Source organism: Pseudomonas syringae group sp. J248-6, assembly GCF_032586995.1.
Classification (GTDB): domain Bacteria; phylum Pseudomonadota; class Gammaproteobacteria; order Pseudomonadales; family Pseudomonadaceae; genus Aquipseudomonas; species Aquipseudomonas amygdali.
The window spans coordinates 253,191-310,861 of the sequence record NZ_JAWHOP010000005.1 but is presented as its reverse complement, the minus strand read 5'-3'; the positions used below and the strand labels follow the sequence as shown (position 1 = coordinate 310,861).

47 protein-coding genes (1 of these 47 only partly in view) are annotated in these 57,671 nt (G+C 58.5%); 24 read left to right on the top strand and 23 right to left on the bottom strand.

Features of this window, described 5'->3' with window-relative positions; translation table 11 throughout:
• The 7 genes from RYC17_RS09635 to RYC17_RS09605 all read left to right on the top strand — a co-directional run.
• Positions 1–901: the 3' portion of an ABC transporter substrate-binding protein gene (locus RYC17_RS09635; protein WP_058409155.1), read on the top strand. 692 nt of this gene lie to the left of the window's left edge; 901 of the gene's 1,593 nt are visible here — the last part of the coding sequence; its start codon lies beyond the left edge, outside the window; its stop codon occupies positions 899–901.
• Between the two features lie 155 nt (positions 902–1,056).
• Entirely contained in the window at positions 1,057–2,481 is a 1,425-nt protein-coding gene (locus RYC17_RS09630; RefSeq protein WP_316902858.1) for an OprD family porin, read from the top strand.
• Positions 2,482–2,563: 82 nt separating this feature from the next.
• Positions 2,564–4,159 carry an ABC transporter substrate-binding protein gene (locus RYC17_RS09625; RefSeq protein WP_058400640.1) on the top strand — a complete coding sequence of 532 codons (1,596 nt, stop codon included), beginning with the start codon at positions 2,564–2,566 and terminating at the stop codon, positions 4,157–4,159.
• A gap of 74 nt (positions 4,160–4,233) precedes the next feature.
• Positions 4,234–5,244, top strand: a complete 1,011-nt coding sequence (locus RYC17_RS09620; RefSeq protein WP_058400639.1) for an ABC transporter permease subunit — start codon at positions 4,234–4,236, stop codon at positions 5,242–5,244.
• Positions 5,245–5,254: 10 nt separating this feature from the next.
• Positions 5,255–6,166, top strand: a complete 912-nt coding sequence (locus RYC17_RS09615; RefSeq protein ID WP_002555194.1) for an ABC transporter permease subunit — start codon at positions 5,255–5,257, stop codon at positions 6,164–6,166.
• Positions 6,167–6,176: 10 nt separating this feature from the next.
• On the top strand, positions 6,177–7,145 hold the full coding sequence (locus RYC17_RS09610) for an ABC transporter ATP-binding protein (RefSeq protein WP_058400638.1): 969 nt from the start codon (positions 6,177–6,179) through the stop codon (positions 7,143–7,145).
• Positions 7,145–8,119 carry a peptide ABC transporter ATP-binding protein gene (locus tag RYC17_RS09605; RefSeq protein WP_003379694.1) on the top strand — a complete coding sequence of 325 codons (975 nt, stop codon included), beginning with the start codon at positions 7,145–7,147 and terminating at the stop codon, positions 8,117–8,119. Before RYC17_RS09610 ends, RYC17_RS09605 begins: the two co-directional genes overlap by 1 nt.
• A gap of 200 nt (positions 8,120–8,319) precedes the next feature.
• On the opposite strand, the gene RYC17_RS09600 is transcribed toward RYC17_RS09605, so the two are convergent.
• Positions 8,320–10,842, bottom strand: a complete 2,523-nt coding sequence (locus RYC17_RS09600; protein ID WP_316902855.1) for a sulfite reductase flavoprotein subunit alpha — start codon at positions 10,840–10,842, stop codon at positions 8,320–8,322.
• Positions 10,843–11,184: 342 nt separating this feature from the next.
• Between RYC17_RS09600 and RYC17_RS09595 the strand changes: the two genes are divergently transcribed.
• Both RYC17_RS09595 and RYC17_RS09590 read left to right on the top strand, forming a co-directional pair.
• Positions 11,185–12,429, top strand: a complete 1,245-nt coding sequence (locus RYC17_RS09595; protein ID WP_057401025.1) for an alpha-xenorhabdolysin family binary toxin subunit A — start codon at positions 11,185–11,187, stop codon at positions 12,427–12,429.
• Between the two features lie 7 nt (positions 12,430–12,436).
• Positions 12,437–13,429: an alpha-xenorhabdolysin family binary toxin subunit B gene (locus RYC17_RS09590; RefSeq protein WP_316902852.1), complete on the top strand. Its 993-nt coding sequence runs from the start codon at positions 12,437–12,439 to the stop codon at positions 13,427–13,429.
• Positions 13,430–13,653: 224 nt separating this feature from the next.
• Here RYC17_RS09590 and RYC17_RS09585 read toward each other — a convergent pair whose 3' ends face one another.
• A complete protein-coding gene (locus RYC17_RS09585; RefSeq protein WP_005745335.1) occupies positions 13,654–14,817 on the bottom strand; it encodes a type III PLP-dependent enzyme in 1,164 nt (387 codons plus the stop codon).
• A gap of 553 nt (positions 14,818–15,370) precedes the next feature.
• Here RYC17_RS09585 and RYC17_RS09580 point away from each other — a divergent pair.
• Positions 15,371–16,513, top strand: coding sequence for a DUF3472 domain-containing protein (locus tag RYC17_RS09580; protein ID WP_057401022.1), 1,143 nt, complete (start codon positions 15,371–15,373; stop codon positions 16,511–16,513).
• A gap of 133 nt (positions 16,514–16,646) precedes the next feature.
• On the opposite strand, the gene RYC17_RS09575 is transcribed toward RYC17_RS09580, so the two are convergent.
• The 4 genes from RYC17_RS09575 to RYC17_RS09560 are packed head-to-tail and all read right to left on the bottom strand — an operon-like array spanning position 16,647 to position 20,101.
• Positions 16,647–17,816 carry a betaine/proline/choline family ABC transporter ATP-binding protein gene (locus tag RYC17_RS09575; RefSeq protein ID WP_057401021.1) on the bottom strand — a complete coding sequence of 390 codons (1,170 nt, stop codon included), beginning with the start codon at positions 17,814–17,816 and terminating at the stop codon, positions 16,647–16,649.
• On the bottom strand, positions 17,813–18,466 hold the full coding sequence (locus tag RYC17_RS09570; RefSeq protein ID WP_005745339.1) for an ABC transporter permease: 654 nt from the start codon (positions 18,464–18,466) through the stop codon (positions 17,813–17,815). The genes RYC17_RS09575 and RYC17_RS09570 overlap by 4 nt, the downstream gene beginning before the upstream one ends.
• A 13-nt stretch (positions 18,467–18,479) precedes the next feature.
• Positions 18,480–19,373, bottom strand: coding sequence for a glycine betaine ABC transporter substrate-binding protein (locus tag RYC17_RS09565; RefSeq protein ID WP_005745340.1), 894 nt, complete (start codon positions 19,371–19,373; stop codon positions 18,480–18,482).
• A 14-nt stretch (positions 19,374–19,387) separates the two neighbouring features.
• Positions 19,388–20,101, bottom strand: a complete 714-nt coding sequence (locus RYC17_RS09560) for an ABC transporter permease (RefSeq protein WP_002555212.1) — start codon at positions 20,099–20,101, stop codon at positions 19,388–19,390.
• Positions 20,102–20,445: 344 nt separating this feature from the next.
• On the opposite strand from RYC17_RS09560, the gene RYC17_RS09555 reads away from it, so the two are divergent.
• Positions 20,446–22,029: a peptide chain release factor 3 gene (locus RYC17_RS09555; RefSeq protein ID WP_230016825.1), complete on the top strand. Its 1,584-nt coding sequence runs from the start codon at positions 20,446–20,448 to the stop codon at positions 22,027–22,029.
• A 218-nt stretch (positions 22,030–22,247) separates the two neighbouring features.
• Positions 22,248–22,490 (top strand): hypothetical protein, encoded by a 243-nt coding sequence (locus RYC17_RS09550; RefSeq protein WP_002555214.1) that lies wholly within the window; start codon positions 22,248–22,250, stop codon positions 22,488–22,490.
• Between the two features lie 79 nt (positions 22,491–22,569).
• Here RYC17_RS09550 and RYC17_RS09545 read toward each other — a convergent pair whose 3' ends face one another.
• The 5 genes from RYC17_RS09545 to RYC17_RS09525 form a co-directional block, all read right to left on the bottom strand.
• Positions 22,570–23,187: an FKBP-type peptidyl-prolyl cis-trans isomerase gene (locus RYC17_RS09545; RefSeq protein WP_002555215.1), complete on the bottom strand. Its 618-nt coding sequence runs from the start codon at positions 23,185–23,187 to the stop codon at positions 22,570–22,572.
• A gap of 153 nt (positions 23,188–23,340) precedes the next feature.
• Positions 23,341–23,649 carry a DUF6482 family protein gene (locus RYC17_RS09540; RefSeq protein ID WP_058409404.1) on the bottom strand — a complete coding sequence of 103 codons (309 nt, stop codon included), beginning with the start codon at positions 23,647–23,649 and terminating at the stop codon, positions 23,341–23,343.
• Positions 23,650–23,756: 107 nt separating this feature from the next.
• The gene (locus RYC17_RS09535; RefSeq protein ID WP_003379718.1) at positions 23,757–24,245 is read right to left on the bottom strand and encodes a TIGR00645 family protein; all 489 of its coding nucleotides are present in this window, start codon (positions 24,243–24,245) and stop codon (positions 23,757–23,759) included.
• Positions 24,246–24,378: 133 nt separating this feature from the next.
• On the bottom strand, positions 24,379–24,708 hold the full coding sequence (locus RYC17_RS09530; protein ID WP_057401018.1) for a hypothetical protein: 330 nt from the start codon (positions 24,706–24,708) through the stop codon (positions 24,379–24,381).
• 185 nt (positions 24,709–24,893) lie between these two features.
• Complete coding sequence (locus RYC17_RS09525; RefSeq protein ID WP_316902843.1) at positions 24,894–27,329, bottom strand: Lon protease family protein; 2,436 nt, start codon at positions 27,327–27,329, stop codon at positions 24,894–24,896.
• 275 nt (positions 27,330–27,604) lie between these two features.
• Between RYC17_RS09525 and RYC17_RS09520 the strand changes: the two genes are divergently transcribed.
• The 4 genes from RYC17_RS09520 (at position 27,605) to RYC17_RS09505 (ending at position 31,076) form a co-directional block, all read left to right on the top strand.
• Entirely contained in the window at positions 27,605–28,093 is a 489-nt protein-coding gene (locus tag RYC17_RS09520) for a DUF3015 domain-containing protein (RefSeq protein ID WP_002555221.1), read from the top strand.
• Between the two features lie 72 nt (positions 28,094–28,165).
• On the top strand, positions 28,166–30,019 hold the full coding sequence (locus RYC17_RS09515) for a DUF4105 domain-containing protein (RefSeq protein ID WP_058401872.1): 1,854 nt from the start codon (positions 28,166–28,168) through the stop codon (positions 30,017–30,019).
• 135 nt (positions 30,020–30,154) lie between these two features.
• On the top strand, positions 30,155–30,508 hold the full coding sequence (locus RYC17_RS09510; RefSeq protein ID WP_002555223.1) for a hypothetical protein: 354 nt from the start codon (positions 30,155–30,157) through the stop codon (positions 30,506–30,508).
• A gap of 70 nt (positions 30,509–30,578) precedes the next feature.
• Positions 30,579–31,076, top strand: coding sequence for a GreA/GreB family elongation factor (locus RYC17_RS09505; protein ID WP_004655509.1), 498 nt, complete (start codon positions 30,579–30,581; stop codon positions 31,074–31,076).
• 66 nt (positions 31,077–31,142) lie between these two features.
• On the opposite strand, the gene ettA is transcribed toward RYC17_RS09505, so the two are convergent.
• Positions 31,143–32,807, bottom strand: a complete 1,665-nt coding sequence (ettA, locus tag RYC17_RS09500) for an energy-dependent translational throttle protein EttA (RefSeq protein ID WP_316902840.1) — start codon at positions 32,805–32,807, stop codon at positions 31,143–31,145.
• A gap of 455 nt (positions 32,808–33,262) precedes the next feature.
• On the opposite strand from ettA, the gene RYC17_RS09495 reads away from it, so the two are divergent.
• Both RYC17_RS09495 and glyA read left to right on the top strand, forming a co-directional pair.
• Positions 33,263–37,027: an EAL domain-containing protein gene (locus RYC17_RS09495; protein WP_410478453.1), complete on the top strand. Its 3,765-nt coding sequence runs from the start codon at positions 33,263–33,265 to the stop codon at positions 37,025–37,027.
• A 357-nt stretch (positions 37,028–37,384) separates the two neighbouring features.
• Positions 37,385–38,638: a serine hydroxymethyltransferase gene (gene glyA / locus RYC17_RS09490; RefSeq protein WP_003340745.1), complete on the top strand. Its 1,254-nt coding sequence runs from the start codon at positions 37,385–37,387 to the stop codon at positions 38,636–38,638.
• A gap of 105 nt (positions 38,639–38,743) precedes the next feature.
• Here the strand turns inward: glyA and yjiA are convergent, their stop codons facing one another.
• From yjiA to RYC17_RS09475, 3 genes are all read right to left on the bottom strand, one after another.
• Positions 38,744–39,721 (bottom strand): GTPase, encoded by a 978-nt coding sequence (gene yjiA / locus RYC17_RS09485; protein ID WP_316902836.1) that lies wholly within the window; start codon positions 39,719–39,721, stop codon positions 38,744–38,746.
• Positions 39,722–39,816: 95 nt separating this feature from the next.
• On the bottom strand, positions 39,817–40,014 hold the full coding sequence (locus RYC17_RS09480; RefSeq protein WP_003419087.1) for a YbdD/YjiX family protein: 198 nt from the start codon (positions 40,012–40,014) through the stop codon (positions 39,817–39,819).
• A 27-nt stretch (positions 40,015–40,041) separates the two neighbouring features.
• Entirely contained in the window at positions 40,042–42,117 is a 2,076-nt protein-coding gene (locus RYC17_RS09475) for a carbon starvation CstA family protein (protein ID WP_316902833.1), read from the bottom strand.
• A 285-nt stretch (positions 42,118–42,402) separates the two neighbouring features.
• Here RYC17_RS09475 and RYC17_RS09470 point away from each other — a divergent pair, with 285 nt between their 5' ends.
• On the top strand, positions 42,403–42,777 hold the full coding sequence (locus tag RYC17_RS09470) for a PilZ domain-containing protein (protein WP_316902831.1): 375 nt from the start codon (positions 42,403–42,405) through the stop codon (positions 42,775–42,777).
• Between the two features lie 14 nt (positions 42,778–42,791).
• Here RYC17_RS09470 and radA read toward each other — a convergent pair whose 3' ends face one another.
• Positions 42,792–44,159 (bottom strand): DNA repair protein RadA, encoded by a 1,368-nt coding sequence (radA, locus tag RYC17_RS09465; RefSeq protein ID WP_002555235.1) that lies wholly within the window; start codon positions 44,157–44,159, stop codon positions 42,792–42,794.
• A gap of 194 nt (positions 44,160–44,353) precedes the next feature.
• On the opposite strand from radA, the gene mscL reads away from it, so the two are divergent.
• Complete coding sequence (gene mscL, locus RYC17_RS09460) at positions 44,354–44,800, top strand: large-conductance mechanosensitive channel protein MscL (RefSeq protein ID WP_002555236.1); 447 nt, start codon at positions 44,354–44,356, stop codon at positions 44,798–44,800.
• A 446-nt stretch (positions 44,801–45,246) separates the two neighbouring features.
• Here the strand turns inward: mscL and RYC17_RS09455 are convergent, their stop codons facing one another.
• Positions 45,247–46,023, bottom strand: a complete 777-nt coding sequence (locus tag RYC17_RS09455; protein WP_002555237.1) for a ferredoxin--NADP reductase — start codon at positions 46,021–46,023, stop codon at positions 45,247–45,249.
• A gap of 336 nt (positions 46,024–46,359) precedes the next feature.
• Here RYC17_RS09455 and RYC17_RS09450 point away from each other — a divergent pair, with 336 nt between their 5' ends.
• Together RYC17_RS09450 and RYC17_RS09445 are read left to right on the top strand one after the other, a co-directional pair.
• Complete coding sequence (locus RYC17_RS09450; protein ID WP_005745352.1) at positions 46,360–46,593, top strand: helix-turn-helix domain-containing protein; 234 nt, start codon at positions 46,360–46,362, stop codon at positions 46,591–46,593.
• A 130-nt stretch (positions 46,594–46,723) separates the two neighbouring features.
• Positions 46,724–47,848, top strand: a complete 1,125-nt coding sequence (locus RYC17_RS09445; protein ID WP_219170246.1) for a methyltransferase — start codon at positions 46,724–46,726, stop codon at positions 47,846–47,848.
• A gap of 86 nt (positions 47,849–47,934) precedes the next feature.
• On the opposite strand, the gene RYC17_RS09440 is transcribed toward RYC17_RS09445, so the two are convergent.
• The 6 genes from RYC17_RS09440 to RYC17_RS09415 all read right to left on the bottom strand — a co-directional run bounded on the left by RYC17_RS09440 (position 47,935) and on the right by RYC17_RS09415 (position 54,695).
• Positions 47,935–48,102, bottom strand: a complete 168-nt coding sequence (locus RYC17_RS09440; protein WP_002555239.1) for a DUF2474 domain-containing protein — start codon at positions 48,100–48,102, stop codon at positions 47,935–47,937.
• Between the two features lie 21 nt (positions 48,103–48,123).
• A complete protein-coding gene (gene cydB, locus RYC17_RS09435) occupies positions 48,124–49,131 on the bottom strand; it encodes a cytochrome d ubiquinol oxidase subunit II (protein WP_058401879.1) in 1,008 nt (335 codons plus the stop codon).
• Positions 49,132–49,134: 3 nt separating this feature from the next.
• Positions 49,135–50,574: a cytochrome ubiquinol oxidase subunit I gene (locus tag RYC17_RS09430; protein WP_058401880.1), complete on the bottom strand. Its 1,440-nt coding sequence runs from the start codon at positions 50,572–50,574 to the stop codon at positions 49,135–49,137.
• A 406-nt stretch (positions 50,575–50,980) separates the two neighbouring features.
• A complete protein-coding gene (locus RYC17_RS09425) occupies positions 50,981–53,182 on the bottom strand; it encodes a xanthine dehydrogenase family protein molybdopterin-binding subunit (RefSeq protein ID WP_219170247.1) in 2,202 nt (733 codons plus the stop codon).
• Positions 53,179–54,168, bottom strand: a complete 990-nt coding sequence (locus RYC17_RS09420) for an FAD binding domain-containing protein (protein ID WP_058409461.1) — start codon at positions 54,166–54,168, stop codon at positions 53,179–53,181. Before RYC17_RS09420 ends, RYC17_RS09425 begins: the two co-directional genes overlap by 4 nt.
• Positions 54,165–54,695: a (2Fe-2S)-binding protein gene (locus RYC17_RS09415; protein ID WP_058401883.1), complete on the bottom strand. Its 531-nt coding sequence runs from the start codon at positions 54,693–54,695 to the stop codon at positions 54,165–54,167. The genes RYC17_RS09420 and RYC17_RS09415 overlap by 4 nt, the downstream gene beginning before the upstream one ends.
• A 265-nt stretch (positions 54,696–54,960) precedes the next feature.
• On the opposite strand from RYC17_RS09415, the gene RYC17_RS09410 reads away from it, so the two are divergent.
• Both RYC17_RS09410 and trmA read left to right on the top strand, forming a co-directional pair.
• Positions 54,961–56,256, top strand: a complete 1,296-nt coding sequence (locus tag RYC17_RS09410; RefSeq protein WP_316902825.1) for an NCS2 family permease — start codon at positions 54,961–54,963, stop codon at positions 56,254–56,256.
• Positions 56,253–57,338 carry a tRNA (uridine(54)-C5)-methyltransferase TrmA gene (gene trmA / locus RYC17_RS09405; protein WP_316902823.1) on the top strand — a complete coding sequence of 362 codons (1,086 nt, stop codon included), beginning with the start codon at positions 56,253–56,255 and terminating at the stop codon, positions 57,336–57,338. The genes RYC17_RS09410 and trmA overlap by 4 nt, the downstream gene beginning before the upstream one ends.
• Positions 57,339–57,671: the final 333 nt, after the last annotated feature.

Here is a 57,671-nt window from a genome sequence, read left to right as displayed (position 1 = left end):
GGTGAAGATCGACCAGTTGATTTTCGCCATCGTGACCGACGCCTCTGCCCGTATGCAGAAGCTCAAGGCCAACGAGTGCCAGGTCTCGGTCAACCCGCGTCCGGCAGACCTTGCCAGCCTCAAGGAAGACAAAAGCCTGCAGATCATCGAGAAGCCAGGCTTCAACCTTGGTTACATCTCCTACAACGTACGCCACGAGCCGCTAGGCAAGCTGGAAGTGCGCCAGGCGCTGGACATGGCCGTCAACAAGAAGGCAATCATCAACGCGGTTTATCAGGGCGCAGGGCAGCTGGCAGTCAATGCCATGCCGCCGACCCAGTGGTCCTACGATGACAGCATCAAGGACGCACCTTACGACCCGGAAAAAGCCAAAACCCTGTTGCGCGCGGCTGGCGTCAAGGAAGGCACCGAACTGACCCTCTGGGCCATGCCGGTCCAGCGTCCTTACAACCCCAACGCCAAACTGATGGCCGAAATGCTTCAGGCCGACTGGGCCAAGGTCGGCATCAAGGTCAAGATCGTCAGTTACGAATGGGGTGAATACCTCAAGCGCACCAAGAACGGCGAGCACGATATCTCGCTGATCGGCTGGACCGGCGACAACGGTGACCCGGACAACTGGCTGGGCACGCTGTACAGCTGCGCCGCCATTGGCGGTAACAACTACTCGATGTGGTGCGACGAAAAATACGACCAGCTGGTCAAGGCCGCCGTCGCTGTCACCGACCGCGAGCAGCGCACCGACCTGTACAAACAGGCGCAACGCTACCTCAAGGAACAGGTGCCGATAACACCGATTGCCCACTCGACGGTCAATCAGCCGTTGCGCGCCGAGGTCAGGGACTTCCACGTCAGCCCGTTTGGTCGCAACAACTTTTCAGGCGTCAGCATCGCCGACTGATCAGAAACTCCGCATGCCCTCGCCGTCTTGTGTCACGGCGAGAGCCAACACTTGCGCGTTTATACCGATAACAACGCAGGGCCCAAAGCCCTGCACCACCAAAAGCCAGGCTTAAGAACTGGCATATAAAAAAGTGATAAAGGGAGCTGCACATCGTGAAAACAACAAGTACTGCGTTATTGGCCTTATCTCTCTCGTCGTTCGGTGCACTGGTTCAGGCAGAACCAGCCAGCCAGGCGTTCATACCGACCGAGCTGAGCTCCAAGAACGCACAGGCCGACGCCAAAGGCTTTATCGAAGATCAACACCTGACCGGCACGACCCGCAACTGGTACGCCAACGAACTGAAGCGTCGTGGCGAGGTTTTCCGCTACAACGACAACGGCATCGCTGAGCAGACCTCGCGTCGTATCAACTGGCAGCAGGGCACCATCGTCAACTACACCTCGGGCTACACGCAGGGTGTTGTAGGTTTCGCCACCGAGCTGGCACTGTACAACGCCATTGCGCTGGACCGTGACACCGATGACTTTGCCAGCAATTCCAACCGTTCCAACCGTACCCTGGCACACAGTGACGGTGATGCAGTGGGTCAGTGGAGCAAGATGGGCCTGGGCAACGTGAAGGCGCGGGTTTCCAACACCGTCCTGACCATGGGTCGCCAATCGGTGAACACCCCGGTCATCGCCTTCATTGGCAACCGCGCACTGCCTTCCAGCTTCCAGGGTGTTGCCGTACAGAGCGACGAGCTCAACAACCTGTCGTTTCAAGCCGGTAGCTTCGACCGCGTATCGCCACGTATGGAACAGAGTCTGGACAAGTTCCGCTCCGAGTACGGTGATCGCAGCCAGACCGCCGACCGCCTGGACATGTTCGGCGCTGACTACAAGCCGACCGACAGCCTGACTACCAGCTTTTATGCATCGAATCTGGAAGATTTCTGGCATCAGTACTACTTCGGCTTCACCCACGAACTGGGTGACAGCAAGGCACTGGCGCTCAGCACCAACCTGAACTACTACAAGACCAAGGACTCCGGTCAAAGCAAACAGGGCCCCATCGACAACGATACCTACAGCCTGTCGTTCACCGGTACACATAACGCTCACAGCATCAGCCTTGCCTATCAGCAAGTGTCTGGCGATGAGTATTTCGACTATGCGCACGACACCAACGCAATCTTCCTGGCCAACTCCCTGCTCTCGGACTTCAACGGCCCGAACGAGAAATCCCTGCAGATCGCCTACGTACTGAACATGGCCGAATATGGCGTGCCGGGCCTGAAGTTCAACATTTACCAAGCGCGCGGCTGGGACATCGACGGTACCAAATATAAAGGCAACGTCTACGGCGACGTCCAGACAATCAATGGCGTTCGGACAGCGAGCGGCGTAAACGCAATGGACGGCGAGACTCACTACGAATACGGTATCGGTACGTCGTACTCCGTGCAGTCCGGCCCGCTCAAGGCCACTGCCATCCGCGCCACTTACACCACTCACCGCGCCAGCGAGAATCAGGCTGATGGCAACATCAACGAATTCCGTCTGGTGACCACCGTTCCGTTCAACATTCTTTGATTCGCTGAAAACCGTTCTGGTGCAAGGCAAAAGCCTTGCGCCAGAACATCACCATCGGCGTCAACTCTATGGAGGGTTCACAATGAAACTGTTATCGCTACGCAACTCGATCGCCCTGGCCCTGCTCAGCGTCGCCGTCAGTGTTTCGGCAAAACCCCTGGTAGTCTGCACCGAAGCCAGCCCCGAAGGCTTCGACATGGTGCAATACACAACAGCCGTGACGGCCGACGCCGTGGCTGAAACCGTATTCAATCGCCTGGCGGATTTCAAACCCGGCACCACGGAAGTCATTCCAGCGCTGGCTGAATCCTGGGACATCAGCGAAGACGGTCTGACCTACACTTTCCACCTGCGCAAAGGTGTCAAGTTCCACACCACCGATTACTTCAAACCGACCCGCGACATGAACGCCGACGATGTGCTCTGGAGTTTCCAGCGTCAGCTGGACCCGAAACACCCGTGGCATGACAAGTCGAGCGTTGGCTTCCCCTACTTTGAAAGCATGGGCTTCAAAGAGCTGCTGAAAAGCGTCGAAAAAACTGACGACTACACCGTCAAATTCACCCTGACCCGCCGCGAAGCACCATTCCTGGCCGACATGGCCATGGCGTTCGCCTCTATCTACCCGGCAGAATACGCCGACCAGTTGTTGAAAGCCGACAAGACCAACGATCTAAACAGCAAGCCGATCGGCACCGGCCCGTTCATCTTCCAGCGCTATGCCAAGGATGCGCAGGTACGCTTCAAGGCCAATCCGGACTACTTCCGCGGCAAGCCGCCTGCTGAAGCATTGATTCTGGCCATCGCCACCGACAACAACGTGCGCCTGCAGAAACTCAAGGCCAACGAATGTCAGATCGCGCTGTATCCAAAGCCGGACGATGTCCCGAGCATCAAGAAAGACCCGAATCTGAAAATCGATGAAATGGAGGCCATGACCACCGGCTACATCGCTATCAACACCACGCACAAGTATTTGAGCGATGTGCGGGTACGCAAAGCCATTGACATGACGTTCGACAAGAACGCTTATGTCAACGCGGTGTTCGGCAAGGGCAATGCGTTGGTAGCGGTCAACCCGTATCCGCCAACCCTGCTGGGTTACAACAACAGCCTGAAGAATCCGCCGGTTGACCTCGACAAGGCACGCGCCTTGCTGAAGGAAGCAGGTGTTCCGGAGGGCACTACGTTCACCCTGTTCACCCGCAACGGTGGTGGTCCGACCAACCCTAACCCGATGCTCGGTGCGCAAATGATGCAGTCCGATCTGGCAAAGATCGGCATCAAGATCGACATTCGCGTCATGGAATGGGGCGAAATGCTCAAACGCGCCAAGAATGGCGAACATGACATGGTGTCTGCCGGCTGGGCAGGCGACAATGGCGACCCGGACAACTTCCTGACCCCGATGCTTAGTTGTGAAGCGGCGAAAAACGGCGAGAACTATGCACGCTGGTGCAATGCCGAATTCCAGACGCTGATCGACAAGGCTCGCGAAACAGTGAACCCGCAGGAGCGTGCAGCGCTCTATGAGCAGGCTCAGGCAATATTCAACAAGGATCAGCCGTGGATCAGCATGGCTCACACCAGAATGTTCACGGCCATGCGTAAAAATGTGGAGGGCTACCAAATCAGCCCGCTCACAACCAACAACTTCGCCACTACCCAGGTGAAGTAGAAAAATAATCCGGCGAGCTCATAACCCGAGACTCGCCGGAGCACGCCTAACCGGCTGATGAGGTACACACCAAGATGTTTAGTTTTATCGCCCGCCGAGTGGGGTTGTTGATACCCACTTTCTTCGGCATCACCTTATTGACCTTCGCCCTGATTCGCCTGATTCCGGGCGACCCGGTCGAAGTCATGATGGGTGAGCGCCGGGTCGATCCGGAAATGCACGCTCAGGCCATGGAACGTCTTGGTCTGAATAAACCACTGTATGCCCAGTACATCGATTACATCGGCAAGCTCGCCCACGGCGACCTCGGTGAATCGCTGCGTACGCGTACCAGTGTCTGGAGCGAATTCACCTCGCTGTTCCCGGCAACCCTGGAGTTGTCGCTGGCGGCGCTGATTTTCGCGGGTATTCTCGGCCTGTTGGCCGGGGTGATCGCCGCACTCAAGCGAGGGTCCCTGTTCGACCATGGGGTCATGGGGATTTCCCTCGCCGGTTATTCCATGCCGATTTTCTGGTGGGGCCTGATCCTCATCATGTTCTTCTCGGTAACACTGGGCTGGACCCCGGTTTCCGGGCGAATCGACCTGCTGTACGACATTCCGCCAGTCACCGGCTTCATGCTGATCGACACCTTGCTCAGTGACGAACAAGGCGCGTTTCTCGATGCTTTGCATCACCTGATTCTTCCGGCCATCGTGCTGGGCACCATCCCGCTGGCGGTAATCGCCCGGATGACCCGCTCATCGATGCTGGAAGTATTGCGTGAAGACTACGTGCGTACTGCACGGGCCAAAGGTCTGTCGCCGACTCGCGTGGTATTCGTTCACGGCCTGCGTAACGCGCTGATTCCGGTGCTGACCGTGTTCGGCCTGCAAATCGGCACACTGCTGGCCGGTGCGGTACTGACCGAAACGATCTTCTCGTGGCCCGGTATCGGCAAGTGGCTGATCGAAGCCATCGGCGCCCGCGACTATCCGGTCGTGCAAAACGGCATTCTGCTGATCGCCTGTCTGGTGATCCTGGTCAACTTCGTGGTGGATATCCTCTACGGCTTTGCCAACCCACGCATCCGTCATCAGCGCTGAGATCATCGATATGAGCACCCCTACTCCTGCGGTAGCAGTCGATCAAAGCCTGCTTTACCCATCCCCGTACAAAGAATTCTGGCAAGCGTTCTCGAAGAACAAAGGCGCGGTTGCCGGCCTGCTGTTCATGATCCTGATCGTGTTCTGCGCCCTGTTCGCCCCGTGGGTTGCACCCCATGATCCGAGCGAGCAATACCGTGACTTCCTGCTGACACCTCCGGTGTGGCTTGAAGGCGGTCAATGGCAATTCATCCTCGGCACCGACGAACTGGGCCGCGATCTGCTGTCGCGCCTGATCCAGGGTTCGCGCCTGTCGCTGCTGATCGGTCTGGCATCGGTGGTCATGTCGTTGATCCCCGGCATCCTGCTGGGCTTGCTGGCGGGCTTCTTCCCTCGCGTCCTAGGCCCTTCGGTGATGCGCCTGATGGACATCATGCTGGCCCTGCCATCGCTGCTGCTGGCTGTAGCCATCGTGGCGATTCTCGGCCCTGGCCTGATCAACACCGTGATCGCCATCGCCATCGTGTCGCTGCCGTCCTATGTTCGTCTGACCCGCGCTGCGGTGATGGGCGAGCTGAACCGTGACTACGTGACGGCTGCGCGTCTGGCCGGTGCCACCCTGCCACGCCTGATGTTCATCACCGTGCTGCCCAACTGCATGGCGCCGCTGATCGTTCAGGCAACGCTGAGTTTTTCCTCGGCCATTCTCGACGCCGCAGCGCTGGGCTTCCTGGGCCTTGGCGTACAACCGCCGACGCCTGAGTGGGGCACCATGCTCGCCTCGGCGCGCGACTACATCGAACGTGCCTGGTGGGTCGTCAGCCTGCCCGGTCTGACCATTTTGCTCAGCGTGCTGGCAATCAACCTGATGGGCGACGGTCTGCGCGATGCGCTGGACCCGAAACTCAAGAACGCCGCCTGAGGAGATTCGCATGTCACTTCTTGAAATCAAGAATCTCAACGTCCGCTTCGGCGACGCCAAGGCCGTACCTGTTGTGGACGGCCTGTCCCTGAGCGTCGACAAAGGCGAAGTACTGGCCATCGTTGGCGAATCGGGGTCCGGTAAATCCGTGACCATGATGGCGCTGATGGGGCTGATCGATTCGCCCGGCATCATCACTGCCGACGCGCTCAACTTCGACGGCAAGGACCTGCTCAAGCTGAACGCGCGGCAGCGTCGTCGCATCATCGGCAAAGACCTGGCGATGGTTTTCCAGGACCCGATGACCGCGCTGAACCCTAGTTACACCGTGGGCTTCCAGATCGAGGAAGTGCTGCGCCAGCACCTGAACATGTCAGGCAAGGCGGCACGCCAGCGCGCGCTGGAACTGCTGGAAAAGGTCGAAATCCCTGGCGCGGCTGCGCGCCTGAATGCTTACCCGCATCAACTGTCGGGCGGCATGAGCCAGCGTGTGGCAATTGCCATGGCCATTGCCGGCGAACCGAAACTGCTGATCGCCGACGAACCGACCACCGCGCTGGACGTGACCATTCAGGCGCAGATCATGGAGCTGTTGCTGAGCCTGCAAAAAGAGCAGGATATGGCGCTGGTGCTGATCACTCACGACCTGGCGGTAGTGGCTGAAACCGCCCAGCGCGTCTGTGTGATGTATGCCGGTCAGGCCGTCGAAGTCGGTCAGGTGCCTGGTCTGTTCGAGGTCCCTGCCCACCCGTACAGCGAAGCCTTGCTGGCCGCTATTCCCGAGCACAGCATGGGCGCCGAACGCCTCGCCACGCTGCCGGGCATGGTTCCGGGTCGCTATGACCGGCCACAGGGTTGCCTGCTGTCACCGCGCTGCCCGTACGTGCGCGACAACTGCCGGACCGAACGTCCTGGCCTGGACCCCAAGGCCCATAGTCTGGCGCGCTGCTTCTATCCCTTGAATCAGGAGGTGGCGTAATGAGCGTCGTACTTACCGCCCGCGACCTTACCCGTCACTACGAAGTCTCCCGAGGCCTGTTCAAAGGCACGGCGCTGGTGCGTGCGCTAAACGGTGTGTCCTTCGAACTGGAAGCCGGCAAGACCCTGGCTGTGGTCGGCGAGTCCGGCTGTGGCAAGTCGACGCTGGCCCGCGCGCTGACACTGATTGAAGAGCCTTCATCGGGTTCGCTGAAAATCGCTGGCCAGGAAGTGACCGGTGCCAGCAAGTCCGAGCGCAAGCAGTTGCGCAAAGACGTGCAGATGGTATTTCAGAGCCCTTACGCGTCGCTCAACCCACGTCAGAAAGTCGGTGACCAGCTCGGCGAGCCGCTGTTGATCAACACCAAACTGTCGGCGGCAGAACGTCGGGAAAAAGTGCAGGCGATGATGGCTCAGGTCGGCTTGCGCCCCGAGCACTATCAGCGCTACCCGCACATGTTTTCCGGCGGTCAGCGTCAGCGTATCGCGCTGGCGCGGGCCATGATGCTGCAGCCCAAAGTGCTGGTCGCGGACGAACCGACTTCGGCGCTGGACGTGTCGATTCAGGCCCAGGTGCTGAACCTTTTCATGGATTTGCAGCAGGAATTCAACACCGCCTACGTGTTCATCTCCCACAACCTGTCGGTGGTTCGTCATGTCGCCGATACGGTATTGGTGATGTACCTGGGCCGGCCTGCGGAAATGGGTCCCAAGGAAGAGATCTACAACCGTCCGCTGCACCCTTACACTCAGGCACTGTTGTCAGCGACCCCGACCATCCACCCGGACCCGCTCAAACCGAAGATCAAGATCGTCGGCGAGCTGCCCAACCCGCTCAACCCGCCAAGCGGCTGCGCCTTCCACAAGCGCTGCCCTTACGCGACGGAACGTTGCGCAACAGACGTGCCGGAGCTGCGTCTGGTGGATAACCGTCAGGTGGCCTGCCACTATGCCGAGCAATTTGTAGCGGCTTAAGCTAGAAGCTAGAAGCTAGAAGCTAGAAGCTAGAAGCTAGAAGACTATCGTGCCCACGCTCCAGCGTGGGCACGCAGTTCTGGACGCTCTGCGTCCGGTTTTGAGTGTGCGGTGCGGCGCAGATTTGTGACGCAGAGCGTCACCCAAGGCATTCCCACGCTGGAGCGTGAGGAACGATACCCTCAACTATCGTGCGATGCTTAATACACATCCCGCCGATAACGCCCTTCCTCGATCAATTCGATGACCGCCTGCTCGCCCAGCACCTCGTTCAACACCTGATCCACGCCCGCCGCCATACCCAGCAAGCTGCCACAGATGTAAATCGCAGCCCCTTCGTCGAGCCATAGACGCAGTTCATCGGCCGCTTCGCGCAAGCGATCCTGCACGTAGATTTTTTCAGCCTGGTCACGTGAGAAGGCCAGATCCAGACGAGTCAGATGACCAGCCTCCAGCCAACTCTCAAGCTCAGCGCCACAATGAAAATCGTGGGCGCGGTTACGCTCGCCGAATAGCAGCCAGTTACGCACTTGGCCTTGGGCAATGCGAGACTTGAGCAGACTGCGCAAACCGGCCAGCCCCGTGCCATTGCCCAGCAAGATCAGCGGGACGGAATCGACAGGCAAATGAAAACTGCTATTGCGGCGCAAACGCAGACTGATCGCGCTGTCGAGGTCGGCATGGGTGGTCAGCCAGCCGGAGCTCAGCCCCAGACTGCCGTCAGGATGAACTTCCTGACGCACGATGAGTTGCAGACGCCCGTCGTCCGGAATCGAAGCAATCGAATACTCACGAGCAGATACCGGCACCAGTGCATCAATCAGCGCCTGCGCGTGCAGGCCCACCAGATGCGCACGATTGTGCGGCAGTTGGCGAGTCGCTAACGCCTGCACGAGCGGCTCCTGCAAGCCATCCACAGTTACCGAAGCGCCAGGATCGACACCCAGCCCGGCGAGAAAGGGCTCAATGACCTGCGCCGCATTGCGCGGCATCACCTCGACCAGATCACCCGCCTGCCAGCTCGCTGACGTCGGCGCTGCCAGGTCCAGCAGGTAGACCTTCGAACCACTGCTGCCCGGGTTCAAATGCTCGCGCCGCGCCAGCGTCCAGTTTTCGAAGACCGGTGCCTGCCAGTGCGCTGAAGGCACGGAGCCGGTCAATTGTCCCAGTTGCTGCTGCCAGTGTTGCAGGGCTGCTGGATCGGCGCTGTCCACTTCAACAGGCGGGAACAACGTGCGCCCACCATGCTCGGCCAACCAGCCATGCAAACGATGGGCAAAACCGCAGAAATGCGGGTACTGACGGTCACCCAGAGCCAGAACGGCGTAATCGAGCTGCTTCAGTTGCAGCGGACGGCCGAGCAACTTACGCTCGAAACCCCGCGCGCTGTCGGGCGCCTCGCCCTCACCAAAGGTGCTGACGACGAATAGCGCCTTACGGCTCTGAATGAGATCCTCTTCGATCAGATCACCCAAATGCTTAACGCGCACTGACACCCCTGAAGCCTGCAACAGGCCAGCAGTCTGCCAGGCCAACTGCTCGGCAAAACCGCTCTGGCTGGCGAAACCAATCAGCCAGGAAGCAGCATCATCTGCCCCTTCACTCTGAACCTCGCCGCGCGCACTCCTGACAGCGCGCTGCTTGCGACGTCGATCCAGGTACAACAACCAGCCGGTGATAAAGAACACCGGCATCATCAACGATGCTGCCGTCATGATGAGCCGGCCGACGAGACCGAAATAGCTGCCAACATGCAGCGCATAGTTGCTGGCCAGCAGTTGCGCACCGAAACTGCGCTCTGCATAGCGCGAAACCGAGCTGACCTGACCGTTGGCCGGGTCAAGCGTGATGCTGTTCAAGGCCCGTGGATGAGGTGAGTCCTTGAGCAGATAGAACACCGTGGCCAGTTGGCCGCCAGACGCAGGCAGGCGCAAGTTATAAGCGCGCAGCTCAGGCCCGGCAGTTTTCTGCACACTGTCCCAGATAGCCGCGTAATCAACCAGCAACGGCGCGGATTTGCTGGCCGGAGCCGCAAGGGCTTTGCGCTGCACCGGCAGCGAATCTCCCAGCAGCTTGTTCAGACCATTGCTCACCCAGTCATAAGACCAGCTCAGACCCGTGATCGCGAACAACAGGTAGAACAACAGGCACCAAGTACCAAAGACCGAATGCAGGTCCCAGTTGAAACTGCGGCCCTTTTTGGCCCAATCCATCGTCAGCCAGACACGCCAGTTCAGTGCGTTGCGAGGCCAGCGCAGGTAGAGCCCGGACAGGCAGAAGAACACCAGAACCAGTGTGCAGGCCGCAGTGATCTGTTTACCCACCTCACCTGCTGCCAGATAACGATGCAGTTGCAGGACAAAGTCGAAAAAGCCCTCACCTACAGCATCGCCTTTCAGCTCGCCGGTATAGGGATCGAAATTGCGTTTGGGACCGCGCCGTTCGCCCGGCTCCGGTGTGAAATACACCTGAGCGGCACGATTGCCCAGCGTATCGACACGCAGAATAGCGACGGTCAGCCCGGTCGCTGCCTCCAGCCTGTGAACAAGCTCAATCGGTGGCAAGGTAGCCGTACGCTCCTGCACTAGCAGAACGTCTGGGTTCAGAACATCAAGAATTTCGTCTTCGAACGAATACAGCGCGCCGGTAATCCCCATGAGGGTCAGCACCAGACCTGCCGTGATCCCGAAGAACCAGTGCAGTTGGAACAAGACTTTCTTCAACGCCGACGCTCTCCCCTCTACAGGCTGCGGCGCGCAGTATGCTCCAACCGCGACACATTCTCATCTTTAAATTGAGGCAGCGCGGGTTTTCCTGTTCATTCGCGCTGCTGACGGGAACAAACCTATTTATTAAAAGCGTTGAATTTATACATGTACCACCTCTGTTAAAAATGACCGTCGCCCACGGCAGACTGACTGTAAAGAGTTATTTATCTTACATCTTTAATCCATGTTTATGCTTTGACGCCCTCGCCCTTAAACCCCTAATCTTTTTCAACACGAGAACATCAACTTATTGAGGAGATCAACATCTGTTCTCCCGGTGAAAATAAGGACATCCCCATGAACCCAATGTTTTATGACGTCATGCAGGCAGAACCGTTATCCGCAGACCCCAAGGCGGATGAGGCGATAAAAACGGCCGAACTGTTCGGTACGATGTCGTCTGCCAATGATAAGCACGTCACCCGCGCACCCGGTTTGATTCTGACCAAAGAACAGATTATCAACCTCAAGAAATATGAATTGGCGGGGCTCGCCCTGCCCATTGAACTGGAGGACATCATTGTTTATCTCGGCTATTCAAAAGGCGCCGGTGCAGGGCTTGAACCTGAAGACTTCCTGAAAAGTTTCAACCTTATCCACCGGCATGCGCGTCGCTGGAGTCCGCTGCGCACCGACCTTCTGGGCATAGGCAGCAAACTGAAGGTCTTTGCAGGCAAGATGCTGGTGTACGGCCAAAGCATGGAGGAGATCAACGGCGACGTCAGGGCCGGAAAAATCGTTGACCATCATCAGATCAAGACACTGGAGGATGTAAAACGCTTGAGTGTTGAACTGGGCAAGGACTTTCCGGGCATCGAACTGGATGAAAACGATAAGGAGATCACCCAGGAAATCGGCTCTCACCTCACCGATATACTGGACCTGATTACAGCCAATCTGGCCGATGCGCAAACCATCAAGAAGGAACTGGATCAGTTTGGCCTGGACCTGTCGCTGCATGTCGGGCCCGAGATACAGCGCAAAATGGTTGCCATCGACAACAGTTCACTGCCGGCCGACGTGGCGAAGCTGATCCTGGATATCGAACAGCGCGCAAAGGACATCGATGAAAAGAACAAAGAGTACAAAACGGTGGTACAACAATCGTTGAATTCGGTCAGTAGTTTGAACATTGTGGGCTTGGCATTGGGCATTTATTTCGGCGTCGAAGCCGAAAATGTCAGGGGCGCACGCAATGAATTAATGGCGCGACAAACCGCCGACATAGACACCTTGCAAGACAAGAACACTATTCTGGGCTCATTGAGCAGGGTAAAGTTTAATTTGCAGAACCTGGCAACGATTGTGGTCGATGCCGACGTGGCCACTAAAAACCTGATTACCGTATGGAACAAGCTGTTTTTGTTTATTGAAGCGTCTGCGGTATCGGCGTCCGAGATAAACGACGCCTTGTCTTTACGGCAATTTATGAATCACTTCAGACAAGTCGTTCACCCCTGGAAGACCATCGAAGTCGACTCGGACGCCTTGCTTAATGTGTTTAAGGAAGCCGATGAAGAATATAAACGGATTTATGGATAACTCGACAATGAAAAATACGTTCACGCCCAATGACACAGCCTTCGCTGGTCAAGTACCCGACCGCGATATCATGACTCGCAGTCTTCACCTCATGCGTAACAGTCTGGTAACGGCAGACCTTCTGTTTGCCAAGACCCAGTACCTGCCCAACCTTTATGAAAAGCTCACACGCCTGAACATCCTGGCCGTCACTGAACAACAGCACCTCGGAGAACACACTGAACGGCTGATCATCGATATCGAGTCGAAGACCGCCCTGCTGAGGCAGTACGCTCAACCCTCCGCCACTCCCATCGATGCCGAAGAGCTGGAAGATATCGACGTTCAGTGTCAGCGCCTTGTGAACAATGCCGCTGGCACAGCCCAGCAACTGGCCAGTGCTCTGAGTGAAATGACACAAGGTATTGATCGACAGCAGACCGCTGAGTTTGCACAGAGTCTGCAAGGTGACATGGCAAAAGCAGGCACCAGACTCGACGCTTTACACACCGGCCTGGAGAAGTTGAAAGAAGAGCGTCAAGTACTGAGCACCGCTATTGACGCCCTGGAAAGCAAGGGTGCGGCGAGTATTGCCAAGGACACGTTGATCACTGCGGAGAAGGTGCTGGGCCTGGGAATGCAGCCCCCTGAACTCGCCGTGATCATGCTGGCGCTCGAACAAATGAAGGCGACCCTGGAAAAGGGTGAAGCGGGAATCAACCTCATCATGATGATCAAACGCCGTGATGGTTTTCGCGAGCGCATCAATGCCCTGTCCCAGCAACTGGCAAGCATGGACAAGGAAAAAATATCGCTCGCACAGCGCATTGAGCTGATTGAATGCTTCAACGCTTTTGACGAGCAGCGTGCCGCTTATGTCGAGCAATACCAGAAAATCAAAAACACTCTGGACAGCTTTCTGGTCGTCAACACCAAGGGTGCATCCGATGACAGGCAACGCAGCATGCGCCTGATCGAATCGGGCCAACAGTTGATCGGCTACTTGAACCGCATTCGCTGACGCCACCGAAGGCCACGTTGCAAGGGTAACGGCCTGTACGCCCTTGCAACCTGCGTTTATGCAGCTGCCGTTAAACGGCAGCCAAACAGCTATCAATTCAACGTGCGGGAAATTCAGCGTCTTTCAGAAGCGTTCGACACTGGACAGGATCTGACTGTCTGAACCCTGGATGACACGCAAAAAAAACCCGCGATCACTCGCGGGTTTTCATATCAGGACAACGCTTACAGATAGAACGATTTCAATGGCGGGAAGCCGTTGAATTCCACTGCGCTGTAGCTGGTGGTGTAGGCACCGGTCGACAACCAGTACATACGGTCACCGATGGCCAGGTTGAGTGGCAGGCCGTACTTGTAGTTCTCGTACATGATGTCGGCGCTGTCGCAGGTCGGGCCGGCAATGACCACTTCTTCCATTTCGCCCTTCTTCTCGGTCCAGATCGGAAACTTGATGGCTTCGTCCATGGTTTCGATCAGGCCGGAGAATTTGCCCACATCGGTGTACACCCAACGCTCGACCGCAGTACGCGACTTGCGCGCGACCAGCACGACTTCGCTGACCAGAATACCGGCGTTGGAGATCAGCGAACGGCCTGGCTCGAGAATGATTTCCGGCAGGTCATCGCCAAAGTCTTCCTTCAGGAAGCGGATGATCTCTTCAGCGTAGGTTTCCAGGCTGTTGGTGCGGGTGATGTAGTTGGCCGGGAAGCCGCCACCCATGTTGATCAGCTTGAGAACGATGCCGTCTTCTTCTTTCAGACGCTCGAAGATCACTTTGACCTTGGCGATGGCAGCATCCCAGACGCTGATGTCGCGCTGCTGCGAGCCGACGTGGAACGAGATGCCGTAAGGCACCAGACCCAGATCACGGGCAAGAATCAGCAGGTCCATGGCCATGTCGGTCTGGCAGCCGAACTTGCGCGACAGCGGCCAGTCGGCGGTGGTCGAGCCTTCGGTCAGAATACGCACGTAGACTTTCGCACCCGGCGCAGCCTTGGCAATGTTGCGCAGATCCGCTTCCGAGTCGGTGGCAAACAGACGCACGCCCTTCTCGTAGAAATAGCGAATGTCCTTGGATTTCTTGATGGTGTTGCCGTAGCTGATGCGCTCCGGACCAACGCCACAGCTCATGACCTTGTCCAGCTCGTAGATCGACGCGATGTCGAAACTGGAACCCTTGTCCTTGAGCAGATTGATGACTTCGACGGCCGGGTTGGCTTTGACAGCGTAATAGACCTTGGCAAACTCGAAGCCCGCACGCAGGTCGTCGTAGGCTTTGCTGATGATGGCGGTATCAATGACCACGAACGGAGTTTCTTGCTTGTCAGCGAACGTCTTCATTTTCTTGAAGGTTTCGGCTGAATAGTAGTCTTCGACATTGATCGACATGCTGCTGGAACTCCTGATGGCAAGCGGTATTGGTAAATGGGTGCAAATGAACGTCCTCCGTATCCCCACTTTGGTTCGCCTACTTCCCAAGGCATGTCGCCGAAAGCAAAAAGGCCCTGAAGGGCTGCCTTCCTGGCCTTGCTGTCTCGTCGTCAGTACTTGAGCCGGATGGATCGTTTCCAGCATGGACGTTCGGCGCGAACTTTAGGACCTGAGGGGCCGGATATCAACAAAAAATGTCGCGTTTTTGCACAGGGCGCTTGAGTTGCCTCGCCAAGGACCTGTTTAACCGACCCGCATGACAGGCAGATGTTCCTCAGTGAGTGTTTTTTAGAGCAGAACAAGCCACCTCAGGGTCCCGCACCGGGCAGATACGAATCTGCTGATCATCGCCTGATGCCGATTGTCCGAACTCAATAGACAGGGCCTGCCAAATCAGGATCGCTCTCCAGACATGCTTGAAGGCCCGGTAAAACCGTTGCATTCACGCCCTGAAATCTGCCTGGAACCCTGTTAGTTCTGATAGGCGTCAACAGAGCGTAGAAGGAGCAGCATGACCTCTCCGGAAAAGGAGCAAGCGATCATGAAATCGAGCATACCCGAGAGTTCACCCGACATCGTAGGATCTGTTCCCACCTCAGGTCCTTCTATAACCTCCGTATTTAAAGAAACAGAAGCTGAGCTGCTTTACGTGGAACAATATGTACCCACAGCAGGCGATAACATACATATCTACTGGAGCGGCTGTAATTTTTACTTCGGCGCGCGAGGCGCTTACGCGGGCATCCAGCACCAGAACAGCAACCTGATCGGAGACCAAGTATTCACGTATAACAATATCTGTTCAATCTGGGACCTTGCCACAGATCCTGAAAACGCAGAAGTAACATTGGACTATGGTTTGCCAGGTTTGCACTCGGGTCATTTCGGAGGCGAGGGCACAGGGCTTCACACGTCTCATCCCATGCCATGGCACCTTAATCAATGGTATGGCATGGTGATTCGTCGCTGGTCAAAACCAGATGAGAGTGTCACCCGTATGGCCATGTTCATGTACTCCTATATGGACGGTAAATGGACGCACTATATGTCAGCTTCGGTGCCCGGCGCGAACTTACCTTTGACGGGTACTACAATCACTGGCTTTCTTGAGCGTTTCAATGGAGATGCACTTGGCTATCATGGCTACTACGGCCAGCACTACCGAATGGACAACAGCGGGAATTGGCATAAGCCTGATTATTACGAGGCGACTGCGGGTGGAAATCCGGATACCTGGAACGCTATGCTCGCCTATGCAGATACCAACATTGAGCTCATCGCCGGAGGCAGTTATGGCAATACCCAGACCAGCATTCGCCTGCAACCCGATCAGTGGGACCCAAAGCCAAAGCCAGCCAACCCCGAGCCATCTGTAACCTCGATACACGCTCAGTACGATAACGCAGGAGGCAATCTGAGTGTGCAATGGACAATTGACGATACTTGCCCCCCACAATTAAGCCATGTCATCAATGTGCGCTCCACCCCCAGCCTTGTACTCGTGGCCGCTAATCACGACGCTCGCCCTGAACAGCGAGACACCAGGTTTCAGACTGGTATTTTAGATGGTGGCTTTTATGTTGCTACCCTCATTATCACCGACATTTTCAACCAGACTTCCGCACCTGCGCCTGTATTCTTCGAGGTTAACTAATAGGTCATCGCCCGGGCAGCTTTAGGCAGGCTCATACATACCCTTGTCACCGTTAATTTTAACGCACACGGGGGCATTTTTGTGTTTCCCTGACGGGCAAAGCCCTGCGCTTAATGCACAGGGCTTTTCAACATTAACCTTGCGCCTCTGCCGCAGCGGTTTCAGCCGGCGAAACAATACTGGTCTTCATACCACGCGAACGACCCGAGCTCAGGTACGCCGCAATGGACTCTTGCGTCACTTCACCCAGGAACACGTTCTCGGCGTCCAGCACAGGCAGCCAGGCGCGGTTGAACTCGTACATGCGCGACAGCAGGATGCGCAAGTGCTCGTCGTAAGCGGCGGTTGCGTTGAACTCACGCAGGAACTGCGCGCATGTGCCCTGCTGGCGATGCAGGTCACGGCGACGTACGTAGCCCATTGCCTTGTTCTCGCTGTCGGTGACCACGATATAGCGACGGTCGTTTTCGTCCATCACGTCCAGTGCGTCGGCGACCGGGGTTTCCGGGCTGACCGACGGTGCGTTGTCGGCTGCGTCTTCAGCTTTGACCAGCAGCAGGCGCTTGAGCGTGCTGTCCTGGCCGACGAAGCTGCTGACGAAGTCGTCAGCCGGATGTGCGAGCAAGGTGTCCGGGTGATCGATCTGCAGCAGTTTGCCGCCACGGAAGATAGCAATCTTGTCGCCCAGCTTGATGGCTTCATCAATGTCGTGGCTGACCATGATCACGGTCTTGTTCAGCGCGCGCTGCATCTCGAAGAACTCGTTCTGAATCATCTCGCGGTTGATCGGGTCGACCGCACCGAACGGTTCGTCCATCAACAGCAAGGGCGCGTCGGCTGCCAGGGCACGGATCACGCCGATACGCTGTTGCTGACCACCGGACAGTTCACGCGGGTAGCGATGCAGGTACTGCTTGGGCTCCAGCTTGATCATGCTCATCAGTTCACGGGCACGGTCATGGCAACGCTGCTTGTCCCAGCCGAGCAGCTTGGGCACCACCACGATGTTTTCTTCGATGGTCATGTTCGGGAACAGACCGATCTGCTGAATCACGTAGCCGATGTTGCGACGCAGGGTCACTTCGTCCAGATCAGTGGTGTCTTCGCCATTGATCAGCACTTTGCCGGAGGTCGGCATGATCAGGCGGTTGATCATTTTAAGCGTGGTGCTCTTGCCGCAGCCCGAGGGGCCGAGGAAGACGCAGATTTCGCCTTCGTTGACCGTGAGGCTGACCGAATCGACAGCCTTCACTTCTTTGCCGTTGCTCTGGAAAGTCTTGGAGAGGTTCTGGAGTTCGATCATTTCAGTAATCCTTTTGGAGTCAGCGTGCGTTGCAGCCATTGCAGGAGAAGGTCGGCGATGATGGCCAGAATGCTGACCAGTACCGCGCCGACGATCAGCATCGACATATCGCTGCGGCTGATAGAAGCAAGAATGAGTACACCCAGACCACCGGCACCGATGGTCGCGGCGATGGTCATGACACCGATATTCATCACCACGGCGGTGCGCACACCAGCAAGGATGACGGGTACGGCGATAGGCAGTTCAACCATGCGCAGGCGCTGTCCGAAGGTCATGCCGATGCCTTTGGCGGCCTCGCGGATACCCGGTTCGACGCCAGTCAGCGCCAGGTAGGTGTTACGCATGATCGGCAGCAGCGAATAGAGAAACACTGCGGTAATAGCCGGCATCGGGCCAAGGCCCTGGCCGAATTTGGAGTAGAACGGCAGCAACAGGCCGAACAGGGCAATCGACGGTACAGTCAGCAGCACCGTGGCGCTGGCTTGTAACGGGCCTGCCAGTGCTGGAAAACGCGTCATCAGCACGCCCAGCGGCACGCCGACGAGAATCGCAAGGGTCACAGCGATGCCCACCAGCGTAATGTGCTGCCAGGTCAGTTGCAGAACCTGTGCCCAGTCCAGATGGGAGAAGGCGCTCAAGAAACTCATATCGTCTCCTTCCTTAATTCAATGGGTGCTGGCGCAGAAAGTCTGCAGCAACCGTGGAGGGGCTTTCATGGCCGACGTCGACGCGAGCGTTGAGGTCGATCATGGTCTGGTTGTCCAGCAGGTCAGCCAGCGGCTTGAGCAGCGTGGCGATGTCCGGATGCTTGTCCAGATATTCCTGACGGATCACCGGCGCTGCGGTGTAGTCAGGGAAGTAGTGCTTGTCGTCTTCCAGCACTTTCAGTTTGAACGCGTTGAGACGTCCGTCGGTGGTGTACACCAGACCGGCGAAAACCTGACCGTTGCGCAACGCGGTGTAGACCAGCCCGGCGTCCATCTGCCGGGTGTTTTCACGACCGAGATTCATGTCGTAGTGCTTGACCATACCGATCAGGCCGTCGGAACGGTTGGCAAACTCGGTGTCCAGCGCTACGACATGACCCTCTTTGGCTTCGTCCTTGAGCACTTTGGTCAGGTCGGTCATGGTGTTGACCTGCGGGTACTTGTCAGCCACTTTTTGCGGCAGTGCCAACGCGTAGGTGTTGTTGAATTTCGACGGCGAAAGCCAGACCAGGCCTTTCTTGGCATCGACTTCCTTCACTCGCGCGTAAGTCTGTGCGCTGTCGAGTTTTTCATCGATGTGGTTGTAGGCAACCAGCGACACACCGGTGTATTCCCAGAGCAGATCCAACTGACCGCTTTCCTGTGCGCTACGCGCCAGGTTGCTGCCAAGACCGCCGGTAATCTGCACATCGTAGTTCTTGGTTCGCAGGTATTGCGCAGTCAGCTCGGCAAGCATGGTCTGTTCAGTGAACACCCGTGCGCCGACCCGTAAAAGCGGTTTATCAGCCGCTTGGGCAAATGCCGGAAACAGCAAGGCCAAACCTAAAAACAAACATATTCTTTTCATGATAATTCCTTCGCTCAGCGAGCCAGACCGCGTTCCAGCCAGAGACGACTGGCCAGTATCACCAGCCCGTCAAGCAGCAGCGCCAGCAGAGCGGTACACGCCGCACCCAGCACCAGTTGCGGCTGGTTGTTCAAGGCGATGCCGGGGAAAATCAGGCTGCCCAGGCTATTGGCACCGATGAGAAACGCCAGCGGCGCGGTCCCGACATTGATCGCCAGCGCGACACGCACACCACCGATGATGATCGGCACGGCGTTAGGCAACTCGACACGCCACAGCACCTGACGCGGGGTCATGCCGATGCCGACCGCAGCTTCCTTGAGTGAACCCTGAACGTTTTTCAGGCCTTCATAGGTGTTACGCACGATAGGCAGCAAAGAGGCGAGGAACAGCGCGAAGATCGCGGGCCCGCTGCCGATCCCGAGTATCCCGAGGGCAATGGCCAGAACGGCGAGAGGAGGAACGGTGTTGCCAATGTTGAATATCTGCATGAAACGTTCGGCGCGGCCAACCATGCTCGGGCGGCTTAGGGCGATGCCTGCGGGGATACCGACCACCAGGGCCGCCAACATTGAAACCAGAACCAGAATCAGGTGAGCCTGAAGGTAGAACAGCAGGTCATCCTGGTATTGCTTGATAGTACTGATGCCGATCCAGTGGATCAGCAGGGCCAGGAGTGCGATCACAACCGCACCTCCCAATAGCCCCTTGCCATAGCGATTAGCCACAGGCGGACTCCTTATTTCAGTCGGCGAACGCGTTGACCAGGGCGTCCGCAAAGGACACCGGCAATAACGTTCGCGAAGAGCAGCGGGTGGGTCGCCGGTAAGGGTTTAACCTCGGCGAAAACACAAGCCATAAGCGCAGCTTCGTCAAGCCAACATGCTGATGAATCAGCCCCTTGCGTTGGCTTCGTTGCGAGCCTTGACGGGGGAGTGGACGTCTCCACGACCTGAAAGGTTCCCACACGAGACATTATCTGGCCATCGTTTATTGTCTGAACGGTTCGGTTATTGCCGCGAGTTGAGCTATAATCTGCGCCCTTTTTCAATCCCATCCCAGGCGATTTCCCATGACCCAACAGGCCGCCGAAGTCGCGAAACGCCGCACTTTCGCCATTATTTCCCACCCGGATGCGGGTAAAACCACCATCACGGAAAAACTCCTGCTGATGGGCAAGGCCATTTCCGTCGCCGGTACGGTCAAGTCGCGTAAATCCGACCGTCACGCCACCTCCGACTGGATGGAAATGGAGAAACAGCGTGGTATCTCCATTACTACGTCCGTGATGCAGTTTCCGTATCGCGAGCACATGATCAACCTGCTCGACACCCCAGGCCACGAAGACTTCTCCGAAGACACCTATCGCACCCTGACGGCAGTCGACTCGGCCTTGATGGTCCTCGACGGCGGTAAAGGCGTCGAGCCACGCACCATTGCGCTGATGGATGTCTGCCGCCTGCGCGACACGCCTATCGTCAGTTTCATCAACAAGCTCGACCGCGACATCCGCGACCCTATCGAGCTGCTTGATGAAATCGAAGCCGTACTCAAGATCAAGGCTGCGCCGATCACCTGGCCGATTGGTTGCTACCGGGACTTCAAAGGTGTCTACCACCTGGCCGACGACTACATCATTGTCTACACCGCAGGTCACGGCCACGAGCGTACCGAAACCAAAATCATCGAGAAGCTCGATTCGGACGAAGCCCGCGCCCATCTGGGTGACGAGTACGACCGCTTTGTCGAGCAACTGGAACTGGTGCAGGGTGCCTGCCACGAGTTCAACCAGCAGGAATTCATCGACGGCCAATTGACCCCGGTGTTTTTCGGCACCGCGCTGGGCAACTTCGGCGTCGACCATGTACTCGATGCCGTGGTGAACTGGGCGCCCAAGCCACTGGCACGCGTGGCCAACGAGCGCACTGTCGAACCGGCCGAAGAGAAATTCAGCGGTTTCGTGTTCAAGATCCAGGCGAACATGGACCCCAAGCACCGCGACCGTATCGCGTTCATGCGTATCTGTTCTGGCCGTTACGACAAGGGCATGAAAATGCGCCACGTGCGCCTGGGCAAGGACGTGCGGATCGGTGATGCGCTGACGTTCTTCTCGTCGGAGCGCGAGCAACTGGAAGAAGCCTATGCCGGTGACATCATCGGTTTGCACAACCACGGCACCATCCAGATCGGCGACACCTTCACCGAAGGCGAAGCACTGGGCTTCACCGGTATTCCGCACTTCGCACCGGAGTTGTTCCGCCGCGTGCGCCTGAAGGACCCGCTCAAATCCAAGCAATTGCGTCAGGGTCTGCAACAGCTGGCCGAAGAAGGCGCCACGCAGGTGTTCTTCCCGCAGCGCAGCAACGACATCATCCTCGGCGCCGTCGGTGTGCTGCAGTTCGATGTGGTCGCCAGCCGTCTGAAGGAAGAATACAAGGTCGAATGCGCCTACGAGCCGATCACCGTGTGGTCTGCCCGCTGGATCGACTGCGACGACAAGAAGAAGCTCGAAGAGTTTGAGAACAAGGCGGTGGAAAACCTGGCAATGGACGGCGGCGGTCACCTGACCTACCTCGCCCCTACCCGCGTGAACCTGGCGCTGATGGAAGAACGCTGGCCCGACGTGAAATTCCGCGCTACCCGCGAGCATCACTGACAGGCCGACGGCGTCGCTGTGTGACGCAGAGCGTCACGAACGGCATTCCCACGCGGAGCGTGAGGAACGATAGTTCTGTAACTATCGTCCCGACGCTCCGCGTCGGCATTCGCTGATCTGGATCAACCATTCAGCGCAAAATGAGAATTAATCTCAATAGAGCCTTGCTATTATCCCGATAAGAATTATTCTCATCTTACTTGCACAGGAGATGAGACATGACCTATTTGATCGATGCATGGCTGGACAGACCCCACCCTTACCTGAGAATTCTTCATCGCGAGACAGGCGAAGTGTGTGCGGTGCTGGAAGAGGAAGCGCTGGAGGAGTTACGTGATCAGGGCGATCTGGATGTGTGCAGCTTGAGTTCCAGCGAGCCATTGGTGCTCAAGGAACTGGTGAGAAACCTGTTTCTGTTCTGCTACGCGCGGGCGTTGCGCCCGATGGGTGAGTTGCACTGAGCATGGAGCATCAGCACAACCCCACCGCTGAACGAATCAGCGCGATTCGTTCAGCGACTATCTGCATCGACCGGGTCGCTTACAGAACGTCCAGCAGTTCCACGTCGAACACCAGCACGCTGTGCGGTGCGATGCTGCCTACGCCCTGAGCGCCATAAGCCAGCTCGCTCGGTACGTGTAGACGCCATTTGCTGCCAGCGTTCATCAGTTGCAGTGCCTCGGTCCAGCCAGCAATCACGCCGCTGACCGGAAATTCCGCAGGCTCGCCACGATCGTAGGAGCTGTCGAAGACGTTACCGTCGATCAGCGTACCGTGATAGTGCACGCGCACCTGATCTTCACGGGTTGGTTTGGCGCCAGCGCCAGCGGTCAGCACTTCGAATTGCAGACCCGAGGCCAGTGTGGTCACGCCTTCGCGCTTGGCATTTTCAGCCAGGTAAGCCTTGCCGGCACCCGCAGCCTGTTCAGCCTTGGCGGCCGCTTCGGCCTGCATGATTTCACGGATAACCTTGAAGCTGGCGGACATCTCTTCCTGACCCACACGGCTTGGCTGACCGCCAAACGCATCACGCAGGCCTGCCACGATGGCTTCCAGGTTGACGCCCGGTGGCGGGTTGTCGCGCAACTGGTCGCCCAACTGACGGCCAATGCCGTAGCTCACGCGGGTTTCGTCGGTGGACAGATTGACTTCGGACATGACACTGCTCCGCAGAGGGGCACGCAGTCGATAATCGCGCAATACCTGAACGGCAATCACGCTATACCCTGATGCGCCCCGAACCAAAAGGGCGAGCAGCCTAGCACAATTGCCTCCACAGCCCCTACCGCAGTGGCGATTGGCCCTTTAAAGTCAGGACCATGACGAATGAAAGGAGATAGGCATGCGCATCTCGGAACGGTCATTGACCGGCATGCCACACAGCTCGTCATGCACCACGCTATGCACCAGATAGAACGGCACCACCGGCACGTTCTTCAGCAACTCCCGGGCATGCTCCACCGAACGAAGATGCAAGGTCTTGCCTGCCGGGTCCTTGAGCATCACCGAGGTGCCATTCATGCGCACATCGAGCAGATAAATACCGCCTTCGATGGAGATCAGGTTCAGCTCGTCCACCCGACCGGCCTGGGCGTGGTCGGTAAACTCCTGGTAATTCATGGTCGACTCTCCTGCGCAACGTCTAATGCATCGGAACAGACGTTTTACAACACAAGGACGCGACACACCAGAACCGAAACCGCCTGCCCCTTTTAACTTCGCTAGCCTCAGTGCTTGGTCAGCTTGTCCAGATAGCCCATCGCAAACGCGGATATCACGAAGGTCATGTGGATAATCACGTACCACATCAGGTATTCAGGCTTGATGTTGGTGGCATCCATGAACACCCGCAGCAGGTGGATGGAGGAAATTGCCACAATGGAGGCCGCCACTTTCATCTTCAGCGAAGACGAATCCATGGTGCCCAGCCAGTTGAGCTTTTCCTTGTCCTCATCGATGTCCAGCTGCGATACGAAGTTCTCGTAGCCGGAAATCATCACCATCACCAGCAAACCACCCACCAGCGCCATGTCGATCAGCGACAGCAGCACCAGAATCAAATCAGCTTCGGCCAGCGAGAAGATGTTGGGGATGACGTGAAAGATTTCCTGGAAGAATTTCAGACACAACGCCAGCAGCCCGAGAGAAAGACCGAAATAGATCGGCGCCAGCAGCCAGCGCGATGCGTACATGGCATTTTCAAAAAAACGTTCCATTGATACTCGCAAGGTGTTTTGAAGGAGCGGGCGAGTATATCAGCGGTAACGCGCTGCCCTGGAGATGCGACAAAATATCGCACAGCACGCAGATATGCACTGTCAGAAGACCGGTTGGCGTAGCGCCGACTGGCTAGAAAAGCGATGAGCGCTCACATACCACCATGCCACTGTTGATACGGCGCAGTTCGGCTTGAATATGCAAGGTCCATATCGGTACATCATCGGCGCATTGATAACCATGCAGCGACAGGCTCTCGATGATGCTAGTCAGTACCGCCTGCGCTGCTGGCAGGCCGTTGAACGGCCCTTGGGACTTGATCGCGGAGGGCTGTTCTTCAGCCATGCCGGCAGCGAAAAACACCATCCACTGTCCGCCATCGTGGGGAAGAGGCCGAATGACACATTCGATGCGGGTCATCAGCCCCATGCATTCTCGGGTAAGGCAAAGGCTACGCTGCATGATGCGCTCCTGATCAGCAACAGTATTCATCCGTCTGGCAAAGCAGGATGTGCGCCAATCCGATTGGCCACTGCGGTCATGATCAAGATTAGAAGAAAACCGTCCCGCGGGAAATATCCCTGATGAACGGATTGCTGATGAACGCAATACCGGGCGGCGTCAGCACCGCCCGGCTAGCGCCGTTGTCAGACCTTCAGTTCAGACTGTAACTGGGCTGGCTCCTTCTCCAGCTCTTCCTTGAGGTCTTCGTCGCTGAGCATTTCCGCGATGTCGCGCAAGCGCTCAACCACACGTGCGTTCACGCTGCCTTCCGGAAACTCGCCATTCTCGTCAGGCGCACCGGCAGGCTCGCCGACCAGCAGGCTCAAGGCCTCGTCAGCCTGACGTACCGCATAGATATGGAATTGCCCGTCACGCACGGCCTGCACCACACGCTCATCCAGCATCAGCGTGGTGACGTTGGCGTGCGGAATGATAGCGCCCTGCTCGCCCGTCAGCCCGCGTGCTTCACAAAGACGGAAGAAGCCTTCGATTTTCTCGTTGACCCCGCCCACCGCCTGCACTTCGCCGAACTGATTGATGGAGCCGGTAATTGCGAAGCACTGCTTGAGCGGAGTGCGCGATAACGCTGAAATCAGCGTGCAGGCCTCGCCCAGCGACGCACTGTCGCCGTCCACGTAACCGTAGGATTGCTCAAGCGCAATACTCGCTGATATCGCCAGCGGGAATTCCTGAGCGTAACGGCTACCCAGGTAGCCGGTGAGGATCATCACGCCTTTGGAGTGGATCGGCTGGCCAAGATTGACCTCGCGCTCGATGTCGACAATCCCGCTGCCACCCGGATAGACCGTGGCGGAAATACGCGCCGGCACGCCAAACGCCGAATCACCGACTTCCAGAACCGTCAGGCCGTTGCATTTGCCGACCGCGGCACCGTCCGTATCGATGAGGATCACACCCGCCATCATGTCATCGAGAATCCGCGCGGAAACCCGCCCGGTGCGCGTGGCCTTGGCCTTCAGCGCACGCTCGATATGCCCGGCGTCGGTCTTGTCGTCGTTGGCCAACTGGCGGATGAAGTCTGCCTCGCTGACCAACTGGAACAGATCGCCGATACGCGCCGACAAACGCCCCTGGTGTTCAGCCAGTCGAGCGCTGTAGGTCGCCAGTCGCGCCACCGCATCGGCGGTCAACGGCGCCATGCCCTCTTCCGAGGTTCGGGTCTTCAGCAACTGAGCGAATTGCTCGAGCGTCTCGTCGACCATCGGAATTTCTTCGTCGAAATCGACCAGTACCCGGAACATCTCCTGAAAGTCAGGATCGAGGTCTTGCAGGGTGTAATACAGCGAGCGCGAACCAATGATGATGATCTTGACGTTCCACGGAATAACCTGCGGCGTCAGACTTACTGTTGCCACGCGCCCCAGCTCGCCCAGCGGCGACTCCATTTTCAGTTTGCGCGACTGCAGGGTGCGCTTGAGCGCGTCCCAGACGAACGGCTCGCCGAGCATTTTTTCGGCTTCCAGAATCAGAAAGCCGCCATTTGCGCGATGCAGCGCACCGGGCCGCAACTGTCGATACGTGGTGTACAGCGCGCCCTGATCGGTGCTGTATTCAATTCGCCCGAACAGGTTGTCATACGTAGGATGCTGCTCGAAAACCACCGGTGCGCCGCCGTCGCGGGTATTTCCCACCACCAGGCTCGGGCTGTACTGCTCTTCCAGTAGCTTGCGTGCCTGAGCATCGGTTTTGGCGTCGTCGACCAGCTGCTCGACCAAGGTCTTGAGCAGGTACACCTGCATCGCCTGCAGATAAGCGCAGACCGCAGCGTTCTCGGCATATTTTTCCGAGAGCGGTGCCAACAGTGGCTGCAAGGTCAGCGTGATGGTTTCTTCGTTCAACTGACGAAGCTGGTTGTTCGACTCACGCTTCCACTGCGGCAGGCTGGCCAGCTCTTCGTTGAGGCGCTCCTCAAGGGCGGAGATATCTTCGTGAAAACGCTCCCGATCAGCCTCGGGCAACTGCGAAAACTCGGCCTCGTCCAGCGCCTTGCCATCAGCCATCGGCGTGAAGGCGATGTTGGAGCTGTCGCGATACAGCGCGATGTCCTTTTCCAGCGACAGGCGCTCGATCACATCCAGTGCGCGGTCGTAGCGCTGATTGAACGCACGGTCGATCGAGCTTTTTTTCTGCTGATAGGACGGGTGCTCGAAAACCGCCGGGAAGGTCACCAGCAGGTTATCGATCAGGCCACCGATGTCGGCCGTGAACTCATGGGCAGTGCCCGGTGGCAGTTCCAGAGCCTTGGGCTCGCGGGGCTCATCGAAATTGTTGACGTAAACCCAGTCCGAAGGCGTCTTCATCCGCTTGCCTTCGGCCTTGAGGTAGCGTTTGACGAACGAAAAGCGGCCAGTGCCGGGTTCGCCCATGACAAATACGTTGTAACCGGGGCGCGGCATGGCAACGCCGAACTGCAAGGCCTCTACGGCACGCTCCTGGCCTAGTACACCGCGAAAGGGTTCAAGCTCGTTAGTGGTCGCAAAGCTGAACTGCTCAGCGGAAAACGGACGGGTCAGCGCATGTGGCGCCAGGCGTAGGTTGGCTGCGACAGAATCGGGCATCAGTAGTCCTTACATCAGGCGGGGCAGATGTCGGCATTCTGGCGCTCGCCGTACAAGACTTGCAAGGCAGGAAAAACCGAAAGGCGCCTACAGGCTCAAAGCAATTGCCCGCGGCCCGGAAAATTTCTATTTCCGGCAATAATCTGTAATAGCTCACGGAACCCTTGGAACCCGCCTAAGCTCCAAACTGCACAGGTGGTTGCTGGTTGGCCGTCTGTCTTGATGTGACTACTCAAGAAACTCGACCCTTGGCTGAACTAAAAAGAGAAAAAGCTATGAAACGGATTCTTCTTGGAACGCTCTTCGCCGCTGTATCCATCAACGCTATGGCTCAAGCGCCAGGCGGTCCGGACTGCGGCTGGGGCAACATGCTGTTTGAAGGTCAACGCGGCACTCCAGCTCACTTCCTGGCCTCAACCACCAACGGCACCTCGGGTAACGCCACCTTCGGCATGACCTCCGGTACCAACGGCTGCTCGACCAACGGCGCACTGACTTACGGCGGTAAATCCTGGCTTGCCATGAACGGCATGATGGATGAACTTTCCAAGGACATGGCGATGGGTCAGGGCGAAGCACTGACTACCTACGCTGTGGTACTGGGCGTTGCACCAGAAGATCGTGAGCACTTCGCTGCGGTCACTCACGAGCACTTCTCGCAAATTTTCAGCAAGGCCGACGCCACCGCTGAAGACGTTCACACCAACACCGTCAACGTTCTGAAAAACGATCCGACTCTGGCCAAGTACGCTACCCAGGCTTAAAGTCGCTCGCCCGCCCTTTCATTGCAAAGGGCGGGATCACCTTTCCTGACTTCTCCTGACTAGTTGCCCTCTATGCTCAAACGTCTTGTCTCGCTGGCGCTGTTTGTCTGTGCCCCCTTGTCTGCGGCACCTCATGCTACCGCTGACCGTTTGCAGCAATTGGCCAATGAGCCGTTCTGGATTTCACTGGGTCACTACGAAGCAGGCAAGCTCGGTGGTTGGCGCAGCTATGTGACAGACCCGAAATTCTTTCTCGCTGCCGACGGTGCACACGACCCGAAGGCGGAACTGAGCGCGACACTTGACGCCATATACGCCCCCGTAACCAACGAACAGACCCACGCCCAGTGCGTGTACCCGGCACGCACCCGCTGGCTGCGCGACCAGTTGCAACTGACTGACCTGCCCACGCCGGACTGCAAGGAGTTCAAGGCCTGGTACAAGGATGTGGCACCGGACAGCACCGTGCTGATTTTTCCGGCCGCATACCTCAACAGCCCCTCGTCGATGTTCGGCCACACGTTACTGCGCATCGATCCGGCCAGCGCGAAAACCAACAACACCACGTTACTCAGCTATGCGATCAACTTCGGTGCCTACATAGAAGGCATGGACAACAGCATTCTGTATGCCTGGAAAGGCTTGGCTGGCGGCTACCCTGGCTTGTTTGCGCTGGTGCCCTATCAGGAAAAGCTCTCGGAATACCGCAGCCTGGAAAACCGTGACCTGTGGGAATACCGTCTGAATCTGACCCCGGAAGAAACCGGGCGCATGGTTGAACATGTCTGGGAATTGAAGCAGATTCGCTTCAGCTATTTCTTCTTCGACGAAAACTGCTCGTACCGCCTGTTGGAATTGCTGCAGGTCGCACGACCTGGGCTGAATCTCACCGAGCAATTCGGCCTGACTGCGATCCCGACCGATACGGTCAAGGCGATCAAGGCCGCAGGGCTGGTTGAAAAGATCGACTATCGCCCTTCCCGCGAGCGGGAATTGCTGAGCCGCGCCGAGCCCCTTGATGCCGACGAGCAACAGTGGGTGCTGAAAGTCAGCGCCGATCAGAAACAACTGCAAAACAGCGAGTACCTCGCGCAGCCGAAAGAACGCCGCGCGTTGATTCAGGACGCGGCCTATCGTCTGGAGCGCTACCGCGCCAACGGGCTTGAACGCGACACGCAGCGCTCGCAACGCAGTTTCGAATTGTTGCAGGCGATCAATCAGAACCCGCCGCCACAGCTGGACATCCCGCGTCCCGGCCTGCCGGAAGAAGGCCACGAATCACGTACCTGGCAACTGGGTGCCGGCACGCGCGGTGACAAAGCGTTCGCCGAATATGGCCTGCGCATGGCCTATCACGACCTGAACGACAACGCCTATGGCTTTCCGCTGGGTGCGCAGATCGAAATTCTTCAGCTCAAGGTGCGCCAATACGAAGGTAACGACTGGCAAGTTCAGCAACTGGACCTGGCCACCATTCGTTCCCTGACCCCGCGTACCGAGCTGCTGAAACCCTGGTCATGGCAAGTCACCGGCGGGCTGGAACGGGTACTTGGCAAACATGGCGATGAAAACCTTGTCAGCCACGTCAACGGTGGTGGTGGCGGTACCTGGCAATTGGGCGACGAAGTGCTGGGGTTTGCGCTGGGCACCGTGCGCGTCGAGCACAACAACGACTTCGCCGAATTCATCTCCCCCGCTGCTGGCTTCAACACTGGCGTACTGTGGCGCAACCCGCTGGGCAACCTGAGCCTGGAAGCCAAGGGCGACTATTTCACCAATGGCGAAGTACGCCGCAGCGTCAGCCTCAATCAGCAGTGGGAGCTGTCGCGCAACCTCGGCCTGCGCCTGAGTGCCCAACGCGAATTCAGCCAGATGAGTTCACCGCAGAACGAAGTAATGCTTGAAGTGAAGTGGTATCACTACTGACAAGGTGAGTGCAAAAACTGCGGGCGGCACTGCCTCAAAATAAAGGCACGCCGCCATCACTTATTCCCTACATCGCTTTTACAAATAACTCACAAATTACCTTCTAGACTCCTCTCATAAGTAGAGGGAACCACCATGAAGCGGTATTGGGTGTTGTTGTCGCTGGCCATCGTGCTGGCAGGTTGTCAGTCCACCCGTGACCAGATGTTGGCCGAGGGTTATCCGCCGGGCTTTGCAGACGGTTATCAGGACGGTTGCAGCAGTGGCAGGGACGCAGCAGGTGCCAGCACCGGTCAATTCAGAAAAAACGTACCCCGCTATCTGAAGGACAAGCTCTACGCCCAAGGCTGGACTGACGGTTTTCGCCAGTGTCAGGCCTCGCAGGATAACCGCGACCGACTCGACCCCGGCCAGGTCTTCAACGATCGTGACCGTGCCTGGGAGCGAGAGAAGACCCGCAGTGCAGCCAAGGCCTATCGCCCCAACTGACGCACTCGGGAAAATCGACGAAACCAATGCTGTCCGCTTGTGGCCCAAAGCTCATTAGGGAGGACACCTCATGAGCCGCGCATTTGTAAACGAAGACAACGCTGCCGCCGATGCCGAGCAACCGGTAGAGCGGCTGGTCAGCGCACAGACCAATTACGTCACTGCCGAGGGCCTGAAGTTGCTCAAGAAGCACGTCAGCAGCCTGCAGGCGCAGCACAGTGCGCAAACCGCGTTGGGAGACGCCGCTGACAAACAGCGCCAGGCTGACCTTGAACGCGACCTGCGTTACTACACCCAGCGCCTGCAAAGCGCGCAGGTTGTGACAACGGCCGTCTCGACCGAAAAGGTACAAATTGGCAGTTGGGTGACGTTCGCGGATGAAGAAGACAACCGCCAGCGCGTGCATCTGGTCGGGGAGGATCAGGCGGATGCCGCCAAAGGGCTGATCAACTGGGGCTCGCCACTGGGACGTGCATTGATCGGTGCGCAGAAAGGCGATGAAGTGGTGTGGGAGCGGCCGGCAGGGAATCAGTCGATTGAAATACTGCTGATCGAGCCGGATGCTTAAAGCGCGCTGATGAACAATAACGGCAGCGCCGTTCCCGGTCAGGAACGGCGCATGCCTTAACGCTGATCAGGCCAGCTTCTTGTGACGCACGCGGTGCGGCTGGGTAGCTGCTTCACCCAGACGCTTCTTGCGATCCGCTTCATACTCGGTGTAGTTACCTTCGAAGAAGATCGCTTGTGAGTCGTCTTCGTACGCCAGGATGTGCGTCGCTACACGGTCAAGGAACCACCGATCGTGGGAGATCACAATGGCGGCGCCCGGGAAGTCCAGCAGCGCTTCCTCCAGCGAACGAAGGGTTTCAACGTCAAGGTCGTTTGACGGTTCGTCGAGCAGCAGCACGTTGCCGCCCTCTTTCAGGGTCAGCGCCAGATGCAGACGGCCACGCTCACCACCGGACAGGTCCTTGACGAACTTCTGCTGATCGCCGCCCTTGAAGTTGAAACGACCAACGTAGGTGCGCGACGGGATTTCATAGTTGCCGATACGGATCACATCGGAACCGTCGGACACCGCCTGAAACACCGATTTGCTGCCGTCCAGGTCATCGCGGCTCTGGTCCACGCAGGCCAGTTGCACGGTCTCACCAACTTCGATGCTGCCCGAATCCGGCTGTTCCTTGCCCATCAGCATGCGGAACAGGGTCGATTTACCGGCACCGTTACCACCGATCACGCCGACGATGGCACCTTTAGGCATGGAGAACGACAGGTTGTCGATCAACACGCGGTCGCCGTAGCCCTTGGTAACGTTCTTGAACTCGATAACCTTGTCGCCCAGACGCGGACCGGCCGGGATATAGATCTCGTTGGTCTCGCTGCGCTTCTGGAATTCCTGCGACTGCATTTCTTCGAAGCGTTGCAGACGCGCCTTGGATTTGGACTGACGCGCCTTGGCGCCCTTGCGGACCCATTCCAGCTCGTCTTTCATGGCCTTTTCGTGGGCGGTCTGTTGCTTGGACTCCTGAGCCAGACGGTCGGACTTGGCTTCAAGCCAGCCAGAATAGTTACCCTCGTAAGGAATGCCCGCGCCGCGGTCGAGTTCCAGAATCCAGCCAGCCACGTTATCCAGGAAGTAACGGTCGTGCGTGATCGCAACCACGGTGCCCGGGAAGTCGTGCAGGAAATGCTCCAGCCAGGCGACAGAGTCGGCATCCAGGTGGTTGGTCGGTTCGTCGAGCAGCAGCATGTCCGGTGCCGACAGCAACAGGCGGCACAGCGCAACACGGCGCTTTTCACCACCTGACAGGACCGAAACCTTGGCATCCCAGGCGGGCAGACGCAGTGCGTCGGCGGCTACTTCCAGCTGGCGTTCCAGGTTATGACCGTCGCTGGCCTGCAGGATCGCTTCAAGCTTGGCCTGCTCGGCTGCCAGCTTGTCGAAATCAGCGTCCGGCTCGGCATATTCGGCGTAAACCTGATCAAGATGCGCCTGGGCGTCCTTGATCACGCTGACTGCCTCTTCAACCACTTCACGGACCGTCTTGTTCGGGTCAAGTTGTGGCTCTTGCGGCAGATAACCCACATTAAGCTCGGGCATCGGGCGCGCTTCGCCGTCAAATTCGGTGTCGACGCCAGCCATGATTTTCAACAGCGTGGACTTGCCCGAGCCGTTGAGACCCAGCACGCCGATCTTGGCGCCGGGGAAGAAAGACAGAGAGATGTTTTTCAGGATTTCACGCTTCGGCGGCACAACTTTGCTCAGCCGATGCATGGTGTAGACGTATTGAGCCATGAAATGAAAACCTAGCGTCTGTGATGAGGACCGATTTAGAACGCGAGCTTAAAGCTCCGGCCGGAAAAAAGCTTTTATTTGTCCGCAAGACTTGCCGCGAGACCGTTCCGAGCCTTGAATGAACCCAGGCAGAAACAGATCGGGGCCGTGCTGACACATATAAAGCCTGGTCGATATTGCAAAAAGTGGAGTCACTCATGCAGGAGTCGGTGGATACCACGCGTTGCGCAAAGCTACCCGAATGCAGCGTGCAGGGCAAACGATCCGGCCCAATGGGGCTGGCACTCTGCCACAAGTAAAGGCATGCTAGCCGCCCTCTTTGGGCGACCCGCTTATTTTACATAAAGCATCGCTGCTTCAGTCCAGCAGTCAGGAACAACGATTTGCCCACTTCAACGCCTCTGCCGTCATCCAGTGTCGCTACAGACAGTGCGACCAGGCCTTTGCGCGGCTCAGTGAAAGGTGCATTGGCCGCGCTGGTGTTGGTGGTGCTTGCACTGCTGCTCTGGCAATTGATCGAACAGTTTCATCAGACTCAGGAACGCCAGCGCCAGCGCAGCCTGGAGTACAGCATCCAGCTTTCCGACCGGATGAGTCTGAACATGGCACTCAAGGCGCAAATCGCCATGAATCTGCTGGACGAAGCGCAATCCTCCGGAGACCGGCTGGAGCAGCCGACGGCGCTGGCAAGCCTTCGTACTGCCCTGCCCGCGCTGCGCAGCGCAGCGCGACTGAACCCGACAGGTGACATTGTCAGTGACAGCGCCGAGGCATCCCGCGACGGAGAGTTTCTCAAGCAGGCCATGAAAAAGGCCCAAGGCCACCCCTATTTCTACACCGGCACCGAAGACGGTAAACAGATTTATGTACTGATTCGCCAAGGCGGTGGCGTCAGCGGCGATTACTGGGCGCTGCGCATGGCACCCGATGCCTTGAAGGACCTGACCAGCCAGCCCGCTCAAGACTTTCAACATGTGTGGCGCCTGGAACAACGCAAGACCCAGCGGGTTCTCATCCGTGAACCGGCCCCCTCCAACGAGGCGGACAGCGGTCTTTCCGATACCGTGCTGCTTCAGCCACTGAGCAACAGTGACTGGCAACTGCGGGGCCTGTTCGATACCTACAAGGCCCGCAGCGAGCTGCTTGCGCCATTGATCGGCAAGTGCCTGGTCGGCCTGCTGCTGTCGATCCTGCCGCTGATCGCACTGATGAGCCTGCGCAAGCGTCAGCGCCAGATGCTGCAAAGCCGCCGCCGCTATCGCGATATCTTCGAGGGTGCGGGCGTTGCGATCTGCGTCATGGACATGTCGGGTCTGCAAGAACAGCTGGAAGCACTCCAGGTCAGAACGGACGAGGACTTCGAGCTTCTGCTCAAAAGCCAGCCAGCCTCGCTGAAAAGACTGTTGCAGCAGTTGCGAATCAACGAACTCAACGAAGTTGCCCTGGGCCTGCTGGAAATCGAACACAGTGAACAGGCGTGGCAGCCGTTGATCGAGGGCGAATCGCGGTCGCGCCCCGGCATCGGCGTTCAGGTCATTCAGGCTGTTCTCGCCGGGCTGCCAAGGCTGGAGCTGGAAATCTGCCTGACACGCGCAAGCGGTCAGGACCAGCATCTATGGCTGGTCATGCGCCTGCCCGAGTCACGCAGCGACTTCGATGCCGTCATTCTCAGCATCGGCGATATCACCAGCCGCAAACAGATCGAGCTGTCATTGCTGGACCGCGAGAGCTTCTGGTCCGACGTGGTGCGAACCGTGCCGGACCACCTGTACGTTCAGGACGTACTCAGCCAGCGCGTGATCTACAGCAACCACCATTTCGGCTACACACTGGGCTACAGCAAGTCCGAGCTGCGTGCCATGGGCGAGTTCTTCTGGGAAATCCTGCTGCACCCTGACGACGCCAGAAGCTACCAGGACATGCGCCTGCGCCAGCGCCACCACGGCCATAACGAGTTATTACAATGCGTGCTGCGCTTTCGGGATCGCGAGAACAACTGGCGCTGCTTCGATGTGCGCGAACAGGCGCTGGCCTGGGACGCAGAAAACCTGGTCACGCGCATCATCGGCATCGCCAAGGACATTACCGAGCAGGTTTCGTCCAGCCAGTCGCTGCGTGACAGCGAACAGCGTTATCGCATGCTCGCTGAAAGCATCAGCGATGTGATCTTTTCCACGGATGGCCAGTTGGCGGTCAATTACGTCAGCCCCTCGGTGGAACGCGCGCTGGGGTACAGCGCCGAGTGGATTATCCAGAACGGCTGGTCCGCAGCTATTGCCAACCCTCAGCAAGTGATCGGTTTCGATGCGCTCATCAACCGCATCGGCAAGGTACTGCACAAACCTCAGGAACTCGCCAGATTGCGCGAAGAGGTGACGACCAGAATGTTTCTGTTCGACTGCCTGCGTGCAGACGGTCGCAAGATCCCGGTGGAACTGCGGGTGGTGCTGGTGTGGGACGAAAACGGCAATTTCGAGGGTATCTTCGGGGTCGGCCGGGACATCAGCCAGCAGCGTCGGGCAGAAAAAGACCTGCGCATGGCCGCCACCGTATTTGAACACTCGACATCGGCGATCCTCATTACCGACCCTGCCGGCTATATCGTTCAGGCCAACGAGGCGTTCACCCGCGTCAGCGGCTACGAAGTTGCCCAGGTGCTCGACCAGCTACCGGGCATGCTCACGGTGGAATCGGAACAGGAAAACCACCTGCGCTACATCCTCAGGCAATTGAACGGCCAAGGCACCTGGGAGGGTGAAATCAGGCTCAAGCGCCGTAACGGCGAACACTACCCGGCCTGGGTCGGCATTACCGCAGTGCTCGACGACGAAGGCGATCTGGCGAGTTATGTGTGCTTTTTCAGCGATATCAGCGAGCGCAAGGCCAGCGAGGACCGCATCCACCGTCTGGCCTATTACGACGCCCTGACTCACCTGCCCAATCGCACCCTGTTTCAGGACCGCCTGCATTCGGCGCTGCAACACGCCGAGCGCCAACAGGCCTGGGTGGTGCTGATGTTCCTCGACCTGGACCGTTTCAAACCGATCAATGACTCTCTGGGCCATGCCGCTGGCGACCGGATGCTTCAGGAAATGGCCACGCGGCTACTCGCCTGCGTGTCTTCCGATGACACCGTGGCGCGTATGGGCGGGGATGAGTTCACCCTGTTGCTGCAGCCGGACACCTCGCGCGAAGCCGCACTGACTCGCGCCATTCACGTGGCCGAGCGGATTCTGACCAGTCTGGTAACGCCGTTTGTGCTTGAAGGCCGCGAGTTCTTTGTCACTGCCAGCATCGGCATCGCACTCAGTCCGCAGGACGGCAAGGAACTGAGCCAATTGATGAAGAACGCCGACACGGCGATGTACCACGCCAAAGAACGTGGCAAGAACAACTTCCAGTTCTATCAGGCGGACATGAACGCGACCGCTCTGGAGCGTCTGGAGCTGGAAAGCGACTTGCGGCATGCCCTGGAACAGCAGGAGTTCACCCTTTATTACCAGCCGCAGTTCAGCGGCGACGGCAAGCGCCTGACGGGTGCGGAAGCCTTGTTGCGCTGGCGCCATCCACGCCGCGGGCTGGTGCCGCCCAACGACTTCATCCCGGTGCTCGAAGAGCTCGGGCTGGTGGTGGAAGTCGGCGACTGGGTGCTCACTGAAGCGTGCCGTCAGCTCAAACAGTGGCATCAGGCGCGGGTTCGCGTTCCGAAAGTGTCGGTCAACATCTCGGCGCGACAGTTCTCGGACGGCCAGCTCGGCAAGCGCATCGCCAACATCCTGGAGCAGACCGGCCTGTCACCTGCCTGCCTGGAGCTGGAACTGACCGAAAGCATCCTGATGCGCGAGGTCAACGAAGCCATGCAGATCCTCGACGGCCTCAAAAACCTTGGCCTGAGTATCGCTGTCGATGACTTCGGCACAGGCTACTCGTCGCTGAATTACCTCAAACAGTTCCCGATCGACGTACTGAAGATCGACCGCACCTTCGTCGACGGCCTTCCGTCGGGCGAACAGGACGCCCAGATCGCTCGCGCCATCATCGCCATGGCCCACAGCCTGAACCTCTCGGTCATCGCCGAAGGCGTAGAAACCCACGAGCAACTGGAGTTTCTTCGCGAACACGACTGCGACGAAGTCCAGGGCTACCTGTTCGGCCGCCCGATGCCAGCAAGCCAGTTCGAAGCGCAATTCAGCAACGATGCGCTATTCATGCTGGATTAAGGGCGACGGCAAGCTGAGGGATGGGCAAAACAGGTGCTCTACCGGACACCTGCCGCTCCTCACGCACCAGCGCAGGAATGCCGTTCGGAACGCTCTGCGCTGCAAGCTCGGAACAGGACGCGGAGCATCGGCACGATAGTTACAAGACTATCGTTCCTCACGCTCCAGCGTGGGAATGCCGTTCGGGACGCTCTGCGTCCTATCCGGGCCGCGATGCGTAACTCAAGCCGAGCGGTAGACAGTCAAGCTTGCCGCTTGAACCTGTTTGCTACTCAAGATGATTCCCTTTCATATGCCAGATAAAACCCGATGGGGTAGAATACCCGCCTTTTCCGCCATGCCCCCTTGAGGACTGCCATGTTCAGCCGTGATTTGACTATCGCCAAGTACGACGCCGATCTGTTTGCCGCCATGGAGCAAGAAGCTCTGCGTCAGGAAGAACACATCGAGCTGATTGCCTCGGAAAACTACACCAGTCCGGCCGTCATGGAAGCTCAGGGCTCGGCCCTGACCAACAAGTACGCCGAAGGCTATCCAGGCAAGCGCTACTACGGTGGTTGCGAGTACGTCGACGTTATCGAACAACTGGCCATCGACCGCGCCAAGGAGCTGTTCGGCGCTGATTACGCCAACGTCCAGCCACATGCGGGTTCGCAAGCCAACTCGGCGGTCTACCTGGCCCTGCTGCAAGGCGGCGACACCATTCTGGGCATGAGCCTGGCTCACGGTGGTCACCTGACCCACGGCGCCAGTGTTTCGTCCTCGGGCAAGCTGTACAACGCCGTTCAGTACGGTATCGATGCCAACGGCATGATCGACTACGACGAAGTCGAGCGCCTGGCTGTCGAGCACAAGCCAAAAATGATCGTCGCCGGTTTCTCTGCCTACTCGCAGATCCTCGACTTCCCGCGCTTCCGTGCAATCGCTGACAAGGTCGGTGCCTACCTGTTCGTCGACATGGCTCACGTAGCCGGTCTGGTCGCCGCAGGCGTCTACCCGAACCCGGTGCCATTTGCCGACGTCGTGACCACCACCACACACAAGACCCTGCGCGGTCCACGTGGCGGCCTGATCCTGGCGCGCGCCAACGCCGAAATCGAGAAGAAGCTGAACTCCGCGGTATTCCCTGGCTCCCAGGGCGGTCCGCTGGAGCACGTCATCGCAGCCAAGGCCGTGTGCTTCAAGGAAGCGCTGCAGCCTGAGTTCAAGACCTACCAGCAGCAAGTGGTCAAGAACGCCAAGGCGATGGCCGGTGTGTTCATCGAACGCGGCTTCGACGTGGTTTCCGGCGGTACTGAAAACCACCTGTTCCTGCTGTCGCTGATCAAACAGGACATCTCTGGTAAAGACGCCGACGCTGCCCTGGGTCGCGCCTTCATCACCGTCAACAAGAACTCCGTACCGAACGACCCGCGCTCCCCGTTCGTCACCTCCGGCCTGCGCTTCGGCACCCCGGCAGTGACCACTCGCGGCTTCAAGGAAGCAGAGTGCAAGGAACTGGCCGGCTGGATCTGCGACATCCTGGCTGACCTGAACAACGAAGCGGTAATCGACGCCGTTCGTGAGAAGGTCAAGGCCATCTGCGCGAAGCTGCCGGTTTACGGCGCTTGATAAGCTTCGTTTAAACGCAGTACCAAAAGCCCCGACTCGTGAGAGCCGGGGCTTTTTGTTGGGCGGGTCGCTGCATGGGCAGAAGCTCAGCCGCTGCCCGACCTCTCAGCCGCATACCTTCTCGAACCCCGCCCGAATCTTATCCTCCGGCAATTCATCGGCAATAAACACAATCACGCTCTCGCGCTTTTCGCCTTCTGCCCACTCGGTATCCCAGTCGAAGCCATACAGCTTAAGCACGCCCTGAAACACCATTTTGCGCGGCTCTTCTTCGATGTTGAGCACGCCCTTGTAACGCAGCAGTTGCTTGCCGTGGTCTTCCAGCAGCTCGTTCATGAACTCGCTGAGACGGTCCAGGTTCAGGGGTTTTTCGCTGCGCAGAACAAGGCTGGTGATGCGGTCGCCTGAATTGCCGACCGGGGCCAGTGGGCGCAGTATCATGCCGCCGCCGAGGTCGGCGTTGAGGTTGAAGCCGCGCACGTCGAGCAGTTCAGCAAGGTCAATGTTGCCATGGTCGACGATACGGATCGGCGCGCGGCGGTTGATGCGGGTCAGGCGCGCGCTCAGGGCATCGAAGGCTGCATCGTCGACCAGATCACGCTTGCTGACCAGCAACCGGTCGGCAAAGCCGATCTGCGCCTGGGCGATGGTTTGCGCCAGGTGAGTATCGGCGTGCGCGGCGTCGACCAGGGTGATGATGCCGTCGAGGATGTAACGCTCGCGCAGCTCTTCATCGATGAAAAAGGTCTGCGCGACCGGCGCGGGATCGGCCAGCCCGGTGCATTCGATCACCAGCCGGTCGAACACGATCTCGCCGCTGTCCAGGCGCTCCAGCAATAGGTAGAGCGCCTTGGTCAGGTCGGTGTGGATGGTGCAGCACACGCAGCCGTTGGACAGGGTCATGATCTGCACTGGATCGGTGCCCAGCAACTGGCTGTCGATACCAGCATCGCTGAATTCGTTTTCGATCACGGCGATTTTCAGGCCGTGCTCGGCTTTGAGCAGGTGGCGCAGCAAGGTGGTTTTGCCTGCGCCCAGAAAACCGGTCAGCACGGTCACTGGGATGGGTTGCAACTCAGTCATAAGGCTCCTGGCGTGATGCATTGAGCAGAAATGAAAACGCGCCACAGGTGATGGCCTGCGGCGCGTCGGATCAAACAATAACGCAGATCAGAGGATCAGCAGCACTTCGGACCGCCCTTGCCGCCGTAACGTGCCTCTTGCCGCTCCCGGAAGAACTGCTCATAGGTCATCACCGGCTTGTCCGGGTGGGTGTTCTGCATGTGCTCTACGTAAGTGTCGTAGTCCGGCATGCCCACCATCAGGCGCGCGGCCTGACCGAGGTATTTCCCGAGACGACTCAGGTCATTGAACATGGGCAAATCCTCTGTGGATAACCATCATCACACCTGCGACGCTGGCGGCATGGCCTGGTAAGGAGCTTCCTTGTCGGTACGCGCCTTGGTCGTCCAGGCCGCACGGCCCACTTTAATGGCGTAGAACAGGATGCTGAACACCACGAACAGGAACAGCACGGTCAACCCGGCGTTGGTGTAAGCGTTGAAGATCACATGCTGCATCTGGTCCATGGTTTTGGCCGGGGCCAGAATCTGGCCAGCATCTGCCGCCGCGCTGTATTTCTTGGCCAGAGCCAGGAAGCCCACCGCAGGGTTGGCGTCGAACAGCTTGATCAGGCCAGCGGTCACGGTGCAGATCAGCAGCCAGGTGGCAGGCAGCATGGTCACCCACACATAGCGCTGACGCTTCATCTTGATCAACACGACGCTGGCCAGCATCAGAGCGATACCGGCGAGCATCTGGTTGGAGATGCCGAACAGCGGCCACAGGGTATTGATGCCGCCCAGCGGGTCGATTACGCCTTGATACAGCAGATAGCCCCACAGCGCCACGCAACCACCGGTGCCGATGGCGTTGGCCGTCCACGACTCGGTGCGTTTCAAGGCCGGAACGAAACTGCCCAGCAGGTCCTGCAGCATGAAGCGTCCGGCTCGTGTACCGGCGTCGACTGCGGTCAGAATGAACAGTGCCTCGAACAGAATCGCGAAGTGGTACCAGAACGCCATGGTGTTTTCACCCGGCAGCACTTGGTGGAGGATCTGCGCGATACCGACCGCCAGCGTCGGCGCACCACCGGCACGCGCCAGCACAGTGTTTTCACCAATGTCTTTCGCGACAGCAGTCAATTGCTCCGGCGTGATGGCAAAGCCCCAGCTGGAGACAGTCTGCGCGACAGTCACCACGTCACTGCCAACTACCGCAGCCGGGCTGTTCATGGCGAAGTACACGCCTGGCTCGATCACCGACGCGGCAACCATTGCCATGATGGCCACGAACGACTCCATCAACATGCCGCCGTAACCGATGTAACGGGCGTTCTTTTCGTTATCCAGCAGCTTGGGCGTGGTGCCCGAAGAGATCAGCGCGTGGAAACCCGATACCGCACCGCAAGCGATAGTGATGAACAGGAACGGGAACAGTGCGCCCTTCCAGACCGGGCCTGTGCCGTTGGTGAACTGGGTCAGGGCCGGCATTTTCAGCTCGGGTGCCAGAATCAGGATGCCGATTGCCAGCGCCAGAATGGTGCCGATTTTGAGGAAGGTCGACAGGTAGTCACGTGGCGCAAGCAGCAGCCAGACCGGCAGCATTGCTGCAACGAAACCGTAACCCACCAACATCCAGGTGATCTGCACGCCGGTGAAGGTGAACATCGGCCCCCAGGTCGGATCGGCCGCTACCATGCCGCCGACCCAGATCGAACCGAGCAGCAGAATGACACCGATAATGGAGATTTCACCGATACGACCCGGGCGGATGTAGCGCATGTAGATGCCCATGAACATCGCGATCGGGATCGTCGCCATGACCGTGAACATGCCCCACGGGCTCTCGGCCAGGGCCTTGACCACGATCAGCGCCAACACCGCCAGGATGATGATCATGATCAGGAAACAGCCGAAAAGCGCGATGGTGCCGGGAATACGGCCCATTTCCTCGCGAACCATGTCGCCCAGCGAGCGACCGTCACGGCGCGTGGAGAGAAACAGGATCATGAAATCCTGTACCGCACCGGCCAGCACCACGCCAGCGATCAGCCAGAGCGTACCGGGCAGATAACCCATTTGCGCGGCCAGTACCGGGCCGACCAGCGGGCCTGCGCCGGCGATGGCTGCAAAGTGGTGACCGAAGAGGATGTGTTTGTTGGTCGACACATAGTCCAGACCGTCGTTGTTGACCACTGCCGGTGTCGCACGCAGCGGATCGAGCTGCATGACGTGAGTGGCGATGAAAAGACTGTAGTAACGATAGGCAACCAGGTAGATAGCTACCGCAGCGACCACTATCCACAAGGCGTTGATCGCCTCTCCGCGACGCAAGGCCACGACCCCAAGGGCACATGCCCCGACAATGGCGATGATGAGCCAGGGAACATGGCGCATCAGACTATTATTATTTTTCATTTTTTTATTCCAGCAGAGTTGACTAGAAGGCAAGCCATGCGAGTTTAGCGCCGGATCAGCGAAAGACCACCCCCAACCAAGGTCTAGGTCGAAATTTGATCAATTGCGGCAGATACCCGGCATAGAGGGCTGAAATGGACTCGACAGATGGTTGCCGTATCACAAAACAGTGATGCGGAACTGTTCTGTAATGGCTTTCAGGTCTATCGTGCAGGAACAACAGAATTGATCAGATAACGACCTGCCGGCTGACCTACGGTGGCGGTCAACAAGAGAGTTCATTCGATGACCGACTCACCCGAAGATCGCCGTCGTTTCAAACGCATTGCCTTTGATGCCAAAACCGATTTGAAGCAAGGCGATCAGACCTGGAAGGTTCAACTGGTCGATATTTCCCTGAAAGGGTTGCTCATCGAACGGCCTGATCCGTGGAACGGTGATCAGACGCAGCCCTTTGAAGTCGACATCATTCTAAGCAACGATGCCAATGTAAAAATGGATGTCGAAATCACTCATGACAACAAACGGCAACTGGGATGCGTTTGCCGGCACATAGGGCTGGACTCGATCAGCCACCTGAGGCGGCTGGTCGAATTGAACCTCGGAGACCCCGAGGAACTGGATCGGGAACTGGCAGCCTTGATCGAACTGCAGGAATAATCCTCAGGGCGAGGTTACTCGAACAGCGCATCCAGGGCCTGTTCCAGTCGCGTAACGGCAATGATCTGCAAACCGGGCGGCGCCTCCTTTGGCGCGTTGCCCTTGGGCACGATGGCGCGTTTGAAGCCGTGCTTGGCGGCCTCCTTGAGGCGCTCCTGCCCACTGGGCACCGGCCTGACTTCACCCGACAGCCCTACCTCACCGAACACCAGCAAGTCATGCGGCAGCGGACGATTGCGCAGGCTGGACATCACCGCCGCCATCAAGGCCAGGTCGGATGCGGTTTCCAGCACTTTCACACCACCTACTACGTTGAGAAACACGTCCTGATCGTGAGTCGGAATACCACCGTGTCGATGCAGGACCGCCAGTAGCATGGCCAGACGATTCTGATCCAGACCCAGCGTTACACGACGCGGGTTGGACATATGGCTGTCATCCACCAGCGCCTGAACCTCCACCAGCATCGGCCGCGTGCCTTCCCAGGTAGCCATGACCACACTGCCCGGCACCTCTTCCTGAGCACGGGTGAGGAAAATCGCCGACGGGTTGGAGACTTCTTTCAGGCCCTTGTCGGTCATGCCGAACACGCCCAGCTCGTTGACCGCGCCGAAGCGGTTCTTCACAGCGCGCAGCAGACGCAGACGGCCATCGGACTCGCCCTCGAAATACAATACGGTGTCGACCATGTGCTCAAGCACACGCGGACCGGCCAGCGCGCCCTCTTTAGTGACGTGACCGACCAGAAAGATCGCCGTGCCGCTCTGTTTGGCGTAGCGCACCAGCAAGGCCGCGCTTTCACGAACCTGCGACACGCCGCCCGGCGCGGACTGCAACTGTTCGGTGAAGATCGTCTGGATCGAATCGATCACCATGACCTTGGGCTTCTCGACCTTTGCCGTGGCAATGATGGTTTCGATACAGGTTTCGGTCATGACGCGCAGCTTGTCCTGCGGCAGCCCCAGGCGTCGGGCACGCATGGCCACCTGCTGCTGGGATTCCTCGCCGGTGACATAAAGCGCGGGCATGCGCTGGGCGATATTGCACAGCGTCTGCAACAGAATCGTCGACTTGCCGATGCCGGGGTCACCGCCAATCAGCACTACCGAGCCGTCAACCAGCCCGCCGCCCAGCACCCGGTCGAGTTCGGTGGAATTGGTGGAGAAGCGCGGGATCTCTTCGACACTGACTTCTGCCAGGGTTCTGATTTGCGCCTGTGAACCGGTCCAGCCGGTGCGCCCGGTGGGCGGCGCAGCAGCGCCACTCTCAATCATGGTTTCGACCAGTGTGTTCCAGGCACCGCATTCGCTGCACTGGCCCGCCCACTTGGGAAATGTCGCGCCGCACTCGGTGCAGCCGTACAAGCGTTTGGCCTTGGCCATGACAACCCCAGTCGTAAAAAACGCCCATGATAACGCAGGTTGAGCCGGCAGCTACCTGCGCAGCGAACCATGACTTTCAAAACCGGATAAAACTTACACAGGCCGCTCCGGTCGATTGAACGTAGAACGGACGACAACTGTAAGGCTGGACTACACTCTCCCGGATCACTTTTATCTGTAACAAGGAATTACCCATGAGCGTACTTAGCGAGTTCAAGGCCTTCGCGGTCAAAGGTAACGTGGTCGATATGGCCGTCGGTATCATCATTGGCGCGGCATTCGGCAAGATCGTTTCGTCGTTCGTCGGCGATGTGATCATGCCACCGTTAGGCTTGCTGATCGGCGGCGTCGACTTCAGTGACCTGGCCATCACCCTGCGCCCTGCGCAAGGTACGGCACCTGCTGTGCTGCTGGCTTATGGCAAGTTCATCCAGACTGTTATCGACTTCATTATCGTCGCGTTCGCGATCTTCATGGGCGTCAAGGCCATCAACCGCCTCAAGCGCGAAGAGGCCAAGGCACCGACCTTGCCACCGACGCCTTCCAAGCAGGAAGTGTTGCTGAGCGAGATTCGTGACCTGCTCAAGGAACAGAACAAACCGGCAGCGCCAGTCACTGTCGACCCTACGCGTCCGCTTTGATCGAATAAGGCCTGGACCTGCTGACTATCGTTCCCACGCTCCGCGTGGTAATGCATTTCGTGACGCTCCGCGTCACACAGTTCTGCGATTCAGTGAGATCAGGCTCGACTCGAGTCACCTTTTCGCCCCTCGGCGAGTTACTTTGATGGGGCCAAAGTAACCAAAGCCCCTCGCTCCTGTTTCCGGCCCGACTTCGTCGGGTTCCTTCGCCCTGTCACTGATCCGGGGGTCGCCGCAACGGGCCATCCATGGCCCGGTGCGGCTAGCCTGGCGTCCTGCCAGGCTACCCCCGGATCAGCGCCAGGACTCAGCCGTCACTAACGTCGCACTCTGCGTCGTCAGTGCCATCGTGGTAAAAAAGCGCGTCTATAAACACTGAATACGTGCAAGACATAACATCGTGCCGCATCAATGAGGTATGACGCAGAGCGTTCTGCCTTCCCCACTTACCAATACGTCTCCACCGCAACCTGCCCCGGCTTGCGTGACAGGCTCAGGCGCATGTCGCGCTGTTTGAGCAATGCGCGTGTGTCGTCGATCATCTGCGGGTTACCGCACAGCATCACCCGAGAATGCTCAGGTGTCAGTGCGATGCCTGCCGCGCGCTCGAGCTCTCCGTTTTCAATCAACTGCGTAATTCGGCCACTCAGTGCGCCCGGATGCTGTTCGCGGGTCACAGTCGGTAGAAACAGGAACTTGTCTGCGTATTCCGCCAGGTATTCACGCTGCATCAGTTCGCCAATCAACTGCTGATAGGCCAGTTCGCGGGACTCACGAACGCTGTACACCAGAATCACCCGTTCGAACTTCTCCCAGACCTCGAAATCCTGAAGGATCGACAGAAACGGCGCGACACCCGTACCGGTGGATAACAGCCAGAGGTCGCGGCCATCGACAAAACGGTCCAGGGTCAGATAACCAAACGCGAGTTTTTCCACCATCAATTCGTCGCCTTCGCGCAGACGGCTCAGTTCGCTGGTGAATTCGCCATCCGGCACCACGATGGAAAAGAACTCCAGAAACTCGTCGTGCGGTGAAGACACCATCGAGTAGGCACGCCATACGGTGGTGCCGTCGGCCTTGGTCACACCGAGGCGCGCAAACTGTCCTGCCCGAAAGCGAAAACCGGGATCGCGCGTGGTGCGCAGGGTGAACAGGTTGCTGGTCAGCGGCGTGACACGCTGCAGTGTCTGTCGGGTGAATTTGTCGTCACTGACGGTCATGGTGTGCTTTGAACTCCTGAATATGAAAAGCAGAACCCAGTGTCCCGCAAAGCGGGCCCGATAAACACCGGCTGTTTGTGGTGAATTACCCGGTCAGCCACCCTGCGGCTTAGAGTATTTGGTTCTTGAGTCAGCCAATGCCCGACCGAACCTCTACAGGGCAAATTGCCGCGACCCCTCTTGCACAGGGGTTTCAGCCAAAAGGCCGATAACACGCTGCCAAGTGCCATCAGCCCATCCGTCCGGGTAGTACGCGCAGGCGCAGTTTGCGGTGTTTTTGTTCCTAGACTGGATAAACGAACAGCAAGGTCTGGACACGTACTGCAAGGAGGCTACATGAACACAATGGAAATAAAATTTTCACAGCCCTCGCCAGCAAAAAACCTGACTCAGAGAGAAATCGAAGTCCTCAAGTGGTCCGCCGAAGGCAAGACAGCTGGCGATATCGCAATGATTCTCTGCCTGAAGGAGCGCACCATCCACTTTCATATTGCCAGCGCCATTCAGAAAATGGGCGTTTGCAACAAGACGGCTGCTGCCGTACAGGCCGCACTGAGCGGGATGTTCTGATAAAGCCGGCAGCCGCGCCGCAATCAAACAGGTATCAAAACGAAAAAATACGTAAAATCGTCTGTCTCGGCGAGCCCACCTGTCTTCGGGCTCACTGGCACACTTTCGATTGCACAGAGTTCTCCCGCCAATGCCCCTGCTCATCAGTCCTTTCGCTGAACTTGATCTCATTCGCCAACCCGAGCAACAGGATGAGCCGCTGCAGGCATTCGATGCTGCTGACGAGTACCTGCTCAATCATGTTGCAGAAACCGGGCTGAGCCTGCAAAGCCGGGTACTGGTGCTCAATGACAGTTTCGGCGCGCTGGCGGCGAGTCTGGCGTCTCATGCCACAGTGGTCAGCAGCACCGACTCTTTCCTGGCTGCACAAGGCCTGGAAAAGAACCTGGCACGCAACGGCATGAGCTATGACGCCGTACCGCACATCCCGGCCAGCGAGCCCTTGAACGGGCCGTTCGACTGGGTGCTGATCCGGGTGCCGAAGACCCTGGCGCTGCTCGAAGAGCAACTGATACGCCTGCAGGGTCAACTGGCACCGGGTGCTCGCGTTGTCGCTGCAGCCATGGTCAAGCATTTGCCACGTTCGGCTGGCGACCTGCTGGAGGAGTACGTAGGGCCGGTGCAGGCCTCACTGGCGGTGAAAAAAGCCCGGCTGCTGTTCGCTACGCCACAGCCCATGGAAGTGCGGACTTCGCCCTACCCGACCCGTTACCGTCTCGACGAGCCGGCCATCGAGCTGCTCAACCACGCCAATGTATTTTGTCGCGACGGGCTGGACATCGGTACCCGGGCATTCCTGCCTTATCTGCCGAAAAACCTCGGCACCGCAAGGGTCGCCGACCTGGGATGCGGCAACGGCGTGCTGGCTATTGCCAGCGCGCTGGACAACCCGCAGGCGCACTACACGCTGGTCGACGAGTCGTTCATGGCCGTGCAATCGGCAGCCGAGAACTGGCGCGCAACGCTGGGCGAACGTGCGGTGGCAGTTCGGGCAGCTGACGGGCTGGACACTCAGGAACCCGACTCGCTGGATGTGGTGCTGTGCAACCCGCCCTTCCATCAGCAACAGGTGGTGGGAGATTTTCTTGCCTGGCGCATGTTCCTCCAGGCGCGTGCCGCACTGGTTAACGGCGGCGCGCTGTATATCGTCGGCAACCGTCACCTGGGTTATCACACCAAGCTGTCGCGCCTGTTCCGCGGTGTCGAGCAAGTGGCGGCCACGCCGAAATTCGTGATCCTGAAAGCACGCAAGTAATCCACGGCGCAAAAAAAGACCCTCTTGCCAGCGGGTGGCAAGAAGGTCGCAAAACGTGTCCGGTGGACACGAACGGGAATTCAGTATCAGTGTGTCGTCAGGCCCGCTGCGCTCATGAACATGCGCATCAGGCTGGCTACGATAAACAGCGCAAATACGCTGCCCGCCCAGATCCCGACCAGCCAGGCCAGTCGTTGCCAGAGCGGCTTGCTCAGCGCCGGATCAGGATCGTGCATGGAATTTTTACCAGACATCGTCAATCTCCTCGGATCGAACTAGTGATAACCGTCTGCAGCCGTCACCTTGCCGCGGAATACGTAGTAGCTCCAGAAGGTGTAGCCCAGGATGAACGGAATGATGAACAGCGTGCCGACCAGCATGAAGCCCTGGCTCTGCGGCGGCGCTGCGGCTGCCCAGATCGTTACCGAAGGCGGAATGATGTTTGGCCACAGGCTGATGCCCAGCCCGCTGTAACCCAGGAATATCAGCAACAGGGTCAGCAGGAACGGCGTGTAGTGGGCATTGCGGGCGACTGCCTTGAACAGACCGTACATAGTCACCAGCACCAGCACCGGCACGGGCATGAACCAAAGCAGATTGGGCATGCTGAACCAGCGATGGGCAATGTCCGCATGGGCCAGCGGCGTCCACAGGCTGACCACCGCCATGACCGCCAGCACAGCCAGTGCCAGAGGGCGGGCCAGATCATGCATCGCCTTCTGCAGCGAACCTTCGGTTTTCATGATCAGCCAGGTACAGCCCAGCAGCGCATAGGCGACAATCAGGGCCAGGCCGCAGAACATCGGAAACGGCGAGAGCCAGTCCAGTGAACCGCCTGCGAACTGGCGATTGACCACCGGAATGCCTTCAATGTAGGCGCCCAGCGCAACGCCCTGAAAGAAAGTTGCAGCCAGCGAACCGCCAATGAACGCCTTGTCCCAGAGGTGGCGTTTCTGTTCGGTCGCCTTGAAGCGAAACTCGAACGCCACGCCGCGAAAGATCAGGCCCATGAGCATGAACATCAGCGGCAGGTACAGCGCAGACAAGACCACCGAGTAGGCCAGCGGGAATGCACCGAACAGTGCCGCACCGCCCAGCACCAGCCAGGTCTCGTTGCCATCCCAGACCGGCGCGACGGTATTCATCATCACGTCACGGTCGGAACTGTCTTTCATGAACGGGAAGAGAATCCCGATGCCCAGATCGAAGCCGTCCATCACCACGTACATCATGATGCCGAAGACGATGATGATGGCCCAGATCAGCGGAAGATCGATACCCATGGCTTAAATCCCCTTGCCGAGACGGTCAGGATGGTCGCCATCTTCTTCGCCTTCAACAGCGGCGGAGAGCGGACGGGCCGGAGTGCGTTGCTGGCCGGGACCACCGTGAGGCACATGTTCGACATAGGCTTTTGGCCCCTTGCGAACCAGACGCATCATGTAGCCAAGACCTGCACCGAACAGCACGAAATATACGACCACGAACAGCACCAGAGTGATGCTCATCTGCGCCACGCTGTGGCCGGACGATGCATCGGCGGTGCGCAGCAAGCCATACACGACCCACGGCTGACGGCCTATCTCGGTGGTGAACCAGCCGGCGAGAATCGCGATCAGGCCAGACGGCCCCATCCACAGCGCCAGGTACAGGAATGGACGCGAGTTATACAGCGTGCCGCGCTTGCGCAGCCAGAGGCTCCACAGGCCGGTGAAGATCATCAGCATGCCGAGGGCGACCATGACCCGGAACGACCAGAACACGATTGTCGAATTAGGCCGATCCTCAGGCTTGAACTCCTTGAGCGCCGGCACCTGCTTGTCGAGACTGTGAGTCAGGATCAGGCTGCCCAGGTACGGAATTTCCACCGCGAACTTGGTACGCTCTTCCTTCATGTCGGGAATGCCGAACAGGATCAGCGGGGTCGGTTCATCACCGACGTTTTCCCAGTGGCCTTCAATGGCGGCGATTTTCGCCGGCTGATGCTTGAGCGTGTTCAGACCGTGGAAGTCGCCGACCACTGCCTGAATCGGCGCAACCAGCAACGCCATCCACATGGCCATCGAAAGCATCTTGCGCACGGCGGGTGTATCGCGACCGCGCAACAGGTGCCAGGCAGCCGACGAGCCGACGAAGAACGCAGTTGCCACGAACGCGGCGATGGCCATGTGCGTCAGGCGGTACGGGAACGACGGGTTAAAGACCACCGCGAACCAGTCGGTCGGAATGACACGGCCGTCGATGATCTCGAAACCTTGCGGCGTCTGCATCCAGCTGTTGGACGACAAAATCCAGAACGTGGAAATCAGCGTGCCAATGGCAACCATCACCGTGGAAAAGAAGTGCAGCTTACGGCCGACACGGTTCCAGCCGAACAGCATGACGCCGAGGAAACCCGCTTCCAGGAAGAAGGCGGTCAGTACCTCGTAGGTCAGCAACGGGCCGGTAACAGCACCTGCAAAGTCAGAGAAGCGGCTCCAGTTGGTGCCGAATTGATAGGCCATCACCAGTCCGGAGACCACGCCCATGCCGAAGTTGACGGCAAAGATCTTCGACCAGAAGTGGTACAGGTCACGGTAGACGTCATCGCGGGTCTTCAGCCACAGACCTTCGAGCACAGCCAGGTAGCTTGCCAGACCAATAGTGATGGCAGGAAACAGGATGTGAAACGAAATGGTGAATGCGAACTGAATTCGGGCGAGATCTATAGCCTCTAAACCGAACATAATATGTTCCTCTCTCAGATGAAACCTGTTGCCGGCTGTGAGCCAACAACGATTGCTCCCACGGTAATGAGTGCTTATGTTTCTTTATTCTGGCGTTTCCAATGGCGAAAACGCTGGCCGAAGCACTGATCACTGCCTGAACGCAATGATGCAGATCAATCGACCATGAAAGAGTAGTCCTGTTCAGCCGCTAAAGTCGTGTGGTCTATTGTCGCGTGGCGAGTTGTCTCACCGGTAGAGCACTTGCAGACGCCCACCGTTCCTCACGCTCTAGCGTGAGAATGCCGTTCGTGACGCTCCGCGTCACACCTGCGCCGCACCACCTACGCAAGAGGACGCAGAGCGTCCAGAACCGCATGCCAACGCAGAGCGTTGGCACGATAAGCAGTTGGATTTGCGCGCGCGATTACAACAACTTGTCCAGCGTGATCGGAAACTCGCGGATCCGCTTGCCGGTGGCGTGGTAGATCGCGTTGGCAATCGCTGCCGGTACGCCCACGATGCCGATCTCGCCGACGCCTTTGGAACCCAGCGCGTTGACGATCTCGTCGTGTTCTTCGACAAACAGCACGTCAATATCGCCGATATCAGCATTAACCGGGATGTGGTACTCGGCCAGGCTGTGGTTCATCGGGCGGCCCAGAGTGTGATCAAGCATCGCCTCTTCCTGAAGCGCCATGCCCATGCCCCAGACAACACCACCCAGAATCTGGCTACGCGCCATCTTCGGGTTCACTACCCGGCCCGCTGCCACGGCACTGACCACGCGATTGACCTTGATCGTGCCCAGGTCCTCGTCGACCAGCACTTCGACGAATACCGCCGAGTGCGTTGCAGCCGCATAGGCTTCACGCTTCTTGTCCGGCTCGGCATCAACTTGCACTTCAATCGCACCACTGGCTTGAGAGGCAGCCAGCTCTGCCATCGACAGCGCCTGCTCGCCCACATACAGCTTGCCCGCTTCGAAACGCACCTCATCCGGCGTGGCAGATGCGAACTGCGGATGAAGCCCTTTGGCAACTTCCAGCACCTGACGCTGCAGGGCCTGACACGCCTGCTGCACCGCTGTACCCACTGAAGACACGGTAAACGAGCCGCCCTGCAAAGGCGCGGTCGGCAACGAAGAGTCACCCAGTAGAAAGGTGACATTCTCCACATCGATGCCCGAGGCTTCAGCAGCGATCTGCGTCATCACAGTGTACGTACCCGTACCGATGTCAGTCGTGGCACTGCTGACTACTAAACTGCCATCAGCCTCAAGACGCGCCTTGGCGCTGGCTTTCATTTGCATGGCTTCCCAGACACCGCCCGCCATGCCCCAACCGACGAGTTGGCGACCTTGACGCATGCTGCGCGGCTCGGGGTTGCGACTTTCCCAACCAAAACGCTCGGCACCCTGGCGATAGCACTCGCGCAACTCTTTGCTGGAGTAAGGCTTGTCTTCATTACCGTTGCGTTCGGCGTAATTGGTCAGGCGCAGACGCACCGGGTCGATGGCCAGCGCACAGGCCAGCTCGTCCATGGCGCACTCCAGACCGATCATGCCCAATGCAGCACCCGGTGCACGCATATCCAACGGCGTGAACACGTCGAGCGGCACCAGTTTGTAAGTCAGTTGCACGTTATCGCAGTGATAGAGCATGCCGCTCCACTCAACAACATGCTCGCTGAAGTCCTCGAAACGCGAAGTCTGGCCGATGGCTTCATGCCCAATGGCCAACAGACGACCGTTGGCAGCCGCCCCCAGACGCAAGCGCTGCACGGTGCGCGGGCGATAGCCGAAGGTGAACATCTGTTGTCGAGTCAGCGTCAGGCGCACCGAGCGCTTCAGATGCAACGCCGCCATCACCGCCAATGGCAGCTGATATTGCGGACGCAGGCCTGAACCGAAGGCACCGCCGACAAAGGCTGCCAGCACGCGGATCTTGTCCTTTTCCAGACCGAAGACCTTGTGCAGGTAGTCCTGACAGTTCTGCGTACCCTGGGTCTTGTCGTGAATCTGCAAGCTGCCGTCGGCCTGATACAGGACTGTCGACGCGTGCGGCTCCATCGGGTTGTGGTATTCGCTGGGCGTGCTGTACGTCACGTCAACGCTAAGCGCAGAACCGGCCAGCTCACCATCGAAGTTGCCACGCGGCGGCGGCAATTCGGCAGGCGCGTCATAGGCGGTGTCGAGCATGGCCTGCAGATCGGTCTGGTGCTCCTGCTGCTCGTATTCGATACGCACCAGCGAACCGGAATGTCGCGCCAGCTCCAGCGTATCGGCGACGACCAGCGCCAGTGGCTGGCCGCTGTACATCACGTTGTCGTTGTAAAAAGGACGAAACGGCGAACCGTCAGCCGAATCGGCGTCCTCATAGTTTTCGTCGTAACTGGCCAGCCACGGTCGATTGGTATGATCGATAACAGCGACCACACCCGGAACCTTCATTGCCTCGCTCGTATCGATGCTGGCGACGCGCCCGTTGGCGATGGTGCTGGAGACCACGCTGGCGTACAGCAGCCCTTCTTCAGGGTACTCACCGGCGTAGCGCGCGCCACCGGTCACTTTCAGTCGGCCGTCGACGCGGTCCACCGGCTTGCCCATTGGCGAAAATGGCTGGTTCATTGGGCGCTCCCTCCTGTTGCTGCGTCGCTCAAGGCGCGAATGATCGCGCGGCGCGCCAGCCTGACTTTGAAACCGTTATGTTCAAGAGGCTGCGCGTGCTCAAGCATGGCGTCTGCGGCAGCGGCGATGTTCTCGCGGGTGACCGGCTTGCCGATCAGCAGCGCTTCGACCGCCTTGTCGCGCCATGGCTTGTGCGCGACACCGCCCAAAGCCAGACGCACGTCGCGTACCACGTCACCGTCCAGATCGATGGCAGCAGCGACCGATACCAGGGCAAACGCATAGGACGCACGGTCACGAATCTTCAGATAAGCGTTGTGACTGGCAAAGCCCTGTGCAGGCAGCTCGACCGCGATGATCAACTCATCATCGGCCAATTGATTATCGCGTTGCGGCGCATCACCCGGCAGGCGGTGGAAATCCGCGAACTCTATGGTGCGACGACCGGCACGTCCTTCGACGTGCACCACAGCCTCCAGCGCAGCGAGGGCCACACACATATCGGATGGATGCGTGGCGACACAATCGTCACTGGCGCCGAGGATCGCGTGAATGCGGTTCAGACCTTCACGCGCCGGGCAGCCACTACCCGGCTCACGCTTGTTGCACGGCACACCGGTGTCATAAAAGTAATAGCAACGGGTGCGTTGCAGCAGGTTGCCGCCAGTGCTGGCCATATTGCGCAACTGTGGCGAGGCACCGGCCAGTACGGCTTTGCTCAGCAACGGGTACCGTGCTTCGATCAACGGGTGATACGCCAGGTCGGCGTTGCTGACCAACGCACCGATCATCAGACCGCCCGAGGCGGTTTCAGTGACATCCCTTAAAGGCAGGCCGGTGATGTCGATCAGGTGCTCGGGCGTCGCGACGTTTTCTTTCATCAGGTCGAGCAAGTTGGTGCCACCCGCAATGAAGCGCGTGGCAGGCCCGCTCAGGTTGACGGCTGCGCTGACGTCGGTCGGCTTGCTGTAGGTAAACGGATTCATGCGTTCACCTCCGTTTTGGGCACCGCATTGTGAAACTGCGGCAAGGCCTCTTCGACAGCGGCAAGAATGTTGCTGTATGCGCCGCAGCGGCACAGGTTACCGCTCATCAGTTCCTGAATCTCGGCACGCGTGCTGGCGCGACCTTCATTGGCAAGCCCGACAGCCGAGCAGATCTGCCCGGGCGTGCAGTAGCCGCACTGGAACGCATCGTTCTTGATGAACGCCTGCTGCATGGGGTGCAACTGGTCGCCATCAGCCAGGCCTTCAATGGTGGTCAGCTCGGCACCGTCGCACATGATCGCCAGCGTCAGGCAGGCATTGATGCGCGTACCATCACGCAGTACGGTGCATGCACCACACTGGCCGTGGTCGCAGCCTTTCTTGGTGCCGACCAGGTCAAGCTGATCACGCAGCAGGTCCAGCAGGGTGGTCCAGGGCAGCACGTCCAGCTGGCGCTGCTGCCCGTTCAGGGTAAGAGAGATCGCGTGGGTCGCGAAATCCTTCGGGTTCGGGGTCGTTGCACTCATGGAAACCTCACGGTAGGCGGTCGCTTAGCGCACTTTTTATGCGTCTTAAGGGGTGGGACTTCGCGAGGTTTGCAACGTTCAGGCTTTCTTGATGAGCGTACTTGTCATCGAAAGGCAGTCATCCACAGGCAGCCATCCCGCCAAGCTGCTGGTATGATGCGCGGCTTTTTCCGACCCGCAAAAATCAAACGGGCTGCCCTGCAGTCTGTGCATTGCTGCTGGAGTCGATCATTCACGACGCGCGCCGCGTCACGGAGAGCCAGACATGCTGGAAAGGCTGTTTCAACTCAAGGCACACAACACCAACGTGCGGACCGAGATTCTTGCGGGCGTCACGACTTTCCTGGCGATGGCTTACATCCTGTTCGTCAACCCGAGCATCCTCGGCGAAACCGGCATGGACAAAGGCGCGGTATTCGTCGCCACCTGTCTGGCAGCCGCCATCGGCTCGACGGTGATGGGGCTGATCGCCAACTACCCTATCGCCCTCGCTCCGGGCATGGGCCTGAACGCCTTCTTTACCTACACCGTGGTCCTGCACATGGGCCACACTTGGCAGGTCGCGCTGGGTGCAGTGTTCATCTCGGCGGTGATGTTCTTCATTCTGTCGATCTTTCGCATCCGTGAATGGATCATCAACAGCATCCCTCTGCCCCTGCGTTCAGCCATTGCCGCCGGTATCGGCCTGTTTCTGGCGCTGATCGCCCTGCATAACGCCGGAATCGTGGTCAGCAACCCGGCCACCATCATCGGCATGGGCGACCTCAAGCAGCCTGCCCCGGTGCTGGCTACCCTGGGCTTCTTTCTGATCGTTGCCCTGGACCACCTCAAAGTGCGCGGCGCGGTGCTGATCGGCATCCTCGCGGTCACCCTGGTGTCCATCGCGCTGGGCTTCACGCCGTTCGGCGGTGTGGTGTCGATGCCGCCTTCGCTGGCACCCACGTTCATGCAACTGGACATCATGGGTGCGCTGGACGTTGGTCTGGTGAGCATCATCTTCGCCTTCCTGTTCGTCGATATCTTCGATAACTCCGGCACCCTGATCGGCGTGGCCAAACGCGCCGGGCTGATGGGCAAGGACGGGCACATGCCGAAAATGGGCCGTGCACTGATCGCCGACAGTACTGCCGCGATGGCCGGTTCCCTGCTGGGCACCTCGACCACCACCAGCTACATCGAGTCGGCTGCGGGCGTCAGCGCGGGTGGCCGCACCGGTCTTACTGCCGTGGTGGTCGCCGTGCTGTTCCTGCTGGCGCTGTTCTTCGCCCCGCTGGCCGGTAGCGTGCCCGCCTTCGCCACCGCACCGGCGCTGCTGTTCGTCGCCGTGTTGATGGCGTCCGGCATGGCTGAAATCGACTGGGACGACATCACCGTCGCAGCGCCGGTGGTGATCACTGCCCTGGCGATGCCGTTCACCTACTCCATTGCCAACGGCATTGCCTTTGGCTTCATTTCCTGGACAGCGATCAAGCTGTTGTCGGGACGCTGGCGCGAGCTGAATTCCGCGCTGGTGATCCTGTCGATCCTGTTCGTGATCAAGCTGGGCTGGTTCAACGCATGAGTGTTCCTTTCGACCCTGCGAGCTACGACCGTCAGCTCGAAGAAAAAACCGTCCGCCTGCGCGAATTGCTGGCCCCGTTCGATGCGCCCGAGCCGCAGGTGTTTGATTCACCGCGCGAGCATTACCGGCTGCGCGCCGAATTTCGCCTGTGGCGCGAAGACCAAAAGCGTTATTACGCGATGTTCGCGCCGGGCGATAACCGAACGCCGATTCTGCTGGAAGGCCTGCCGATCGCCAGCGAGCGCATCAACGCGCTGATGCCGGTGCTGCGCGAGCGCTGGGAAGCCAGCCCGACGTTGAATCACAAGCTGTTTCAGGTGGACTTCCTGACCACGCTGGCAGGCGACGCGATGATTACCATGTGCTATCACCGCCCGCTGGACGCTGAATGGCAAGCCGCTGCCGAGCAATTGGCTGCTGAGCTGAACGTGAGCCTGATCGGCCGCTCCAAGGGTCAGAAGCTGGTCATCGGCCAGGATTACGTGACCGAGAAGCTCGATGTGGCCGGCCGCACCTTCAGCTACCGGCAACCGGAAGGCGCGTTCACCCAGCCCAACGGCACGGTGAACGGCAAGATGCTCAACTGGGCCTTTGACGCGCTGGGGGAACGGCAAGACGATCTGCTTGAGTTGTACTGCGGCAATGGCAACTTCACCCTGCCGCTGGCCACCCGCGTGCGCAAGGTGCTGGCAACCGAGATCAGCAAGACTTCGGTCAATGCCGCGCTGAGCAACCTGGATGACAACGGCGTGGACAACGTCACGCTGGTGCGTTTGTCGGCTGAAGAGCTGACCGAGGCTCTGAACGAGGTTCGCCCGTTCCGCCGTCTGCACGGTGTGGACTTGAAGAGCTACGACTTCGGCAGCGTCTTCGTCGACCCGCCACGCGCCGGCATGGACCCGGACACCTGCGAACTGACCCGCCGCTTCGAGCGCATTCTGTACATCTCCTGCAACCCGGAAACCCTCGCCGCCAACATCGCCCAGTTGCACGACACCCACCGGGTCGAGCGCTGCGCCCTGTTCGACCAGTTTCCATACACCCACCACATGGAATCGGGTGTGCTGCTGGTTCGCCGTTGAGGCTCCCCCGGACTCCACTATCGTGCGACGCTCTGCGTCGCATGCCGTTCCGGACGCTCCGCGTCCTATCCTGTACATGCGGCGCGGCGCAGATCTGTGACGCAGAGCGTCACCCACGGCATTACCACGCTGGAGCGTGAGGAACGATAATCTCGACTATCGTGCGGCGCTCTGCGTCGCATGCCGTTCCGGACGCTCTGCGTCCTATCCTGAACATGCGGCGCGACGCAGATCTGTGACGCAGAGCGTCCTATCCTGTACATGCGGCGCGGCGCAGATCTGTGACGCAGAGCGTCACCCACGGCATTACCACGCTGGAGCGTGAGGAACGAT

What these genes read in the sequence shown, in the direction of transcription:
- RYC17_RS09625 (WP_058400640.1), top strand. Translation starts at nt 2,564, where the DNA reads ATGAAACTGTTATCGCTACGCAACTCGATCGCCCTGGCCCTGCTCAGC.
- RYC17_RS09620 (WP_058400639.1), top strand. Translation starts at nt 4,234, where the DNA reads ATGTTTAGTTTTATCGCCCGCCGAGTGGGGTTGTTGATACCCACTTTC.
- RYC17_RS09615 (WP_002555194.1), top strand. Translation starts at nt 5,255, where the DNA reads ATGAGCACCCCTACTCCTGCGGTAGCAGTCGATCAAAGCCTGCTTTAC.
- RYC17_RS09610 (WP_058400638.1), top strand. Translation starts at nt 6,177, where the DNA reads ATGTCACTTCTTGAAATCAAGAATCTCAACGTCCGCTTCGGCGACGCC.
- RYC17_RS09605 (WP_003379694.1), top strand. Translation starts at nt 7,145, where the DNA reads ATGAGCGTCGTACTTACCGCCCGCGACCTTACCCGTCACTACGAAGTC.
- RYC17_RS09595 (WP_057401025.1), top strand. Translation starts at nt 11,185, where the DNA reads ATGAACCCAATGTTTTATGACGTCATGCAGGCAGAACCGTTATCCGCA.
- RYC17_RS09590 (WP_316902852.1), top strand. Translation starts at nt 12,437, where the DNA reads ATGAAAAATACGTTCACGCCCAATGACACAGCCTTCGCTGGTCAAGTA.
- RYC17_RS09585 (WP_005745335.1), bottom strand. Translation starts at nt 14,817, where the DNA reads ATGTCGATCAATGTCGAAGACTACTATTCAGCCGAAACCTTCAAGAAA.
- RYC17_RS09580 (WP_057401022.1), top strand. Translation starts at nt 15,371, where the DNA reads ATGACCTCTCCGGAAAAGGAGCAAGCGATCATGAAATCGAGCATACCC.
- RYC17_RS09575 (WP_057401021.1), bottom strand. Translation starts at nt 17,816, where the DNA reads ATGATCGAACTCCAGAACCTCTCCAAGACTTTCCAGAGCAACGGCAAA.
- RYC17_RS09570 (WP_005745339.1), bottom strand. Translation starts at nt 18,466, where the DNA reads ATGAGTTTCTTGAGCGCCTTCTCCCATCTGGACTGGGCACAGGTTCTG.
- RYC17_RS09565 (WP_005745340.1), bottom strand. Translation starts at nt 19,373, where the DNA reads ATGAAAAGAATATGTTTGTTTTTAGGTTTGGCCTTGCTGTTTCCGGCA.
- RYC17_RS09555 (WP_230016825.1), top strand. Translation starts at nt 20,446, where the DNA reads ATGACCCAACAGGCCGCCGAAGTCGCGAAACGCCGCACTTTCGCCATT.
- RYC17_RS09550 (WP_002555214.1), top strand. Translation starts at nt 22,248, where the DNA reads ATGACCTATTTGATCGATGCATGGCTGGACAGACCCCACCCTTACCTG.
- RYC17_RS09545 (WP_002555215.1), bottom strand. Translation starts at nt 23,187, where the DNA reads ATGTCCGAAGTCAATCTGTCCACCGACGAAACCCGCGTGAGCTACGGC.
- RYC17_RS09540 (WP_058409404.1), bottom strand. Translation starts at nt 23,649, where the DNA reads ATGAATTACCAGGAGTTTACCGACCACGCCCAGGCCGGTCGGGTGGAC.
- RYC17_RS09535 (WP_003379718.1), bottom strand. Translation starts at nt 24,245, where the DNA reads ATGGAACGTTTTTTTGAAAATGCCATGTACGCATCGCGCTGGCTGCTG.
- RYC17_RS09530 (WP_057401018.1), bottom strand. Translation starts at nt 24,708, where the DNA reads ATGCAGCGTAGCCTTTGCCTTACCCGAGAATGCATGGGGCTGATGACC.
- RYC17_RS09525 (WP_316902843.1), bottom strand. Translation starts at nt 27,329, where the DNA reads ATGCCCGATTCTGTCGCAGCCAACCTACGCCTGGCGCCACATGCGCTG.
- RYC17_RS09520 (WP_002555221.1), top strand. Translation starts at nt 27,605, where the DNA reads ATGAAACGGATTCTTCTTGGAACGCTCTTCGCCGCTGTATCCATCAAC.
- RYC17_RS09515 (WP_058401872.1), top strand. Translation starts at nt 28,166, where the DNA reads ATGCTCAAACGTCTTGTCTCGCTGGCGCTGTTTGTCTGTGCCCCCTTG.
- RYC17_RS09510 (WP_002555223.1), top strand. Translation starts at nt 30,155, where the DNA reads ATGAAGCGGTATTGGGTGTTGTTGTCGCTGGCCATCGTGCTGGCAGGT.
- RYC17_RS09505 (WP_004655509.1), top strand. Translation starts at nt 30,579, where the DNA reads ATGAGCCGCGCATTTGTAAACGAAGACAACGCTGCCGCCGATGCCGAG.
- ettA (WP_316902840.1), bottom strand. Translation starts at nt 32,807, where the DNA reads ATGGCTCAATACGTCTACACCATGCATCGGCTGAGCAAAGTTGTGCCG.
- glyA (WP_003340745.1), top strand. Translation starts at nt 37,385, where the DNA reads ATGTTCAGCCGTGATTTGACTATCGCCAAGTACGACGCCGATCTGTTT.
- yjiA (WP_316902836.1), bottom strand. Translation starts at nt 39,721, where the DNA reads ATGACTGAGTTGCAACCCATCCCAGTGACCGTGCTGACCGGTTTTCTG.
- RYC17_RS09480 (WP_003419087.1), bottom strand. Translation starts at nt 40,014, where the DNA reads ATGTTCAATGACCTGAGTCGTCTCGGGAAATACCTCGGTCAGGCCGCG.
- RYC17_RS09475 (WP_316902833.1), bottom strand. Translation starts at nt 42,117, where the DNA reads ATGAAAAATAATAATAGTCTGATGCGCCATGTTCCCTGGCTCATCATC.
- RYC17_RS09470 (WP_316902831.1), top strand. Translation starts at nt 42,403, where the DNA reads ATGACCGACTCACCCGAAGATCGCCGTCGTTTCAAACGCATTGCCTTT.
- radA (WP_002555235.1), bottom strand. Translation starts at nt 44,159, where the DNA reads ATGGCCAAGGCCAAACGCTTGTACGGCTGCACCGAGTGCGGCGCGACA.
- mscL (WP_002555236.1), top strand. Translation starts at nt 44,354, where the DNA reads ATGAGCGTACTTAGCGAGTTCAAGGCCTTCGCGGTCAAAGGTAACGTG.
- RYC17_RS09455 (WP_002555237.1), bottom strand. Translation starts at nt 46,023, where the DNA reads ATGACCGTCAGTGACGACAAATTCACCCGACAGACACTGCAGCGTGTC.
- RYC17_RS09450 (WP_005745352.1), top strand. Translation starts at nt 46,360, where the DNA reads ATGAACACAATGGAAATAAAATTTTCACAGCCCTCGCCAGCAAAAAAC.
- RYC17_RS09445 (WP_219170246.1), top strand. Translation starts at nt 46,724, where the DNA reads ATGCCCCTGCTCATCAGTCCTTTCGCTGAACTTGATCTCATTCGCCAA.
- RYC17_RS09440 (WP_002555239.1), bottom strand. Translation starts at nt 48,102, where the DNA reads ATGTCTGGTAAAAATTCCATGCACGATCCTGATCCGGCGCTGAGCAAG.
- cydB (WP_058401879.1), bottom strand. Translation starts at nt 49,131, where the DNA reads ATGGGTATCGATCTTCCGCTGATCTGGGCCATCATCATCGTCTTCGGC.
- RYC17_RS09430 (WP_058401880.1), bottom strand. Translation starts at nt 50,574, where the DNA reads ATGTTCGGTTTAGAGGCTATAGATCTCGCCCGAATTCAGTTCGCATTC.
- RYC17_RS09425 (WP_219170247.1), bottom strand. Translation starts at nt 53,182, where the DNA reads ATGAACCAGCCATTTTCGCCAATGGGCAAGCCGGTGGACCGCGTCGAC.
- RYC17_RS09420 (WP_058409461.1), bottom strand. Translation starts at nt 54,168, where the DNA reads ATGAATCCGTTTACCTACAGCAAGCCGACCGACGTCAGCGCAGCCGTC.
- RYC17_RS09415 (WP_058401883.1), bottom strand. Translation starts at nt 54,695, where the DNA reads ATGAGTGCAACGACCCCGAACCCGAAGGATTTCGCGACCCACGCGATC.
- RYC17_RS09410 (WP_316902825.1), top strand. Translation starts at nt 54,961, where the DNA reads ATGCTGGAAAGGCTGTTTCAACTCAAGGCACACAACACCAACGTGCGG.
- trmA (WP_316902823.1), top strand. Translation starts at nt 56,253, where the DNA reads ATGAGTGTTCCTTTCGACCCTGCGAGCTACGACCGTCAGCTCGAAGAA.